Origin of the sequence: Kutzneria viridogrisea DSM 43870, from assembly GCF_000525635.1 — a bacterium.
Lineage (GTDB): Bacteria > Actinomycetota > Actinomycetes > Mycobacteriales > Pseudonocardiaceae > Kutzneria > Kutzneria viridogrisea.
This window is the reverse complement of sequence record NZ_CP007155.1, coordinates 3,838,978-3,894,751: the sequence shown is the minus strand read 5'-3', so window position 1 is coordinate 3,894,751 and position 55,774 is coordinate 3,838,978. Positions and strand designations below refer to the sequence as shown.

Annotated in this window: 56 protein-coding genes and 1 pseudogene (2 of these 57 running past the window's edge); 25 read left to right on the top strand and 32 right to left on the bottom strand. The window is 70.9% G+C overall.

What is annotated here, in order from left to right; all coding sequences use genetic code 11:
* Positions 1–416, top strand: partial view of a hypothetical protein gene (locus KALB_RS17475; protein WP_025357009.1) — the end only. It extends 517 nt beyond the left edge of the window; the window shows 416 of its 933 coding nt (coding positions 518–933); its start codon lies off the left edge, out of view; it ends in the stop codon at positions 414–416.
* A 110-nt stretch (positions 417–526) separates the two neighbouring features.
* Positions 527–991, top strand: coding sequence for a MarR family winged helix-turn-helix transcriptional regulator (locus KALB_RS43975; protein ID WP_081789371.1), 465 nt, complete (start codon positions 527–529; stop codon positions 989–991).
* Here KALB_RS43975 and KALB_RS17465 read toward each other — a convergent pair whose 3' ends face one another.
* Entirely contained in the window at positions 992–2,317 is a 1,326-nt protein-coding gene (locus KALB_RS17465; protein ID WP_025357007.1) for a family 4 glycosyl hydrolase, read from the bottom strand.
* Positions 2,318–2,425: 108 nt separating this feature from the next.
* Here KALB_RS17465 and KALB_RS17460 point away from each other — a divergent pair, with 108 nt between their 5' ends.
* A complete protein-coding gene (locus KALB_RS17460; RefSeq protein ID WP_025357006.1) occupies positions 2,426–3,184 on the top strand; it encodes an IclR family transcriptional regulator in 759 nt (252 codons plus the stop codon).
* A 153-nt stretch (positions 3,185–3,337) separates the two neighbouring features.
* Here the strand turns inward: KALB_RS17460 and KALB_RS17455 are convergent, their stop codons facing one another.
* The 3 genes from KALB_RS17455 to KALB_RS17445 are packed head-to-tail and all read right to left on the bottom strand — an operon-like array spanning position 3,338 to position 6,837.
* Positions 3,338–3,988, bottom strand: coding sequence for a 4'-phosphopantetheinyl transferase family protein (locus KALB_RS17455; RefSeq protein ID WP_025357005.1), 651 nt, complete (start codon positions 3,986–3,988; stop codon positions 3,338–3,340).
* Entirely contained in the window at positions 3,985–4,857 is an 873-nt protein-coding gene (locus KALB_RS17450; RefSeq protein WP_025357004.1) for a metallophosphoesterase family protein, read from the bottom strand. The genes KALB_RS17455 and KALB_RS17450 overlap by 4 nt, the downstream gene beginning before the upstream one ends.
* A gap of 9 nt (positions 4,858–4,866) precedes the next feature.
* A complete protein-coding gene (locus tag KALB_RS17445) occupies positions 4,867–6,837 on the bottom strand; it encodes an ABC1 kinase family protein (RefSeq protein WP_025357003.1) in 1,971 nt (656 codons plus the stop codon).
* 42 nt (positions 6,838–6,879) lie between these two features.
* Here KALB_RS17445 and KALB_RS17440 point away from each other — a divergent pair, with 42 nt between their 5' ends.
* Positions 6,880–7,434 carry an orotate phosphoribosyltransferase gene (locus KALB_RS17440; protein WP_148309497.1) on the top strand — a complete coding sequence of 185 codons (555 nt, stop codon included), beginning with the start codon at positions 6,880–6,882 and terminating at the stop codon, positions 7,432–7,434.
* On the opposite strand, the gene KALB_RS17435 is transcribed toward KALB_RS17440, so the two are convergent.
* A complete protein-coding gene (locus tag KALB_RS17435; protein ID WP_025357001.1) occupies positions 7,415–8,890 on the bottom strand; it encodes a serine/threonine-protein kinase in 1,476 nt (491 codons plus the stop codon). The genes KALB_RS17440 and KALB_RS17435 overlap by 20 nt on opposite strands.
* 227 nt (positions 8,891–9,117) lie before the next feature.
* Here KALB_RS17435 and KALB_RS17430 point away from each other — a divergent pair, with 227 nt between their 5' ends.
* From KALB_RS17430 to KALB_RS17420, 3 genes are all read left to right on the top strand, one after another.
* Complete coding sequence (locus tag KALB_RS17430) at positions 9,118–9,861, top strand: SDR family oxidoreductase (protein WP_025357000.1); 744 nt, start codon at positions 9,118–9,120, stop codon at positions 9,859–9,861.
* A gap of 5 nt (positions 9,862–9,866) precedes the next feature.
* Positions 9,867–10,955, top strand: coding sequence for a DmpA family aminopeptidase (locus KALB_RS17425; RefSeq protein WP_025356999.1), 1,089 nt, complete (start codon positions 9,867–9,869; stop codon positions 10,953–10,955).
* A gap of 176 nt (positions 10,956–11,131) precedes the next feature.
* Positions 11,132–11,773: a DUF4360 domain-containing protein gene (locus tag KALB_RS17420; protein WP_025356998.1), complete on the top strand. Its 642-nt coding sequence runs from the start codon at positions 11,132–11,134 to the stop codon at positions 11,771–11,773.
* A gap of 447 nt (positions 11,774–12,220) precedes the next feature.
* On the opposite strand, the gene KALB_RS17415 is transcribed toward KALB_RS17420, so the two are convergent.
* The 11 genes and pseudogenes from KALB_RS17415 to KALB_RS17370 all read right to left on the bottom strand — a co-directional run bounded on the left by KALB_RS17415 (position 12,221) and on the right by KALB_RS17370 (position 23,089).
* Positions 12,221–12,871, bottom strand: coding sequence for a winged helix-turn-helix transcriptional regulator (locus KALB_RS17415; protein WP_030107865.1), 651 nt, complete (start codon positions 12,869–12,871; stop codon positions 12,221–12,223).
* Positions 12,872–12,917: 46 nt separating this feature from the next.
* Positions 12,918–14,258 (bottom strand): 6-phospho-beta-glucosidase, encoded by a 1,341-nt coding sequence (locus tag KALB_RS17410; protein ID WP_025356996.1) that lies wholly within the window; start codon positions 14,256–14,258, stop codon positions 12,918–12,920.
* Positions 14,249–14,722, bottom strand: coding sequence for an ROK family protein (locus KALB_RS49845; protein WP_268872272.1), 474 nt, complete (start codon positions 14,720–14,722; stop codon positions 14,249–14,251). The genes KALB_RS17410 and KALB_RS49845 overlap by 10 nt, the downstream gene beginning before the upstream one ends.
* Positions 14,722–15,462 (bottom strand): annotated as a pseudogene (locus KALB_RS49840) (ROK family transcriptional regulator); the annotation flags it as partial. The pseudogene KALB_RS49840 and the gene KALB_RS49845, both read right to left, overlap by 1 nt.
* Before the next feature lie 23 nt (positions 15,463–15,485).
* Positions 15,486–15,920, bottom strand: a complete 435-nt coding sequence (locus tag KALB_RS17400; RefSeq protein ID WP_025356995.1) for an SRPBCC family protein — start codon at positions 15,918–15,920, stop codon at positions 15,486–15,488.
* Between the two features lie 4 nt (positions 15,921–15,924).
* Positions 15,925–16,242, bottom strand: a complete 318-nt coding sequence (locus tag KALB_RS17395) for an ArsR/SmtB family transcription factor (protein WP_025356994.1) — start codon at positions 16,240–16,242, stop codon at positions 15,925–15,927.
* Between the two features lie 123 nt (positions 16,243–16,365).
* Positions 16,366–17,790, bottom strand: a complete 1,425-nt coding sequence (locus KALB_RS17390; protein ID WP_025356993.1) for a phosphocholine-specific phospholipase C — start codon at positions 17,788–17,790, stop codon at positions 16,366–16,368.
* 69 nt (positions 17,791–17,859) lie between these two features.
* Entirely contained in the window at positions 17,860–19,500 is a 1,641-nt protein-coding gene (locus KALB_RS17385; protein ID WP_030107863.1) for a dipeptide ABC transporter ATP-binding protein, read from the bottom strand.
* Complete coding sequence (locus tag KALB_RS48525; RefSeq protein ID WP_025356992.1) at positions 19,497–20,489, bottom strand: ABC transporter permease; 993 nt, start codon at positions 20,487–20,489, stop codon at positions 19,497–19,499. Before KALB_RS48525 ends, KALB_RS17385 begins: the two co-directional genes overlap by 4 nt.
* Positions 20,490–21,392: an ABC transporter permease gene (locus KALB_RS17375; protein WP_042220469.1), complete on the bottom strand. Its 903-nt coding sequence runs from the start codon at positions 21,390–21,392 to the stop codon at positions 20,490–20,492.
* Complete coding sequence (locus KALB_RS17370; protein WP_025356991.1) at positions 21,389–23,089, bottom strand: ABC transporter substrate-binding protein; 1,701 nt, start codon at positions 23,087–23,089, stop codon at positions 21,389–21,391. Before KALB_RS17370 ends, KALB_RS17375 begins: the two co-directional genes overlap by 4 nt.
* 114 nt (positions 23,090–23,203) lie before the next feature.
* On the opposite strand from KALB_RS17370, the gene KALB_RS17365 reads away from it, so the two are divergent.
* Both KALB_RS17365 and KALB_RS17360 read left to right on the top strand, forming a co-directional pair.
* Positions 23,204–23,968, top strand: a complete 765-nt coding sequence (locus KALB_RS17365; RefSeq protein WP_042220467.1) for a class I SAM-dependent methyltransferase — start codon at positions 23,204–23,206, stop codon at positions 23,966–23,968.
* Between the two features lie 88 nt (positions 23,969–24,056).
* Positions 24,057–24,761, top strand: coding sequence for a 3-keto-alpha-glucoside-1,2-lyase-like domain-containing protein (locus KALB_RS17360; protein ID WP_025356989.1), 705 nt, complete (start codon positions 24,057–24,059; stop codon positions 24,759–24,761).
* Between the two features lie 140 nt (positions 24,762–24,901).
* Here the strand turns inward: KALB_RS17360 and KALB_RS43970 are convergent, their stop codons facing one another.
* Positions 24,902–25,240: a hypothetical protein gene (locus tag KALB_RS43970; protein ID WP_051912876.1), complete on the bottom strand. Its 339-nt coding sequence runs from the start codon at positions 25,238–25,240 to the stop codon at positions 24,902–24,904.
* A gap of 106 nt (positions 25,241–25,346) precedes the next feature.
* Here KALB_RS43970 and KALB_RS17350 point away from each other — a divergent pair, with 106 nt between their 5' ends.
* From KALB_RS17350 to KALB_RS17325, 6 genes are all read left to right on the top strand, one after another.
* Entirely contained in the window at positions 25,347–26,363 is a 1,017-nt protein-coding gene (locus KALB_RS17350; protein ID WP_025356987.1) for a LysR family transcriptional regulator, read from the top strand.
* Between the two features lie 117 nt (positions 26,364–26,480).
* Positions 26,481–29,240, top strand: a complete 2,760-nt coding sequence (locus tag KALB_RS17345; RefSeq protein ID WP_025356986.1) for an AfsR/SARP family transcriptional regulator — start codon at positions 26,481–26,483, stop codon at positions 29,238–29,240.
* 84 nt (positions 29,241–29,324) lie between these two features.
* Positions 29,325–29,771 (top strand): DUF6314 family protein, encoded by a 447-nt coding sequence (locus KALB_RS17340; RefSeq protein WP_025356985.1) that lies wholly within the window; start codon positions 29,325–29,327, stop codon positions 29,769–29,771.
* Complete coding sequence (locus KALB_RS17335; protein WP_025356984.1) at positions 29,768–30,259, top strand: GNAT family N-acetyltransferase; 492 nt, start codon at positions 29,768–29,770, stop codon at positions 30,257–30,259. Before KALB_RS17340 ends, KALB_RS17335 begins: the two co-directional genes overlap by 4 nt.
* Before the next feature lie 189 nt (positions 30,260–30,448).
* Positions 30,449–31,615 (top strand): sensor histidine kinase, encoded by a 1,167-nt coding sequence (locus KALB_RS17330; protein WP_025356983.1) that lies wholly within the window; start codon positions 30,449–30,451, stop codon positions 31,613–31,615.
* The gene (locus tag KALB_RS17325) at positions 31,612–32,277 is read left to right on the top strand and encodes a response regulator (RefSeq protein ID WP_025356982.1); all 666 of its coding nucleotides are present in this window, start codon (positions 31,612–31,614) and stop codon (positions 32,275–32,277) included. Before KALB_RS17330 ends, KALB_RS17325 begins: the two co-directional genes overlap by 4 nt.
* Before the next feature lie 37 nt (positions 32,278–32,314).
* Here KALB_RS17325 and KALB_RS17320 read toward each other — a convergent pair whose 3' ends face one another.
* Complete coding sequence (locus tag KALB_RS17320; protein WP_025356981.1) at positions 32,315–33,853, bottom strand: alpha/beta fold hydrolase; 1,539 nt, start codon at positions 33,851–33,853, stop codon at positions 32,315–32,317.
* 166 nt (positions 33,854–34,019) lie between these two features.
* Positions 34,020–34,703, bottom strand: a complete 684-nt coding sequence (locus KALB_RS17315; protein ID WP_025356980.1) for a TetR/AcrR family transcriptional regulator — start codon at positions 34,701–34,703, stop codon at positions 34,020–34,022.
* A gap of 78 nt (positions 34,704–34,781) precedes the next feature.
* On the opposite strand from KALB_RS17315, the gene KALB_RS17310 reads away from it, so the two are divergent.
* The 3 genes from KALB_RS17310 to KALB_RS17300 all read left to right on the top strand — a co-directional run bounded on the left by KALB_RS17310 (position 34,782) and on the right by KALB_RS17300 (position 37,131).
* Entirely contained in the window at positions 34,782–35,708 is a 927-nt protein-coding gene (locus KALB_RS17310) for an MBL fold metallo-hydrolase (protein ID WP_025356979.1), read from the top strand.
* Between the two features lie 57 nt (positions 35,709–35,765).
* Positions 35,766–36,341 (top strand): isochorismatase family protein, encoded by a 576-nt coding sequence (locus KALB_RS17305; protein ID WP_025356978.1) that lies wholly within the window; start codon positions 35,766–35,768, stop codon positions 36,339–36,341.
* A gap of 139 nt (positions 36,342–36,480) precedes the next feature.
* Positions 36,481–37,131 (top strand): DUF3159 domain-containing protein, encoded by a 651-nt coding sequence (locus tag KALB_RS17300; protein WP_025356977.1) that lies wholly within the window; start codon positions 36,481–36,483, stop codon positions 37,129–37,131.
* A gap of 11 nt (positions 37,132–37,142) precedes the next feature.
* Here the strand turns inward: KALB_RS17300 and KALB_RS17295 are convergent, their stop codons facing one another.
* The 3 genes from KALB_RS17295 to KALB_RS17290 form a co-directional block, all read right to left on the bottom strand.
* The gene (locus KALB_RS17295) at positions 37,143–38,243 is read right to left on the bottom strand and encodes a winged helix DNA-binding domain-containing protein (protein WP_025356976.1); all 1,101 of its coding nucleotides are present in this window, start codon (positions 38,241–38,243) and stop codon (positions 37,143–37,145) included.
* A complete protein-coding gene (locus tag KALB_RS47600) occupies positions 38,240–38,401 on the bottom strand; it encodes a hypothetical protein (RefSeq protein WP_158510757.1) in 162 nt (53 codons plus the stop codon). The genes KALB_RS17295 and KALB_RS47600 overlap by 4 nt, the downstream gene beginning before the upstream one ends.
* Before the next feature lie 113 nt (positions 38,402–38,514).
* A complete protein-coding gene (locus KALB_RS17290) occupies positions 38,515–39,120 on the bottom strand; it encodes a DinB family protein (protein ID WP_236650277.1) in 606 nt (201 codons plus the stop codon).
* 61 nt (positions 39,121–39,181) lie between these two features.
* On the opposite strand from KALB_RS17290, the gene KALB_RS17285 reads away from it, so the two are divergent.
* From KALB_RS17285 to KALB_RS17270, 4 genes are all read left to right on the top strand, one after another.
* Complete coding sequence (locus KALB_RS17285) at positions 39,182–40,207, top strand: helix-turn-helix transcriptional regulator (RefSeq protein ID WP_025356974.1); 1,026 nt, start codon at positions 39,182–39,184, stop codon at positions 40,205–40,207.
* The gene (locus KALB_RS17280; RefSeq protein ID WP_025356973.1) at positions 40,207–41,046 is read left to right on the top strand and encodes an MOSC domain-containing protein; all 840 of its coding nucleotides are present in this window, start codon (positions 40,207–40,209) and stop codon (positions 41,044–41,046) included. Before KALB_RS17285 ends, KALB_RS17280 begins: the two co-directional genes overlap by 1 nt.
* A 201-nt stretch (positions 41,047–41,247) precedes the next feature.
* Positions 41,248–41,526 carry a hypothetical protein gene (locus KALB_RS49210; protein WP_236650276.1) on the top strand — a complete coding sequence of 93 codons (279 nt, stop codon included), beginning with the start codon at positions 41,248–41,250 and terminating at the stop codon, positions 41,524–41,526.
* Positions 41,527–41,590: 64 nt separating this feature from the next.
* A complete protein-coding gene (locus tag KALB_RS17270) occupies positions 41,591–42,109 on the top strand; it encodes a GNAT family N-acetyltransferase (protein WP_025356971.1) in 519 nt (172 codons plus the stop codon).
* A 33-nt stretch (positions 42,110–42,142) separates the two neighbouring features.
* Here the strand turns inward: KALB_RS17270 and KALB_RS17265 are convergent, their stop codons facing one another.
* Both KALB_RS17265 and KALB_RS17260 read right to left on the bottom strand, forming a co-directional pair.
* On the bottom strand, positions 42,143–43,123 hold the full coding sequence (locus KALB_RS17265; RefSeq protein ID WP_025356970.1) for a hypothetical protein: 981 nt from the start codon (positions 43,121–43,123) through the stop codon (positions 42,143–42,145).
* A 9-nt stretch (positions 43,124–43,132) separates the two neighbouring features.
* Complete coding sequence (locus tag KALB_RS17260) at positions 43,133–44,317, bottom strand: IS30 family transposase (RefSeq protein WP_042220463.1); 1,185 nt, start codon at positions 44,315–44,317, stop codon at positions 43,133–43,135.
* 268 nt (positions 44,318–44,585) lie between these two features.
* Between KALB_RS17260 and KALB_RS17255 the strand changes: the two genes are divergently transcribed.
* Positions 44,586–44,981 carry a hypothetical protein gene (locus KALB_RS17255; protein ID WP_025356968.1) on the top strand — a complete coding sequence of 132 codons (396 nt, stop codon included), beginning with the start codon at positions 44,586–44,588 and terminating at the stop codon, positions 44,979–44,981.
* Positions 44,982–45,112: 131 nt separating this feature from the next.
* On the opposite strand, the gene KALB_RS17250 is transcribed toward KALB_RS17255, so the two are convergent.
* Positions 45,113–45,661, bottom strand: a complete 549-nt coding sequence (locus tag KALB_RS17250) for a Chromate resistance protein ChrB (protein ID WP_025356967.1) — start codon at positions 45,659–45,661, stop codon at positions 45,113–45,115.
* Positions 45,662–45,777: 116 nt separating this feature from the next.
* Between KALB_RS17250 and KALB_RS17245 the strand changes: the two genes are divergently transcribed.
* Complete coding sequence (locus KALB_RS17245) at positions 45,778–46,443, top strand: alpha/beta fold hydrolase (protein WP_025356966.1); 666 nt, start codon at positions 45,778–45,780, stop codon at positions 46,441–46,443.
* Between the two features lie 210 nt (positions 46,444–46,653).
* On the opposite strand, the gene rdmE is transcribed toward KALB_RS17245, so the two are convergent.
* From rdmE to KALB_RS17225, 4 genes are all read right to left on the bottom strand, one after another.
* Complete coding sequence (gene rdmE, locus KALB_RS17240; RefSeq protein ID WP_025356965.1) at positions 46,654–48,255, bottom strand: aklavinone 12-hydroxylase RdmE; 1,602 nt, start codon at positions 48,253–48,255, stop codon at positions 46,654–46,656.
* Positions 48,256–48,395: 140 nt separating this feature from the next.
* Positions 48,396–49,361: a DUF1259 domain-containing protein gene (locus tag KALB_RS17235; protein ID WP_236650275.1), complete on the bottom strand. Its 966-nt coding sequence runs from the start codon at positions 49,359–49,361 to the stop codon at positions 48,396–48,398.
* Between the two features lie 272 nt (positions 49,362–49,633).
* A complete protein-coding gene (locus KALB_RS17230; RefSeq protein WP_025356963.1) occupies positions 49,634–50,785 on the bottom strand; it encodes a serine hydrolase domain-containing protein in 1,152 nt (383 codons plus the stop codon).
* Between the two features lie 165 nt (positions 50,786–50,950).
* Positions 50,951–51,655 carry a TetR/AcrR family transcriptional regulator gene (locus tag KALB_RS17225; RefSeq protein WP_025356962.1) on the bottom strand — a complete coding sequence of 235 codons (705 nt, stop codon included), beginning with the start codon at positions 51,653–51,655 and terminating at the stop codon, positions 50,951–50,953.
* 87 nt (positions 51,656–51,742) lie between these two features.
* Here KALB_RS17225 and KALB_RS17220 point away from each other — a divergent pair, with 87 nt between their 5' ends.
* Positions 51,743–52,606, top strand: coding sequence for an SDR family oxidoreductase (locus tag KALB_RS17220; protein WP_025356961.1), 864 nt, complete (start codon positions 51,743–51,745; stop codon positions 52,604–52,606).
* A gap of 30 nt (positions 52,607–52,636) precedes the next feature.
* Here the strand turns inward: KALB_RS17220 and KALB_RS17215 are convergent, their stop codons facing one another.
* The 3 genes from KALB_RS17215 to KALB_RS17205 all read right to left on the bottom strand — a co-directional run.
* Positions 52,637–53,650, bottom strand: a complete 1,014-nt coding sequence (locus tag KALB_RS17215; RefSeq protein WP_025356960.1) for an NADPH:quinone reductase — start codon at positions 53,648–53,650, stop codon at positions 52,637–52,639.
* 238 nt (positions 53,651–53,888) lie between these two features.
* A complete protein-coding gene (locus KALB_RS17210) occupies positions 53,889–55,310 on the bottom strand; it encodes a glycoside hydrolase family 183 protein (RefSeq protein ID WP_158510756.1) in 1,422 nt (473 codons plus the stop codon).
* A gap of 211 nt (positions 55,311–55,521) precedes the next feature.
* Positions 55,522–55,774, bottom strand: the 3' portion of a protein-coding gene (locus KALB_RS17205) for a TIGR03620 family F420-dependent LLM class oxidoreductase (RefSeq protein WP_030111151.1). Its footprint extends 668 nt past the window's final position; only the last 253 of its 921 coding nucleotides appear in the window; its start codon lies off the right edge, out of view — the gene reads right to left on this strand; it ends in the stop codon at positions 55,522–55,524.

The window sequence follows — 55,774 nt, the reverse complement described above, 5'->3', positions numbered from 1 at the left end:
TCTTCGCCTCGCGCGATCCCGCACACTGGCCGGTGGTCACCGCGACCAGCGGCTGCCGCCCGGGGCTGGTGCGCAGGCACGGCTCGCACGGCCTGATCGCGGTGGAGCTGGAGTTCGGCAGGCGGCTGACCGCGGGCGACCTGTACGTCTTCGAGTACGAGCTCGGCTACCTCGGCAGCGCGCCGACCACCGGCTACCACCAGCACGGCCTGCGCACGCCGGCGCGGGACCTGGTGCTTCAGGTGCGGTTCCACCGCGACGCGGTGCCACGTCGTTGCTACGGCTACGAGAGCTCCGGCGAGGCCGCCGCACACCGTGTGGAGACCACCCTGCCCCTGGGCGGCAGCCACTCCGTGCACACCGTGGCGCTGGACGCCCACCCCGGGGTGCACGGCATCCGCTGGGAGTGGGACTGATGTGCCATGAAAGTGCCGTTGCTGGCACTGGACGCCAGCAACGGCACTTTCATGGCACCCCGCGCGCGGGCTGCTTGCTTGCCGCGAGCAACCATTTGTAGGCTGGCGCCATGTCAGCGGGCCGTGCGGACGTGCAGGAACTGGTCGTCGCCCTCTTCACGGTGAACTGGCGGCTGGACAACGCGACCAGGAAGAACCCCAACGCGGCGAACCTGCGCGTGCTGCAACTGGTCGGGCAGGCGGGGCGGGTGCGGCCCTCGGAGCTGGCGGTGGCGCTTGGCGTGCACCAGTCCTCGGTGACCAGGCAGGTGCGCGCGCTGGAGGAGGCCGGGCACGTGGAGCTGGCCGGGAACCCCGAGGACCGGCGGTCCTGCTTCATCAGCCTGACAGAGGCGGGCCGGGCGGAGGCGGAACGGCTGACCGAGATCGGCCTGTCCCGATTCGAGCGGTTCGTGGCCGACTGGGACGTGGCGGAGGTCAGGGAGCTGATCCGGCTGCTGGCCAAGTTCGAGCAGTCCACGGCCGAGGTGGCCCGCCAGGACAAGCGCCCGGCCGGCGGCAGCTGGCGGCAGTGATCAGCACAGCCAGCCGGGCGCCCGCACCCAGTCGGGCATGAGCGCCCCGTGCGCGGAGATCATGGCGTCACAGAGCCGGTGGATGTCCCGGGGCGAGAGCGTCGCGGCGGTGTTCGGGTCGGCGAGCAGGGCGTGGTGCACGTGGTCGCGCCGCCCCTCGACGGCGGCGAGCACGGTCAGCTCGCACACGCTGAGCACGGCTCGGTTCAGCGCGGCCAGCTGCGGCGGCACCCCGCCGACCGGCATCGGGTGCGCCCCGGAACCGTCCACCAGGCACGGCACCTCCACGCAGGCGTCCTCCGGCAGGTTGCCGATGAGGCCGGTGTTGCGCACGAGCCCGTACAGGGCGCGCGGCCGCCCAGTCTGCATAGCATGCACGAAGCGGGTGGCGAACTCCGTTGGCGCGCCTGGGTTCTGCTGCGCGGGTAACGGCACGACCTCGCCGCCGAACAGCACGCTGCGGGTCTGCCGGTAGTCGGCCAGCTCGCGCTCCGCGGCGACCAGCGCCGCACCGGGACGCAGCCGGAACGTGCGGATCGCCTCGTCGTCGTGCAGGAACCAGGGCACGTACTCGGCGCTGCGCTGGCTGTCGGCGGTCGGGAAGTGCCCCAGCCGCCGGTACATCTCCACGCGCACGCTGTGGGCGAGTTCGGGACTTCGGGCCAGTGCCTCGTCCAGCCTGGGGTGCAGGTCGGTCCCGGCGTGTTCCAGCCGCAGCACGAAGGACTGGCCGCCCGCGCCCGCGGCCAGGAAGCCCACCTGGTCGGCGGGCACCCCGGCCAGCCGGGCCAGCCGGTCGACCGTGTCCGGCACGGCACGGCTCAGGCCGATCACCTTGGTGTGCGGGCTGAGCACCGACACCGCCCAGGTCAGCATCGGCAGCGGAGCCGCGTGGTTGAGCAGCCACGCGTCCGGGCACAGCTGTGCCATGTCCTCGGTCAGCTCCCGGATCACCGGGATCGCCCGCAGCGCGCGGAAGACGCCGCCGACACCGAGCGTGTCGGCGTGGGTCTGGCGCACCCCGTAGGAGGCGGGCAGCCGGTAGTCCAGCGCCGCCGCCTCGTGCCCGCCGACCTCGGTGGTGTTGACCACGTAGTCGGCCCCGTCCAGCGCGGGCCGCTGGTCGGTGTGCGCGGTGATCTTCGGTGTGACGCCCGCCTGCGCGGCGGTCCACCTGGCCAGGGCCTCCACGGTCTCCAGCCGCTCGTGATCCGGGTCGTGCAGGGCGAGGGTGAGGTCGGCGAGTTCGGGCTGGCCGAGCAGGTCGGCCAGCAGCGCGCGGGTCAGCGGGGCGCCACCGGCGCCGATGAAGGCCACCTTCGCCATCGGGCGAGCTCCTTGGGTAGTTCCAGCTGATGAACTAGAATTCTCTGACGGGAACTGGCCCGTTACCTCAGACCAGGTCGAACCACCCACTCGGACTAAGGAGTTCCTGTGTCTGAACAGCCCGGCGTGGTCAAGTCCGCCGACCGGGTCCTGGCCGTGTTCGACCTGTTGGCCGACCGCGGACCGCTGTCGTTCACCGACATCAGCGCGGCACTGGCCCTGCCCAAGTCCTCGACGCACAACCTGCTCAACACCATGTGCGCCCGCGGGTACCTGGAACGCGGGCAGAAGGAGTTCCGGCTGGGCATCAGGATCTGGCAGCTGGCCCAGCACTGCACCGAGGTGGAGCACCTGCGGCACGCCCTGCGCCCGGTGATGGAGAAGCTGTGCGCGGCCACCACCGAGACCGTGCAGCTGGCGATCCTGGACGGCACCAACGCGGTGTACCTGGACATCGTGGAGTCCCCGCACCCGGTGAAGCTGACCTCCAACGTCGGCGCGCGGCTGTCCGCGCACGCCAGCGCCGTGGGCAAGGTGCTGCTGGCCGGACTGGACCCGGCCGAGGCGCGTCGGCGGCTGACCGGTGTACCGCTGGAACGGCTCACCGAGCACACCATCACCACCGTGGACGGCCTGCTCACCGAACTGGCGCTGACCCGCGAGCGCGGTTACGGCGTGGACGGCGAGGAGTTCACGATCGGCCTGCGCTGCCTGGCCATGCCGGTGCGGGACTGGACGGGGCGCACCGTGGTCGGCCTGTCGGTGTCCATGCCCACCCCGCGCTACAGCGCGCAGATCGCCGAGGCAGCACTGGACGAGCTGCGCGCTGCCGTGGCCGAGGCGGCCACCCGGCTGGGCGCCCGCTGAGTAACGCCTCACCGGCGCGTGTCGGACGTTCCCATAGCGCGTGTCGGACGGCCCGGTGCGGCGTGTTGGCGTTCGGCGGGCGGTTTCCCAGCTGGTGGGAGCCCGGACCGGAACGTCCGACACGCGGCACCGGAAGCGCCGACACGCGCCGTTTTACGCGGGGACGGCTATCGCGGTGAGGACGAGTCCCTCGCGGACCAGGTAGCGGCCGTCGAACCCGGTCAGCGGCCTGCCCGCCACCTCGGGCGGATCGACCAGCAGGGTGGCGTGGAAGGTCTGCGCGGCGGGGTCGAAGGTCAGGTGCGCGTCGGTGAAGCCCAGCCACAGGCCCGTCAGCGGGAACCACGCCTTGTAGACGCTTTCCTTGGCGCTGAACAGCAACCGGTCCCAGTGCACGCCCGTGTCCGGCGCACCGGCCAGCCACTCGCGTTCCGGCTCGATCGTCACCACGTCCAGCACGCCCTCGGGCAGGGTGTCGTGCACCTCGGCGTCGATGCCCACGGTCAGCACCTCCCGGCTCCGCGCGACGGCCGCCGCGCAGTAGCCCTTGGTGTGCGTGATGGCGCCGACGATGCCCTCCGGCCACAGCGGCTGGCGCTTGTGCCCGCGCAGGATCGGCACCTCGGGAAAGCCCAGCTTGCCCAGGGCCCTGCGGGCGCAGGTCCGCGCGATGGTGAACTCGCGGACCCGCTTGTCCACCGCCTTGGCGACCTCCGGCTCCTCCTCGGGCAGCAGCCGGGCGTCCGGGTCCTCGCCGAGCACGTCGCAGGACACGACCTGGCCCGGCAGCACGTCCTCGATCATGCGCGCGCCTCGTCCCTGCGGTTCCACGGCACGCGGGTCGGGTCGGCGGGCAGGATGCTGCGCACCGGGTACGGCTTGTCGGTGCGCTTGCTCCACTCGCGCGGGTAGCCCAGCGACACCTCCTCGAACCGCACCCCGTCGTACTCCAGGGTCAGCGGGATGTGCAGGTGCCCGTACACGGCGGCGGCTGCCCGGTAGCGCAGGTGCCAGTCGGCGGTCAGCTCGGTGCCGCACCACATGGCGAAGTGCGGCCAGCGCAGCATGGTCGTCGGCCCCCGGTGCAGCGGCCAGTGCGAGACCAGCACGGTGCGCAGGTGTTCGGGGATGGCGTCCAGCCGCTTCCTGGTGATCTCCACCCGCTCGTGGCACCAGGCCTGCCTGGTCGGGTGCGGGTCGGGGTGCAGCACCAGCTCGTCGGTGCAGACGATGCCCGTCTCGTAGGCGTACTTCATGGTGGCCTCGAGCGTGGCGCCCGGCTCGCGGAAGCTGTAGTCGTACAGCACGAACAGCGGTGCGACGACGAACTCCTCCTCCTCGGTGCGCCAGATCGGGAACTCGTCCTCCGGGGTGGACACACCCAGCTCGCGGCACACCCGCACCAGGTGCTCGTACCGGGCCTGGCCGCGCAGCTGCACGCTGTCGTGCTTGGTGGTCCACAGCTCGTGGTTGCCCGGCGCCCAGATCACCTTGGCGAACCGCTTGCTGAGCAGTTCCAGCGCCCAGCTGATCCGGTCGACCGACTCGGCGACGTCCCCGGCCACGATCAGCCAGTCCTCGTCGCTGGTCGGGCGGATCGTCTCGGTGATCGCGCGGTTCTGGTCGTACGAGATGTGCAGGTCACTCGTGGCGAGCAAGGAGCCAACGGACATGTGATCACGCTACCTGGCGCGCCGGAAGATGAGCACCAGAACCCGCAGCACGAGAACTGCGCTGATTACTAGAAGGTTGTAGCCGATCAGCTGGAACAGGCTGACCCCAGCGGTGACGCCCGGCCCTCCGCCGGTGCCCAGCAGCAGCACCGCCATGATGCCCGCGGTGGCGCCCAGCACCGTGAGCAGGGCCTGGTGCAGCAGGCCGGTGACGTGCTCACGGTCGCGCTGGTCGGCGAACAGCCGCACGTTGAGCCCCAGCCTGCCGTGCTCCAGCGCGCCCGCGATCCGGTCGATCCGGCGCGGCAGTCGACGCAGCATCGGCAGCAGTGTGAGCAACTCCTCGCCGGTGGTGCGGCGCAGCGCGTCGGCGTCCAACCGCTCCCCCACGTACCGGCTCGCCGCCGCCCGCGCCTCGGTGACCAGGTCGAAGCCGGGGGCCAGCTCGGCAAGGCCGCCCTCCAGCGTGGCCAGCGCGCGGAACACGGCGGCCACCTCGGGCGGGATGGCCAGCCCGAAGTCGGCCACGATGCGGAACAGGTCGGTGAACATGCGCAGCCCGAGGCTGGTGGCCGGGCCCATGTGCCTGGCCAGGAACTGGCCCAGCGCCCGTTCCAGGCGTTCCTCGTCGATCTCGTCGGGGCGCTGCACGACCTCCAGCAGCGCGTCGGTGCAGGCCGTGCTGTCGCCCTTGTCCATGGCCAGCAGCAGCCGCTGCAAGGCCTCGCGCAGCCCGTCGTCCAGCCTGCCGACCGAGCCGAAGTCGAGCATGCCAAGGCCGCCGCCGTCGAGCAGCAGCACGTTGCCGGGGTGCGGGTCGGCGTGGAACACCCCGTCGATCATGATCTGGCGCAGCAGGGTGTCCAGCAGGGTCCTGGCCAGCTCGGCCGGGTCCAGCCCGCGCTCGGCGATGACCGGACCGGCGGCGCTGAGCGGCACCCCGTCCAGCCGCTGCATGACCAGCACGCGCCGCCCGCACAGCCGCTCGTGCGGCACCGGGTAGCGCACCCCGGTGTCCCGGCCCGCCGTGGCCGCCGCCACCGCCGCCATGTTCGCCGTCTCCACGTGGAAGTCCAGCTCCTCGCGAATGGCCTCGGCGAACCCGTCGGCCAGTTCCCGCACGCCCATCGTGGCGCCCCAGCGGGTGCCGGTCTCCAGCCGCCTTGCCAGCCGCGCCACGATGTCCAGGTCCCGGTCCACCACCTCGGCGATGCCGGGGCGCTGGACCTTGACCACCACCCGCTCGCCCGAGCGCAGCACGGCGGCGTGCACCTGGGCCACCGAGGCCGCGGCCAGCGGCACGTGGTCGAACTCGGCGAACACCTCGGCCGGCGGCGCGCCCAGCTCCTCGGTGAGCACGCGCTCGACCTCCTCCCACCGTGCCGGTGCGGCCCGGTCGCGCAGCCTGCTCAGCTGCTCCACGAACTCCGCCGGCAGCAGGTCGCGCCGGGTGGACAGCACCTGGCCGAGCTTGACGAAGGTGACCCCGGCCTCGTCCAGTGCCCTGGCCAGCGAACCCGCCAGCCGGGTGCGGGTGGACGCGGCCGCCAGCGGGTCGCGGCGGCGGCCGGACAGGTAGGGGCTCAGCCCGTGCCGGACCGCGATGCGCAGGATGCGGGAGTACCGCTTGCCCCTGGCGATCCGGCCGCGCAGGCCGCGCACGAAGTCCACCGGGTGCGGCAGGGAGCCGGTCGGCACCAGCACCTCGGCCAGCACCAGGCACACCATCGCCACCAGCATGCTGGAGGCGATGCCCAGCAGCATGAACCAGAACGGGGTGAAGCTGTCGTTCGCGGTGGACATACCCCCGGCGAAGCTGCGCACGATCGGCGTGAAGGTGAACACCGCCAGCAGCCCGGCCGCCAGTCGCCGGGTCAGCCCGAAGGTCATGCCGAGCAGCCTGCTGACCGCTCCTGCCATCAGCCACGCGGTCAGCGCGAGGGTGACGGTGCCTGCCACGTCGAGCAGGAAGTCGTTCATGGTCGGAAACGCTACGACACACGGCGTGGCAGTGTGGTCCGCGTGCACGAGTTGATCAGTGCCGAGCGAGGGCACTTCGAACTGGAGTCCGGGCACCACGGGGACCTGTGGCTGGACCTGGACCGCCTGTTCCTGCGGGCGTCCCGGCTGCGGCCACAGGTCGCCGAGCTGGCCGCCCGGTTGGCGCCGCACCGGCCGCGGGTGGTCTGCGGGCCGCTGACCGGCGGTGGCTTCCTGGCCCAGTTGGTGGCCGCCGAACTGGACGTGGACTTCTGCCACGCGGAGCGCCACACGGGGGCCGTCTACCGGGTGCCGGAGGCGCTGCGGGCTGGCCTGCGCGACGCGCGGGTCGCCGTCGTGGACGACGTGTGCAACGCCGGGTCGGCGGTCCGCAAGACCCTCGCCGACCTGGCGGTGTGCGGGGCGCGGCCGGTGGCCGTCGGCGCGCTGCTGGTGCTCGGCGACTCGGCCGCGGCGCTGGCCACCGAGCAGGGTGTGCCGCTGGTGGCACTGGAGGAGCTGGCCAACTCCCTGTGGCAGCCCGCGGACTGCCCGCTGTGCGCGAGCGGTGTGCCGCTCAGCGCCCGTCGGAGTTGATCAGCAGCTGCCCACCGGAGCGGATCACGTTGATCGTCTTGTGCTGCCCGTTCTGCTTGGGCGGGTTGCCCTTGTCGAAGTAGGTCACGTCCACCGGCACGTTCACCGAGCCGTCCGGGTTGGCGGTGACGCCCTGCGCGTTGTTCGAGTACACCTGGGAGAACTGGCCCCAGTAGTCGCGGAAGGCCTGCTCGCTGCCGAACTGCTGCTGCACGTTGCCGGACAGCTTCGACCAGAACCCGGCCACGCCCTGGCTGTAGTAGTCGATCACGAACTGACCGGCCGTGGCGAAGTCGATCGGGCCACCGGACTGGTCGTTGGTGACCGAGGTCGGCGGCGTGGTGGTCGTGCTCGTCGGCGGCGTGGTCGTGGTCGAGGTGGGCGCCGAGGAGGTGGGCGGCTGCGCCTGGGTGGTCGTGGTCGTGGCGGCCGGGTTGTTCGGCGCGGTGTTCGGCGCGGGCTGGGAGGTGCCGCTCGTCGTCGGACCGGGGGTGGGCGTGTTCGGCGGGTTGATCAGCGCGAACGCCACGATCGTGCCGACCAGCAGCACGACCACCAGCACGCCGACACCGATCAGCAGCGGGCGGCGGTCGCGCGGCGGGGCGGCGGGCTCCACGTTGGCCGGGCTGTCCAGCAGGCCGGTGGCGGTGGGCGGCTCGGCCAGCACGGCCGTGGGCGGCGCCGGGGTCCAGCTCGGCTTCTTGCCGTCACTGGCCAGGGTCAGTGCCTCGGCGGCGGCGCTCATGCTGGGCCGCTGCGTGGGATCGGCGTGCACCAGGGCCATCAGCAGTTCGGTCAGCGGACCGGCCTGCTTGGGCGGGGGCACCTCGCCGGTGGCCACGGCGTGCAGCAGGGCCAGGGGGTTCTGGCTGGTGCCGAACGGCGGGCGGCCCTCCACCGCGTTGTACAGGGTGGCGCCCAGCGAGAACACGTCCGCGGACGGGCTGGGGTCCTGGCCCCTGGCGACCTCGGGGGCCAGGTAGGCCGGGGTGCCCGCGGAGATGCCGGTCTGGGTGACCGTCACATCGCCCACGGCACGGGAGATGCCGAAGTCGGTGATCTTGGCGGTGCCGGTCTCGCCGAGCAGGATGTTGCCCGGTTTGATGTCGCGGTGCACGATGCCCGCGGCGTGCGCAACGGCCAGCGCCGAGGCGACCTGCGCGCAGATGTCGGCGGCCTCCTCGGGCGGCAGCGTGCCCCGCTCGGCCAGCACCGAGGACAGGCTGCGCGAGGGCATGAACTCCATCACCAGGCAGGGCTCGCCCTGGTGCTGGGCCACGTCGAACACGGAGACGGCGTTGGGGTGCTGCAGGCGGGCGGCGATGCGGGCCTCGCGCATGGCGCGGCGGCGCGCCTCGTCGGTCTCCTGCTCGGACAGTCCCGGCTGCAACACGAGCTGCTTGATGGCGACCACGCGCTCCAGCCGCTCGTCCCTGGCCGACCAGACGATGCCCATGGCTCCGCTGCCCACACGTTCGATCAGCCGGTAGTGCCCGGCGATCAGTTGCCCCGCGTCGATGACCGATTACTCCTCGTGTGCGCCCCGGGCCGCCATACCCACTATGGATTTACACTCTAGCCAGCAGTCCCGGCTACAGGTGGTAGGCGTACCGCAGGTCATCCTAGTCATGTGCGTCCCGGTGTCCACAGTGGACTTCACGCAGGTTGGGATAGGTTTGCGCGATGAGGCCGAAGATCGCGATCGTGACGGGGGCGGGCTCGGGCATCGGCAGGGCCGCGGCCGCCGCGCTCGCCGGAGCGGGTTACCACGTCGGGCTGGCGGGGCGCAGGGCCGAGGCGCTGCGGGAGACCGCGGAGCTGGCCGAGGGCACGACCCTGGTGCTGCCCACCGATGTCACCGCCGAGCAGTCGGTGCGGGAATTGTTCACGGCGGTCACCGGCGAGTGGGGCCGCCTGGACCTGTTGTTCAACAACGCGGGCACCTCCGGGACCCCGGCACCGGTCGCCGACCTGTCCCTGGAGCAGTGGTCGGCGGTGGTCGACACCAACCTGACCGGTTCGTTTCTCTGCGCACGCGAGGCGTTCCGCGTGATGCGCGACCAGTCCCCGCGCGGCGGGCGGATCATCAACAACGGCTCGCTGTCGGCCTACGTGCCGCGCCCGTTCACGGTGGCCTACGCCGCGAGCAAGCACGCGATCACCGGACTGACCAAGACCCTGTCCCTGGAGGGCCGGGAGCACGACATCGCCTGCGGGCAGTTGGACATCGGCAACGCCGCCACGGACATGGCCGCCAAGTTCAGCGTGGGCGTGCCGCAGGCCAACGGGCAGATCGCCACCGAGCCCACGATGGACCTGTCCGCGGTGTCCGAGGCGGTGCTCTACATGGCCGGGCTGCCGCTGTCGGCGAACGTGCAGTTCATGACGGTGATGGCCACCGCGATGCCGTTCATCGGCCGGGGGTGAGCGGGGTGCGGCTGCGCGAACTGGGACTGGACCTGCCGCTGGACCCGTGCGGTCCGGACAACGCCATCACCGACGTGCCGGGTGTCCGAGTGGGGCACACGACGCTGGTCTCCGGGCACGGTCCGCTGGTGATCGGCCGGGGCCCGGTGCGCACCGGGGTCACGGTGATCAAGCCGCGGCCCGGTTACGAGCGGGACTCACCGGTGTACGCCGGTGCCGCCACGCTCAACGGCAACGGGGAGTTCACCGGGCTGGAGTGGGTGCGCGAGTCCGGTCTGCTGACCACTCCCATCGCGATCACCAACACGCACAGCGTGGGCACCGTGCGCGACGCGCTCGTGCGCTACGACCCCGAGCACGCCACCCGCACCGACTACTGGTCCATGCCCGCCGTCGCCGAGACCTACGACGGGGTGCTCAACGACATCAACGGCATGCACGTCCGCGAGGAGCACGTGCACGCGGCGCTGCGCGCGGCGGCGGCCGGCCCGGTGGCCGAGGGCTCGGTGGGCGGCGGCACCGGCATGATCTGCCACGGCTTCAAGGGCGGCATCGGCACCGCCTCGCGGCTGGCCGGGCCGTGGACGGTCGGCGCACTGGTGCAGGCCAACTACGGCCGCCGCGAGGACCTGCGGGTCTGCGGCTATCCGGTGGGCAGGCTGCTGGGCGAGGACGTGGTGCCGCTGCCGGGCGCGGCGCTGGCCCCGGGCAGCGGGTCGATCATCATCGTGCTGGCCACCGACGCGCCACTGCTGGCCGACCAGTGCCGCAGGCTCGCGCAGCGGGCGTTCGTCGGGCTGGCACGGGTGGGCGGCGGCTGCGCGGACTCCAGCGGGGACATCGCGCTGGCCTTCGCCACCGGCAACGAGGGGCTCACCCCGGAGTACGTCACCGCCGCCGAGCAGCCGATCAGCGTGCGCACCCTGCCGCACCAGGCGCTGTCCCCGCTGTTCGAGGCCGCGGCGGGGGCCACCGAGGAGGCGATCCTCAACGTCCTGCTCGCCGCGGAGACGATGACCGGGGCCGGTGGGGTCACCGCGCACGGGCTGAGCACGGCAGTACTGATCGACGCACTGCGCCGCTGTTCCCCGTGAATCATTAACCTCATTCATCCCCTCATCCGATCGCCGACCCGATCACACTCAATTCTGTGAATCCAAACCTCCCGAAATGAACGGCGTTACTCCGTTCAGTGGGTGTCGAAAAGTGAGGTTTACGCTACCGTAGGTCACCTCCCTCACCATATCGTGAAGTGTCGGGAAGGAAACCCATGCTTAATGCGATAGCCGCTACCGGTGTGGCCCTGACGATGCTCTCCACCCCGATCTCCACGCCATATTCGTGGACTACTCCCCCACCCCCTGACAAGATTGTCATCGATGTCGCGACGGTCAACGGTTCGGGCTGTCCGGTCGGAACCGCAGCTGTCGCGGTCGCCCCTGACAACACGGCGTTCACCGTGACCTACAGCAAATACACCGCGCAGGTCGGCGTGGGCGCGAGCCCGACCGACTTCCGCAAGAACTGCCAGCTCAACCTGCGGGTGCACGTGCCCGCGGGCTTCACCTACGCCATCGCGCAGGCCGACTACCGCGGATTCGGCCACCTGGAGAAGGGTGCCACCGGAATCGAGCGGGCCAACTACTACTTCCAGGGGCAGTCGCCCACCGCGTACGCGAACCACAACTTCAACGGCGCATTCGACGATGACTGGCAGACAACGGATGTCACCGATGTCGCACAGTTGGTCTGGGCGCCCTGCGGCGAGGAGCGGAACTTCAACATCAACACGGAGTTGCGGGTATCCGCGGGCACGTCCGACCCGAAGAAGACGACCAGCTTCCTGACGATGGACTCCACCGACGGAAGTATTACGACCACTTACCACTTCGCCTGGCAGAAGTGCCCCTGAGCGGTCAACTGACACGTGGGATCCGCGGGCATGCTCACCCCGCGGATCCCACACCCATTCCCACCCACGAGTCCCGCTCTGGGGCGCGCGAGTCCCGCTCTCCAGTGGCCGAGTCCCGCTCTGAGGCCCGCGAGTCCCGCTCTCCGTGCTCGCACGGGCCGCCGCGCCGATGGTCACCCGGCACGCGACCCGCCCCGACGACGGGGTTCAGCCACGGCAGAACGGGACTCACGCGCCGGTGAGCGGGACTCGCGGTCGAGACAGCGGGACTCGCGGCCCGGAGGGCGGGACTCGCGGGCGGGTGAGCGGGACACGCCGTACCGGGACGTCAGACACGCCGTACCGGGACGTCGGACACGCCGTACCAGAAGCGCCGACACGCCGTGCGGGATGCGCCGACACGCGGCACCGGAGCGTCCGACACGCGCTGCCTGGCGCAGGGGTGGCTCAGGACGGGGTGAGCAGGGCGGTGCAGCGTCGCACGGCGGAGTCGGTACCGGTCAGTTCGAGCCGTCCGGCGTGGGTGGCCTCGGTGAGGGCGGTCGGCTGGGCGCAGACCACCAGCAGGGTCCCGGCGTCGGTCGTGGCCACGACGGACGGGGGCTGGGCGGGTCCGAGCCCGCCGTGCGCCCGCCCCGCGCGCACCGACAGGTGGAAGACCTCCCCGTCCACGCGGAACTCGTAGTCCTCGTCCACCTCGGCGTGCCGGCCCGCGGCCAGCGCCTCCACGGCCAGGAACGCCCACCTCGGCCGCACCGTGTCCACAGTGGACAGTTCGGGGCGGAACAGCCCCCAGCGGGTCAGCTCCAGCAGCACCGGCCGCAGCCCGTGACCCGTGTCGGTCAACTCGTAGGCGTACCGCTGCGCCGACCCGACCCCGCACTGCCGCACAACTCCCCGCGCCACCAGGAACCTCAGCCGATCCGCGAGCAGGTTGGTGCCCAGCCCCGGCAGATCGGCGAGCAGTTCGCTGTAGCGGCGCGGCCCGAGCAGCAGTTCGCGCACCAGCAACAGGGTCCACCGCTCCCCCAGCACGTCCATCGCGGCGGCGAGTCCGCAGTGCTGGTGGTACGCACGCTTGACAGTCAGCCCCTCCACCTCCCCTGCCCACCACTGTAACCGAATGGGGGACAGGGAAAACCACTCAGCGCAGGTATGCGAGCCCGGGATGCGCGACCTGGTATCGATCCAGCAGGCGCCGCGCGGTGCTGACCGAATCCACCAAGGGGTGCAAGGCGAAGGCGCTCAACGCGTGCTTGCGCGAACCGGTGTTCGCGGCGGCCAGCACGGCCCTGTCCACTGCCTTGACCGCGCCGACGAGCGAGGCGGCGTGCAACGGCAGCGGCGACGTGGCCAGCGGCTGCGCGCCGTTCGCGCCGACCAGGCAGGGCAGCTCCACCACCGCGTCGGCGTCCAGCCCCGGCAACGCGGACCCGTTGCGCACGTTGAGGATCAGCGTGGTCCCGCGGTCCTGGGCGATGGCCCGCATGAGCGCGAGCGCGATCTTCTCGTACCCGCCGCCGTCCAGGTCGCAGGCGTCGCGCTCACCGGCACCAGCCGACTCGCGGTTGCCCGCCATGTACGTGGCCTCGCGTTCCAGCCGGGTGTCCTCCCACCGGCGCAGTGCCGAGCCGGGATCACTCCGAACGGCGGAGTAGAAACCTTCCTGTTGGCGCTCAAGGAAAGCACCGCGGGTCGGCGCGTCACCGAGCCCGGCGGCCACTGCCTCGCGGGCGAAGTAGTAGTAGTGCAGGTACTCGTTGGGCAGGCAACCCAGCACCCGCAGCCAGTCCACGCCGAACAGCTTGCCCTCCTCGAAGGACTCCAGCGCGTCGCGGTCGGCCAGCAGCCGGGGCAACAGGTCCACCCCGTCCACGTGCACGGCGCGCAGCCAACCGAGGTGGTTGAGGCCCACGTAGTCCAGCCGGGCGCGGTCCGGGTCGGCGCCCAGCGCGCGGACGACCCGGCGGCCCAGCCCGACCGGCGAGTCGCAGATGCCGATCACCCGGCCGCCCAGGTGCCCGGACATCGCCTCGGTGACCAGTCCGGCCGGGTTGGTGAAGTTGATGACCCACGCGTTCGGCGCGAGTTCGGCGACCCGCCGCGCGATGTGCACGGCGACCGGCACGGTGCGCAGTCCGTAGCTGATCCCGCCCGCGCCCACGGTCTCCTGACCGAGCACGCCCTCCTCGAACGCGATCCGCTCGTCCGCGGCGCGACCAGCCAGCCCGCCGACCCGGATCGCGGAGAACACGAAGTCGGCCCCGGTCAGCGCCTGGTCCAGGTCGGTGGTCGTGCTGACCACCGGCGCGTCGGGGACCCCGGCGGCCTGCTGGGCGAGCACGTGCCCGATGGCGGCCAGCCGGTCGGCGTCCAGGTCGTGCAGCACGACCTCGGTCACCCGGTCGGGGCCGTGGTCGGCCAGCAGTGCCTGGTACACCAGGGGAACGCGGAACCCGCCACCGCCGAGAACGCTCAGCCGCAATGCCATGGCGCGACGATATCGGCCGTGCGGCCGCGCAGGTACTCGGCGGGGTCGCGCACGATCGCCCTGGTCACCGAGCCCGCGGCGCCGCGCACAGCGGCCTCCCACCCCAGCCGGGACACCTCCACGCGCAGATCGGTCCAGCGCGCGCCGAGCACCCGCCGGTCCAGTTCGGCGCGGACCGGCCCCGCCAGCCAGGGCGCCAACTGGGCGAACATGCCGCCCAGCACGACAGCGGCCGGGTCCAGCACGTTGACCATGCCCGCCAGGGCCACGCCCAGCGCGGCCCCGGCCTGCTCGATCGCCGAGACGGCCGCGGACTGCCCCGCCCTGGCCAGTTCGACGAGCTGGGCCAGCGGCCCTCCGGCGTGCCCAGGCTGGTGCCGGTCGTGGTGGGCAGCCCGGCCGCGCGCAGGATCGCCTCCTGGCCGGCGACCTGCTCCAGGCAGCCCAGTGCCCCGCACCGGCAGCGCTCACCGTCCACGGACACCATGACGTGCCCCAGTTCCCCGGCGAACCCGTGCCGTCCCCGGAACAGCTCGCCCGCCACCACGACCCCGGCGCCGATGCCGATCTCCCCGGACACGTGGATGAAGTCGGCCAGCTCGGGCTTGCCGCCGAACCAGAACTCGCCCAGCGCGGCCAGGTTCGCCTCGTTCTGCACCGACACGACAGGCGAGCTCCGGCCGATCCGGCGGGTCAGCTCCTCGGCCACCTCCAGTTCGGGCCAGTCCAGGTTCGGCGCCGCCACGAGCGCACCCCGCTGGGCCGTGACCAGTCCGGGCACGGCGGCCACCAACCCGGCCACCGGTTGGCGGCCCGCCGCGCGCATGCCCTGCGCGAGCAGTTCGGCCGCCTCGTCCAGCACCTCGCCGTGCGGGCGCGTCCGGTTGTCGGCCAGGCGGACCTCCAGGTGGCGCTGGTGCCCGGCCAGGTCGACCACGCAGCACACCAGGTAGTCGATGTTGATCTCCAACCCGACGCCGACCGGCCCGTCCGGGTTGAGCCGCACCGCCTGGCCCGGCCGCCCGACCACGTTGCCAACGGCCCCGCCGTCGGCGACCAGACCGGCCCGGTCCAGTTCGTCCACCAGGCTGGACACCGTGGCCTTGGTCAGGCCGGTCGCGGCGGCGATGGCCGCGCGCGAGACCGCGCCGTGCTCGGCGATGCTGCGCAGCACCACGCCGAGGTTGTTCTCCCGCATCGCCTGCTGGCGGACCGGTCCGGTCATGGCGCGGCCACCTCGCCAACCCTGCGCAGCACCCCGTTCCAGCCCCTGGGGCCGCCCATGATCCGCCGGGACAGCTGCTCGTGCTCGTCGTCCGGGTCGAAGCCCGCGTGCTCCACGAACAACCGGGTGCCCCTGCCCTCCGGCTCCAGCCACCAGGTCACGGTCTGCTCGCTCTTTGCGCGGTTCCAGCTGATCCGCAGCAGCTGCCCCGGCCGGATCTCCAGCACCTCGCACTGGCAGTCCCCGTCGAAGTCCACGGCGGGGATCGGCGGGCGGCGGAAGCTGAACAGGTGGCCGACCACCGGCTTGAAGTCGTTGGGCATCAGCCAGCGGGCCATCAGCTCGGGGTCGATCAGCGCCTGCCAGACCACCTCGGGCCGGTGGGCCAGGAACTGGTCGGCGCGGATCGCGCGGCGGTCGGGGGCGGCCACCGGGTCAGGACTCCCGCTCGTCGAGCAACTCGCCGAAGGCCGACAGCCGTCCGCGCCAGAACTGCTCGTACGGGGTGAGCCAGTCGGAGACCTCCCGCAGCGGGGCGGCCCGCAACCGGTAGTAGCGCTGACGGCCCTCGCGCTGCTCGCCGACCAGGCCCGCGTCCTTGAGCACCCTCAGGTGCTCGGAGACGCTGGGGCGGCGCAGGTCGAAGTGGTCGGCCAGCTCCTGCACCGGGCGTGGGCCGTCCAGCAGCAGGCGCAGCAGTTCGCGCCGCGTGGGGTTGGCCAGCGCGGAGAACACGTCGACCGTCTCCGACATGACACTGAGTATACGAACGCACGGGGCCAGGGCATGCCGTACACCCGGAGGACGACGCAGTTCAGGGTCCATCATGCTGCGCTGAACCGGGGGTTGGGGCGGCCGGGGCCGCCCCAACCGGGGTCAGTGCCCGCGCGGGGTGTGCGGGCGGGTGCCCGGGTCCTGGTGCGGGGGCTGCTGGCCCTTGCCGGGCAGGGTGGGCTTGGGCAGGGTCGCCACCTCGTACTGGGCCAGGGTCAGCGGGCCGTGCGTGTCGGGCAGCACCGGCGGCTGGGCCTTCGGGTCGCTGAAGCGGAACGCGGAGGTCAGGTCGCCGAAGGTCTTGCGGCGCCAGGCGCTGATGTTGGTCTCCTGCACACCGGTCAGCTTCTCCAGCAGGCGCAGCACCGAGGTGTGGTCGAAGTTCTCGCTGCACACCCAGCCGCCCTGGGTCCAGGGCGAGACGATCGTGGTGGGCACGCGGTAGCCGCCACCGATCGGCAGGCCCTTGACGAACTCCTCGGCGGTGCCCGGGGCGGGCACCGGCGGGGCGACGTGGTCGAACAGGCCGTCGTTCTCGTCGTAGGTGAGGATGAACGCGGTCTTGGCCCACACCTCGGGGTTGGCGGCGATCGCGTCGATCTTGCTGGCCACGAAGGCGGCCCCGGCGGCGGGCAGGTAGTCGGGGTGCTCGGACTCGGCCGCGGTGGGGATGATCCAGGAGACGGTCGGCAGCTGGTCGTTGATCGCGTCGTACTCGAACTTGCCCGCCGGGTACTTCTGCATGCCGTTGAGATAGAGCGGGGAGGTCTGCGGCGCGTTCTGGTACTGGACGAAGTTCTCCAACACGTTGCAGCCGTAGTTGTCCTTCTGCTGGTAGACCTTCCAGCTCACCCCGGCCTCGGTCAGCCGCTCGGGATAGGTCTTCCAGCTGTACTCCGTGCCGCTGTTGTCCAGCGCGGGGCCGCCGCCCTTGCCGCTGGGGTCGATCATGCCGGTCATCAGGTAGTACCGGTTGGGGTGGGTCGGCCCGAACACCGAGCAGTGGTAGGCGTCGCAGATGGTGAAGGCGTCGGCCAGCGCGAACTGGAAGGGGATGTCCGCGCGGGTGTAGTAGCCCATCACGTAGGGACCGTTGACCCCGTCGGCGGCCCGGTGCGCGGGCAGCCAGTTGTCCATCTTGCCGCCGTTCCACGCGTTGTGCTGCACGGTCCAGGCGTGGCTGGTGGACGGGATGGCCTGCGCGCTGGACTTGCGGGTGTCCAGGTGGAAGGGCAGCAGGTAGCCGTCGGGGTTCTTCGCGTCGGGCTGGTAGAACACCGATCTGCCGTTGGGCAGCTTCATCGCGTTGGGGTCGCTGAAACCACGCACACCGGACATCGTGCCGAAGTAGTGGTCGAAGGACCGGTTCTCCTGCATGAGGATCACGATGTGCTTGATGTCGCTGAGCGAGCCGCGGTGCTTCGGCTCGGCGGCCATCGCCGCCCGGAGGTTCGGTGGGAGCAGGGTGGATGCGAGTGCGGCGCCTGCGGCAGTGCCCAACAGGCGACGGCGAGTCAGTTCGGCCACCTCGGCGACGCTACCCAGGTCACGGTCGGCGCTGACCCGAACAACGGGGGAACTTCAGGTGACCGCTGTTCACACCTTGCCGCGCTCGGCACGCCGCTGCCTGGCCAGTTCGGGGTCCAGCACGGGAACGGCCGCCAGCAAGGACTTCGTGTACGGATGCGTCGGGTTTCCGTACAGTTCGTCGGTTTCGCCGGACTCCACGACCTGACCGGACCTCATCACCACGACCCGGTCGCTGACCTGCCGCACCACGGCCAGGTCGTGCGCGACGAACACCAGCGTCAGGTCGAACTCCGTGCGCAGCTGGGCCAGCAGGCGGATCACCTGCGCCTGGGTCGACACGTCCAGTGCCGACACGGGTTCGTCGCACACCAGCAGCTTGGGCCGCAGCACCAGGGCGCGGGCGATGCCGACCCGCTGGCGCTGTCCGCCGGAGAACTCGTGCGGGTACCGGTCGAACCGCTCCGGGTCGAGACCGACCTGTTCCAGCAGCTGCTGCACCTTGCGGCGCAACACCTTCTCGTCCGACTCTCCGCGCACCCGCAGCGGGTCGGCGATGCTGTCGCCGATGGTCCGGCGCGGGTTCAACGAGGAAACCGGGTCCTGGAACACCATTTGCAGGTCCCCGCGCAACGCCCGCAGCCGCCGCTCGGGCATCGCGGAGATCTCGTTGCCCTCGAACAGGATCTGCCCCGAGGTGGGCGTGAGCAGCCGGACCATCATGCGGGCCAGTGTGGTCTTGCCACTACCGCTCTCCCCCACCACGCCCAGCGCCTCACCACGCAGCACGTCCAGGCTGACCCCGTCCACCGCGTGCAGCTTCGCCCCGGTCAGCCGCGAGCCGATCCGGAAGTGCTGGTGCACGTCGAGTACCCGCATCAGCGGTTCGGCCGGCGACTCGCGCGCGGGACGGTCACGCGGTGCGTCCAGACGCGGGATCGACGCCACCAGGTCACGGGTGTAGCCCTGGCTCGGCTCGGTCAGCACCGACTCGGCCGGGCCGCGCTCCACCGCGTGCCCACCCTGCATCACCAGGACCTCGTCCACGTTGCCCGCGGCCACGGCCAGGTCGTGCGTGACCAGCAGCAGCGCCATACCGGTCTCGGTGCGCAACTCGTGGATCAGGTCGAGGATCTGCGCCTGCACCGTGACGTCCAGCGCGGTGGTCGGCTCGTCGGCGACGAGCACCTGCGGCTGGCAGGACAGCGCCATGGCGATCAGCGCGCGCTGGCGCATGCCGCCGGAGAACTCGTGCGGGAACGCATCGACCCGCCGCGCGGCCTCGGCGATGCCGACCCGGTCGAGCACCTGCACGGCCCGTGCCCGCGCGGCGCGGCGGCTGGCGTTGGTATGGGCGCGGTACACCTCGGCGATCTGGTCGCCGACGGAGAAGAACGGGTCCAGCGCGGACAACGGGTCCTGGAAGACCATCGCGATCCGGCTGCCGCGCAGTCGGCGCACCTGCTCGTCGGTGGCGGCGTTCAGCTCGGTGCCGAACACCTCGACGTGACCGTCCACTGTGGCGTTCGTGCCGCGGTGCAAGCCCAGCAGTGCCAAGGCGGTCGCGCTCTTGCCGGAGCCCGACTCGCCGACGATGCCCAGCGCGCGACCGGCCCCGAGCTGGAAGGACAAGCCGTCCACGGCACGCAGCGTGCCGCCCTCGGTGCGGAAGTCGATGGTGAGGTCACGCACCGACACGACGTCACTCACGCGACCCTCACCCTCCGGTCGACCACGGCGTAGAGCACGTCCGCGATCGCGTTGCACAGCACGATGACGAAGCCGATCAGCAAGGTCATGCCCACCACCATCGGCAGGTCGATCTGGTTCACCGACTGCACCATCAACCGGCCCAGCCCCGGCAGGCCGAACGCCGTCTCGGTGAGCATGGACGCGGTCAGCACCGCGGCGATGTCGGCCGCCGCCACGGTGATCAGCGGGCTGAGCGCCCCGCGCAGGGCGTGCCTGCCGATCACCCGCCGCTCGGTCAGGCCGTAGGCGCGGGCGGTGCGGATGTGGTCCTCGGTCAGGGTCTCCAGCACGCCCGACCGCGAAAGCCTGACGTAGGGCGGGAGTTGCACCAGTGCGAGCACGATCCACGGCAGGACCAGGTTCTGCGCCCAGCCGAGCGGGTCCTCGTCGAAGGGCACGTAGCTGGGGAACGGCAGCCATTGCAGGTACACGCAGAACACCATGAGCAGCAACAGGGAGGTGATGAAGGCCGGGACGGCGAACCCGCCCAGCACCACCACGTTCACCGCGTGGTCCAGCCACCGGCCGCGGCGCAGTGCGGACAGCACACCGGCCCCGATGCCGAAGGTGAGCCAGAGCAGGGCCGCCCCGATCACGATCGACAGCGAGACGGGCAGCGCCTCCAGGATCTTGTCCAGCACGGGTTCGGTGTACTGGAAGGAATATCCCAGGCAGGGCGCCGGGCAGTGCAGCACGCTCGGGCCGGAGCTGAAGTCCCTGCCCACGACGAGCCCGCTCAGGAAGTGCCAGTACTGCACGTACAGCGGCTCGTCCAGGCCGAGCGAGTGCTCCACCATGGCGAGCCGGTCGGCCGTGCAGGTCTTGGGGCCGCACACCAGTTGCGCGGGGTTGGCGGGCATCAGGTAGAACAGCACGTACACCACCGCGGACATCGCCAGCATCACGGCGATCGCGCCGAGCAGGCGCCGCACCACGTAGCCGAGCATTCAGGCCGCCTTCCTGGACAGCCGGGTGCTGCGCGGGTCCAGCGCGATCCGCACGCCCTCGCCGAACAGCGTGAACGACAACACCGTCAGGAACACCATGAACGCGGGCAGCAACACGTACACCGGATCGCTGCGGAACCACGTGGTCGCCGAGGAGAGCATCTGGCCCCACGAGGAGGTGGGCGGGCGTACCCCCACCCCGAGGAAGGACAGGCCCGCCTCGGCGATCAGGTTGGTCGGCAGCAGCAACGCCCCGTAGGTGATCACGGGTGCGGCCAGGCCGGGCAGGATCTCGCGGCGCGCGACCCGCCAGCCGCTCGCCCCGGACAGCCGGGCCGCAGCGACGAAGTCCCTGGTGCGCAGGCTCAGCGCCTGCGCGCGGGTGATGCGCGCCGTGCCGCCCCAGCCGAACACGCCGATGACCACCGCGACCAGCAGCGGCCTGGGGAAGGTCTCCGGCACGATCGCCAGCAGTGCCAGGGAGAACACGGTCACCGGGAAGGCGATCGCGATGTCGGTGACCCGGCTGAGCAGGGCGTCGACCAGCTTGCCGCTCAGCCCGGCGAGCAGGCCGACGGCCACGCCGAGCAGCACCTCGACCAGGGTGGCGCAGATGGCCACCAGCAGGGAGACCTGCGCGCCTTCGGCGATGCGTGCGAACAGGTCGCGACCGGTCTGCGGCTCCACCCCGAACCAGTGCTGCGGGCTGATCCCGCCGAACCCGCCTAGCGGCACGCCACCACGCGCGGAGTCGACGAGGTCGTTGTGGAACGAGGTGGTGTCCTGGCCCTCCAGCGCGGTCAGCAGCGGCGCGGTGATCGCCAGCAGCACGAGCAGCCCGGCGACCACCGCCCCGAACACCGCGGACCGGTCGGCGCGGAACCGGTTCCAGAGCAGTCTCACTTGACCGACACCGCGGACAGGTCGTACACCCCGGTCCAGTCGCTGACGAAGGCGTTGCGCACGTTCTTGCCGAACAGCCGCAGGCTGGTGCTGTGGTAGAGCGGCACATCCACCGCCTTCTTGCCCAGTTCGGCGTCCAGCGCGCCCCAGCGCTGCGCGGCCTGCGCCGGGTCGGTGATCTTGTTGATCTGGTCGATCTCGGCGTTGACCGCGGGGTCGTTGAGGTGCGCGGTGTTGAAGTTGCCGCCGGAGGCGATGTACTGCCTGCCGTCGAAGATCGGCACCAGGAAGGGCCCGCCGGAGGGCCAGTCGGCGCCCCAGCCCTGGATGGAGACCTGCGGCTGGGTGGCCGGGTTGCCCACGGTCTGCGGGTAGCTCTCGGCGTCCACGCTCTGCAGGTTCACCGTGATACCCGCCTTCTTGTAGGCGTCCTGCACGGCGGTGGCGATGGCCGGGCCGTCACCGTTGCTGTTGTCCGAGCGGTGCGCCAGGGTCACGGTGATCCCGTTCGGGAAACCCGCCTCGGCCAACAGTTGCTTGGCCTTGGCCGGATCACCGTTCTGCCCGGCCGGAAAGTAGTCGAACGCCTGGTAGCCCATGGACTTGTTGTTCGGCAGGAAGGTCGTGGCCGGGTAGGCCAGCGAGCTGCCGCCCGCCGCGTTGACCACGGACTGGCGGTCCACCGCGTAGGTGAACGCCTCGCGCACCTTCTGGTTGTCGAACGGCGCCTTGGTGGTGTCGAAGGCCAGGTAGTACGTGTAGGGGAAGCCGCCCTTGGCCACCCGCTTGGCCAGCTCGGGGTTGCTGTCCAGCTGGGCGAGCTCGGAGGGCCCCAGGTCGGTGTCGGTGGTGACGGCGTTGGCGTCCTCACCGCTGCCGGTGCTGATCCGCTGGTTGATCACCGCCGCGTCCAGCCCGTAGCTGCCCTCGATCCGGTCCGGGCAGGCCAGCCGGTTGCCGTCCACCTGGCGGGACCAGTTCTCGTTGCGCACCAGGGTGAGGCTCTTGCCCTTCTGGTAGCTGTCGATCTTGTACGGCCCGCTGGAGATCGGGTGCTTCTCGTAGTCCGCACCGGTGTCCTTGGCCTTGGGCACCGGGGCGAACTGGGTTGCCGTTGCCAGGTAGGGGAAGTCACCGTGCGGGGAGTTGAGGTGGAACACGATGGTCCTGGCGTCGGGGGTCTCGATCGCCGGGATGCCAGCGGGCTGCTTGTACGGGCCCTGGTAGTCCTCGGCCTCGACCAGCCAATCGTGCAGGTACGGAGCGCCGCCGGGCAGTTCGGCCGCGAAGCTGCGCTCGATGCCGTACTTGACGTCCTGGCTGGTGATCGGCGTGCCGTCCTCGAACTTCAGGCCGTCCCGCAGGTGGTAGGTCCACACCGTGGCGTCGGCGTTGGCCTGCCCGGTGTCGGTGGCCAGGTCCGGCACGACCTTGGCGCCCTCCGCCCCGCCTGCGCGGTTGCGGGTGGTCAGCGTGCGGAACAGCAGGGAGGGGATGTTGCCGCCGCCGGAGGTGTAGAGCCGCGCGGGGTCCAGGTGCGAGCCCGCGTCCTTCTGGTTGAGGATGCGCAGCGTGCCGCCCTGGCAGGTGTTCGGGTCGAACGCGCCGCCTGCGGTCCTGGTGCCACCGCCACAGGCCGCGGTGGTCCCCAGCAGCACTCCCGCGGTCAGCAACAGCGCGGATCTCGTCCAGGTCATCGGTCTACCCCCAGGTCGGGAACTTGCTGATCGCAGACCCTAATGCCGTGACCGCGCCCGGGAATCCCCGTCCAATGGGTGGAACATCGTCCTTGTTGCCAGTAAGTTGCAATAATGACGAGCACGCAGAGCATCAGTCCCGAACTGGCGGCGCACTGGCTGGCCCGCTGGGACACACAACAGGAGCTGTACATCGCCGACCGCGAGGAGCGGTTCACCGTGATCGGCGACGTGGTGGCACACGTGGTGGCCGACCGGGCCGCCCCGCAGGTGCTGGACCTGGGCTGCGGCCCCGCCTCCCTGTCGACCAGGCTGGCCCGGCGACTGCCCTCGGCCAGGTTCGTCGGCGTGGACAACGATCCGCTGCTGCTGGCGCTGGCCCGCGCCACCGCGCCGGAGTCCGTCCGCTTCGCCGAGACCAACCTGGCGGACCCGTCCTGGTCGAACTCCCTGGGCCTGGACGGCGAACTGGACGCCGCGGTGTCGACCACGGCCCTGCACTGGCTCGCCGAGCCGGATCTGTCCCGGTTGTACCGCGATGTCGCGAACCTGTTGCGGCCCGGCGGGGTCCTGGTCAACGGGGACCACATGGCCGAGTCCCAGCCGGACATCGCGCGGATCCAGCAGGTGGTCAAGGACGGTCGTGCCGCCCGGCGGGGCGTTCAGGACAACGAGGACTGGGCCGCGTGGTGGGTCGCGGCGGAGGCGGACGAGGTGCTGGCCCCGCTGGTGGCCCAACGCCGGTCGCGCGGGGTCCGCGACCACGGCACGGGCGTCGGCTTGCGGGGCCACGTGGAGTTGTTGCGCCAGGCGGGGTTCCGCGAGGTCGCCACGGTGTGGCAGTCCGGGGACGACCACGTGCTGGTGGCCGTCCGGTAGTTGACGCCTCGACTGGGCAGGTCGTAACCTCGGACCAGCCGCGCAGTGAAAACGTTTACACGAATTCACGCACGGAGGGACGCCAACGATGACCCATCGTCCACTGGGGATCCTCGCGATCGCGCTGGCGCTGTTCGCCGCCGTGATCACCGCACCTGGTGCGGCCGCCGACGACAACCCCTACGGTGACCCCAACCTGGTGTCGATGTTCGACGGCAAGACGCTCGACGGCTGGACCGCGTCCAAGGCCGGTGGCTGGACCGTGCAGGGCGGCGCCATCCACGGCACCGGCACGGCAGGTCGCGGCTGGATCTACTACAACCGCGCGCAGACGGGCACGTTCCGCTGGATCTTCACGGTGCGGCAGGTCTCCGGCAACCACGCGCCGACCGTGTTGATCTGGGGCAGCACCCAGCCGATCCGCGACGCGCTCGGCGCCATCCAGTTCCAGCCGCCCAACGGCGGGCACTGGGACTACCGGCCCGGGCACAACAACGGCGGCGGCAAGCTGTTCAAGGCCTTCCCACACCCCAAGTGGGACGTCCACCAGTGGGCCCAGTGCGAGCTGATCGCCGACCAGAAGACCGGGGTGGCACGCATGGCCTGCTGCCCGCTGACCGCAGGGGCCGCCACCTGCAAGGCCACCGAGGTGCTCGACTTCACCGACAGGACCGCGGGCCAGGCCGGTCCGCTCGCGTTGCAGGTCCACAACGGCGGCATCCAGGACGAGTACCGCGGCCTGTACCTGGAATCCCCCGTGCTGACCAAGCCCGGCCAGTTCCTCACCACCTGAGCCGACACCGCCGAGCGGGGCCGCGAATCAGGGCGCGGCACCACCATGAAGGTGCCCTTCGGGACGTCCAGCGTCGCGAAGGGCACCTTCCTGACACCGCTGCGAGGCGCTGCGAATGCCACCTCCGCGGCGGTCGTGGCCTAGTGGTCCACCGCTTGCTTGGGCGTGGCATCCACGACCGGCTCGGCCACCTGCTGGCGGTCGAGTTGGGCGGCCAGCTCGTCGCGCTCGCGACGGGTGGCGCGGACCTCCGAGCGCAGGGCACGGCGGCGGCGACCGGCCACCGCCAGCGCCCACACGCCCAGGCAGAACACGAGCGTGACGGCGATGCCGCCGAGGAAGATCTCCAGCGGGGTCGCGGTGACCACCTGCGCGCCGAACGCGCTGAGCGGGTGGGCGGGACCGGCCGAGGCGTTGAAGGCGATGCCGAACGCGGCCACGGCCACCGCGATGACGACGAGAACCAGACCCAGGACCATCGTGTCCACCTCCAAGTGGGTGGTCTGGGGGTGCCCTGGCGACCCGCACCGCAAACCCCGCACGCAAGCCATAACAGCTCACTCGTTCGGGGTATAACATCAGCGGATGGCTGAGCTGGAGCTGCGCCACCTGCGGGCGGTACGGGCGGTTGCCGAGGCGGGCAGTGTCAGCCGGGCGGCGACTCTGCTCGGGGTGAGCCAGCCCGCGCTGACAGCCCAGCTCAAGCGGATCGAGCGCATCCTGGGCGGTCAGCTGTTCGAGCGCGGCCCGCACGGCACCAAGCCCACGGAGCTGGGCAACTTCGTGCTGAACCGGGCCGAGGCCCTGCTGTCGGACCTGCAGGCGCTGGTGGTCAGCGCCCGGGAGCGGGGCAGTTCGGGCGAGCGCTCGGTGCTGCGCGTGGGCAGCATCCCGCTGACGGTGCTGGGCGCGGTACTGGAACAGCTGCACGAGCAAATGCCGGAGCTGGACGTGCAGACCTGGGTGGAGCCCTCCGCACCGGTACTGCTGAAGTTGTTGTCCACCAACAGGGTTGACCTGGCCCTGGTGGAACGCTTCGACGGCATCGAGCCGCACCACCTGGTCGGGCTCACGGTGCGCACCCTGGTCACCGAACCGATCTTCGTCGGGCTGGCCGACGGGCACCCGGCGATCGGCGAGCAGGGTGTGGACCTGGCGGACCTGGCCGACTGCGAGTGGGTGCTGCCCCCGCCGCACGAGAACGGGGTGCGCATGCGGCTGCTGGCGGCCTGCGAGGCGGCCGGGTTCGCGCCGAAGGTGCGGCACTACACCTCGGAGGCGGTCACCGGCCGGGCACTGGTCAAGGCGGGCTGCGTGTGCATGGCCGCGGCCGCCTTCCGCGCGGGCGGCGGGGTCTCGGCCCACCCGTTGATCGGCGACCCGATCCAGGCGGACCTGCTGTTCGCCATGCGCGCCAACGACGAACTGCTCAATTCCGCGGACGACCTGTTCCGCTGCGCCGCGCTGGCCTACCTGTCGGTGGTGGACGCCAACCCGCACTTCCGGCGCTGGTGGGACGCCCACCCCGAGGCGCACGCCGACCTGGACGCGGCGCTGGCCGAGGACGGGCTGCCCGGCCTCACCCCACCCGAGGACCGCTGACCGGGCCCTGTCCGTGGTGACCCTGGCACGGTGCGGCGAATGACGCACGGCTATGGCGCCGGTTGTGGCAACGTGGCACGGACGAACAGGTGTGTCGTCGTGTCACAGGGGGATGTCATGACTGGGGAATTCCGCCTGCTGGGCGAGGTCGGGGCCAGCGTCGACGGACAGCCGATCGCGGTCCGCGGCGCGCGGCAGCAGAGCATCCTGGCGGTCCTGCTGGTGGAGGCCAACCGGCCGGTACCGGCCGACCAGTTGATCGACCGTGTCTGGGGCACCACTGGCCTGCCGCGCCAACCGGCCAACGCGTTGTCCGCGCACGTGAAGTTGCTGCGGCGTGCACTGGCCCCGGTCAGTGGGATGAGCATCCGGTGGCAGTCCGCGGGGTACCGGCTCGACCTCGACGGGGAAGCAGTCGACCTGCACCGGTTCCGCACGCTGACCGCCCGGGCCCGCACCGCTGACGAGGAGCACGCCGTCGCACTGTTCGAGCGGGCCCTCGGGCTGTGGCGCGGGGAACCCTTCACGGGCCTGGACACGCCCTGGCTCAACGCGGTCCGCGCGACGCTGATCAGCGAACGCCATGCGGCCCAGTTGGAGCTCACCGACCTGCAACTGCGCTGTGGACGGCACACCGAGCTGCTGCCCGACCTGACCGACCGGGTACGCGAGCACCCACTGGACGAACGGCTCGCCGGTCAGTTGATGCTCGGCCTGTACCGCAGCGACCGCCCGGCCGAGGCACTCCAGCACTACCAACGGATCCGGGCGCGGCTGGCCGAGGAGTTGGGCACCGATCCCGGTCCAGCGCTGCGAAAGCTGCACCAGCGGATCCTCACCGCTGATCCGCGGCTGACCGGTCCCGGCCGGTGGCCGGTGCCGCGCCAGCTACCCGCACCGCCGCGGTCGTTCACCGGCCGCACCGGTGAACTCGCCGCCCTCGACCGCGCGGCGGAACAGGGCGGCACGATGGCGATCTCCGCGCTCGCCGGTGCCGGTGGGATCGGCAAGACCTGGTTGGCGCTGCACTGGGCGCACCGGAACCTGCACCGGTTCCCGGACGGTCAGCTCTTCGTCGACCTGCACGGCTACGGCCCCGAGGCCCGCCCCATGTCCGCCGCCACCGTGCTGCACGGGTTCCTCGACGCCCTCGGCGTGCAGCCTGGCCGGGCGCCAGCCGATCCGTACGCCCAGGCGGCGTTGTTCCGCAGCCTGGTGGCGGGCAAGCGGATGCTGGTCGTGCTGGACAACGCCGCCGACGCCGGTCAGGTCGTGCCCCTGCTGCCGGGCAGCCCCACCTGCACGGTGATCGTGACCAGCCGCGACCACCTGGCCAGCCTGATCACCCGGCACGGCGCCAGCCACCTGCCCGTCGACGTGCTGTCCGAGGCCGAGGCCCGTGACCTGCTGACCGCGGGGTTGGGCGCCACCCGACTGGCGGCCGAGTCCGAGGCCGGGGCCGAGTTGCTGGCCGACTGCGCTGGGTTTCCCCTGGCGTTGAGCGTCGTGGTCGGCCGCACCCACACGCACCCACACCAGCCGCTGGCCACCTTGGCCACCGAACTGCGCAGTGCCCGGCTGGCCGCGTTGGCGCAGGACGATCCGGCCGCGAGCCTGCCCGCAGTGCTGTCCTGGTCCTATCGCGCCCTCACCGCCGAGCAGGCACGCGTGTTCTGCCTGCTGGGCGTGGCGCCCGGTCCCGACATCAGCCTCGCGGCCGCGGCCTGCCTCGCCGACCTCACCACCGCTCAGGCGCAGGTCGTACTGCGCTGCCTGGTACAGGCTTCCCTGCTGCGGCAGTACATTCCGGGCCGGTACCGGATGCACGACCTGATCCGCCACTACGCCGCGGACCGGGCAGGTCAGGACCTCCCCGACGCGGACCGGGTCGCGGCACTCCGCCGGGTACTGCACTTCTACCTGCACACCGCTTCGACAGGTGGCCGACTGCTCGAACCGCACCGCCCGATGATCACACTCGAGCCACCCGCACCCGGCTGCCACCCGCTGCCGCTGTCCAACCGCACGGCGGCCATCGGCTGGTTCGACGCCGAGCACCACTGCCTGCTGGCCGCCCTCCAGACCGCCGTCGCGCAGGGCTGGCACCAGTGCGTGTGGCAGCTGGTCTGGGCCATGCACCCCTTCCACTGGCGCAGCAGGCACGGCACCGACCACCTCGCCGCCTGGCGGGCCGGGCTGACCGCGGCCGACCAGCTCGGCGACCCCGTGGTGCAGGCCCTCGCCCGGCGGCACCTCGGCCACGCCTGCGGCATGGCGGGCAGGTACGAGGAGGCGATGGAGCACCTCCAGCACGCCCTGGCCCTGGCCGGGCTCGCCGGGGACGTGCCGGGCCAGGGCCACGCCCACCGGTACCTCGCCTGGGCCTGGGACCGGCAGGGGGATGATCATCGCGTGCTGGAACACGCCAGCCGTGCCCTGCGCGTGTTCCAGGCCCTGGGCATGCCGGTGTGGGAGGCCGAACTGCTCAACCAGGTGGGCTACAGCGCGGCCCGGCTGGGCGAGCACGAGCGGGCCCGCACGTCCTGCGAGGCGGCGCTGGCCCTGTTCACCCGGCACGACCACCGCATCGGTGAGGCGGCCACCCTGGACAGCCTGGGCTTCCTCGCCCACACCACCGGTCAGCACGCCCGAGCCGTGGACTGCTACCGGCAGGCCCTCACCCTGTTTCGGGACCTCGGCGACACCTACTTGGAGGCGGACACCCTCGACCGGCTCGGCTACCCGCACCTGGCCACGGGACAGCGCGAGCAAGCTCGTGCCGTGTGGCTGGAGGCGTTGGAGCTGTACCAAACCCAACAGCGCTCGGACGAGGCCGAACGGGTCCGCAGGCAACTGGACGCCGCCCAGGTCCAGTAATCCGTCCCGGACGGCCTCGGCGCGTTCCAGCCGCACAGGCCCCGGTTACCATCGTGGGACGGTGCGCCCGGGGAGCGGAGCAAGATGGCAGGTGCTGGCGAGTCACGGCCGGAGCAGCGGCTGTTCGCGAGCCTGCCTGGCGCGTGGACCCTGGACAGGGAGCTGCCCGGGGTCGGCCGGATGACCGGGCAGGCCCGTTTTCGCCAGGTCGACCCCACCCTGTTGCACTACTGGGAGGGCGGACGGCTCACCTTCGACAACGGGCAAACGCACGAGGTCTCCAAGAGGTACCACTACCGGCTTGAGAACGAGCAGATCTGGGTCTGCTTCGCGGAGGACGGCCCACCCAGGGTCATGCATGTGCTGAGGTTCGCCGACGCCACCACCGCCAGCGACGTGCACCTGTGCGGCCAGGACACCTACACCGGGCACTACGAGTTCGCCGGTACGGACCGGTTCACCGTGCGGATGCGGGTGATCGGACCGCGCAAGGACTATTCGATCCACTCCGAGTACAGGCGCGCCCGATGAACGGTGGCGCGGTGCTGGGGACGGAGCGGCTGACGATGCGGCTGTGGACCGAGTCCGACGTGGCGGATCTCCGCGCGCTCGTCGCCGAACGGGGCGACGGGACGCCCACGGCCGAGGACATCCGAGGAAACATCGCGGCCCAACTCGCCACGACCGCGCGGACTGGGCTCGCACTGCTGCACATCCAGCGCCGCGCCGAAGGCGACTTCATCGGGTACTGCGGGCTGATCGTCGGCCGCGCCACCGTCGAGGAGCCGGAGATCGCCTACGAGCTGCTCCGGCGGGTCCACGGACTCGGCTACGCGACGGAAGCGGCTCGTGCGGTGATCGATGCCGCGACCGCCACCGGCCGCAGGCGGCTGTGGTCAACGGTGCGCGCCTGGAACGCGCCCTCGTTGCGGGTGCTCGAGAAGCTCGGGTTCCACCGCGACCACGTCACGACGGACGAGCGGGGCGAGTTGGTGTGGCTCACCCGCAGTTTGCCCTGAGGCGCACGGAGTTGTGTGCGGGTCTCAGTCCTCGATCAGGGACTCGTCACTCGTCGACGCCCAGGCCGGAGCCGCCGACCTGACCAGTCTCAGCGGCCGTTCGGGCTAAGGCCAGAGGTGTAGTCGACGGGGACAGGGCACTACCCGTGAGGTGACGTGCTGTCGGATCGATCGGGCTACGGTGATCTCGTGATCGGCCAACGGCTCGACTCCTGGATCCGCGGGCACGAGTTGTTCGTCGATGCTGTGACAGCGCTCCTTCTCACCGCGGGTTGTGTCCTGATCGGACTGCTCGTCCGGGCCGACGCTGGGTACTTCCTGTTCTCGCTCCTGCTGGTGACACCGCTGGTGCTGCGCAGGCGCCGTCCAGTGCTCTGCGGGGCGGTGGTGGTGTCGGTCGCGTTCGCCCAGTGGCTGACCGTGGCCGACACCACGGGCGCGCTCCCCGCGGATCTGGCCGTCCCGATGGCGGTCCACGCCGCCGCGGCGTACGGCCCGCGCTGGGCGGCCTGGTCCGGGCTCGCGGCCGGGCTGTTCGGTGCCGTGCTGGGCGGTGTGAGCTGGCCGCAGTTACCGGTTCCGTTCTCCCAGCACGCGCTCATCGCCGCCTTCCTGGGCAGCGCGGTCCTGGCGGCCTGGGCTCTCGGCGCGCTGCACCGGCTGCGCCGCAGGCAGGTCGACACGCTTGCGGAGCGGGCAAGGCTGTTGGAGGCCGACCGGGACCAGCGGGCCCGCATCGCCGTGCTGGCGGAACGGGCCCGCATCGCCCGTGAGGTACACGACGTCGTGGCGCACTCGCTCGCAGTGGTGATCGCCCAGGCCGACGGTGGCCGGTACGCGGCGGCGGCCGAGCCCGGAGCCGGACTGTCCGCGCTGGTGACGATCGGGGACTGCGCACGGCAGGCGCTCGGCGAGACACGACGGGTACTCGGCCTGCTCCGGGACGACCCCGGCGAGCAGGCAGCGCCCCAACCGGGCATCGAGGACATACCCGCACTGGTGGACCGCGTCCGCGAGGGCGGGCTCGACATCCGGTTGACGGTGCAGGCTCCGCCGTCACCCGTCGAGCGCGGGCTCGGCCTGGTGGCCTACCGGATCGTCCAGGAAGGACTGACCAACGTGATCAAGCACGTGGGCCCCACCGCCCGGGTCGAGGTGTCGGTGCGCTGGGACTCGCACGGATTGGAGATCGACGTGCTGGACGAGGGCCCGTCGGCAACCGACGCACCGGCCACGGGCGGGTACGGGGTCATCGGGATGCGGGAACGCGCGAGCGCCTACGGGGGCACGGTGACCCTGCGGCCGCGACCCGGTGGCGGCCGGGCGCTCAACGCCCGGATCCCGGTGATGGCGTGACGGGCGGGCCCGTCCGGGTGCTGCTGGTCGAGGACCAGGAACTGATCCGGGCCGGGGTCCGGATGGTGATCGACTCCCAGCCCGACATGACCGTGGTCGGCGAGGCGGGCGACGGGCTCCGCGGTGTGCGCGAGGCGCGGCGGCTGCGCCCCGAGGTGGTGGTGATGGACGTGCGGATGCCGGTGCTCGACGGCATCGAGGCGACCCGGCAGGTGCTCGCCCTGCCGGATCCACCGAAGGTGGTCGTGCTGACCACCTTCGACCTCGATGAGCACGCACTGGCCGCGATCCGGGCCGGGGCCAGTGGGTTCCTGCTCAAGGACGCGCCCGCGGAGGACGTGCTCGCCGCGCTGCGCACCGTGCACGCCGGGGATGCCGTGATCGCCGCGTCGACCACTCGCAGGTTGCTGGACCACCTGGTACCCGCCTTCGACCCGGGCGCCGTGCGCTCGGTCGCGTCGTTGACCGGGCGCGAGCGTGAGGTGCTGGTGGCGATGGCCAGGGGTTGGTCGAACGCCGAGATCGCGGACCGGTTGACGGTGGCGGCGGGCACGGTGAAGACCCACGTCGGTCACATCCTGGCCAAGCTCCGGGCCCGGGACCGGGTGCAGGCGGTGGTCACCGCCTATGAGGCAGGCTTGGTCCGGCCCGGCGACCGGTGACGACCCCGCGTCCACTGGCCGGGTGCCTGCGGAGCGGTCAGCCCGTGCCACGGGAACAGGCGATGTCGGTACTGGGCAGAACCCCGCGCAGCAGGTAACGGTCGACGGTGGTGTCCACACAGCCGCTGGCGCCCGAGAGGTACACGCCGTGCCGGAATGCGTGGTCGAGGGTGACCATGCGGGAACCGGTCAGGGCTTGGTGCATCGCCTGCTGGCCGGGGCGGGGTGTCACCGGGTCACCGCTCGCTCCGACGATCAGAGCCGGATGACTGTTGCCGATCCTGGTCGGTGCCTCGGCCGGAAGGGTCGGCCAGAACGCGCATGGGGTGATCTGACGAGCCAGCGCGCCGTACAGGGGTTCGGCGGCCAGATGTGCCTGGATGTCGCGGAAGTAGGTCTCGGGGTCGCGCGGGGCGGCCCGATCGGCGCACCTGTTCGCAGTGGCGGCGCTGAAACCGAACGCCGCGCTCACCCCAGGATCGTTGTACAGGGCCAGCTTCTGTTCGAGGTCGGGGGTCGGGGTGACGGCGAGGCCGCGCGCCGCCTCGCGTAGCACGCGCACCTGCGCGCTGAACTCCGCGTACGAGGCCTCGCTGTCGTCGACCGTGAGCAGCAGACCGGGGATCATGCTCGCGTCCACCTGGTGGCTGCCTACCTGTAGCGGGTGGCGGGTGGCCGCCCGGTAGATCTGGTCCACCGCGGCCAGGACACCGTCCGTCGTCTCGCCGAGGCCGTACTGCTGGTGGTGGTCTGCGGCCCACCCCGCCCAGTCCCTCAGCGCCGCGGCGTCGGCTGGTGCGGTCTCGCGGGTCAGCGCGGGTCCGTAGGCCTCGGGCGCGATGGCGCTGTCGAGCACGATCCGATCGGCGTGGTCAGGGAACAGCTGTAGGTAGACCGCGCCCAGGTAGCTGCCGTAGGACCAGCCCAGGTACGAGATCCGCTGTTCACCGAGGGCCGCGCGCACCACGTCCAGGTCGCGGGCGATGGCGCGGGTGGAGCCGTGGGGCAGTTCGTCCCGGTGCCCCGCGCAGCGGGCGGCCAGGTCCCTGGCGGTGGCCACGCCGCGGTCGAAGTCCTGGCGGGTCGCGCTGGAGAGCTGGGCGCTGTGCAGGTACAGACCGGTGGGCCAGCCGCATTCCAGCGGGGTGCTGCGCCCGAAGAACCGGGGGTCGATGCCCACCAGGTCGTACTGGGCGGCGACTGCCGGGGAGCCCTGCGGAAAAGCCGGTGGCTCGCCCCGCACCAGCAGCGGCACCCCGTCCAGTGACGGGCCGGGCCCGCCGGTGTTGACCACCAGTGTTCCGCGCCGGTGTCCGGCATCGGTGGCGGCACGTCGGGCCACCGCCACCGAGATGGTGCGGCCGCCGGGATCGCCGTAGTCGAGCGGGACCGTGAGCTCGCCGCAGCGCGCCCCGACCGCCGCCAGCTGAGCGCCGACCTCGTCCTCCGGACCGGTCCGGCAGTCGTGCCAGGCGATCGCCTGGGACTCGAACCGGGCCAGCCCGGCGGTCGAGGACTGGGCCGGGGGTGCGGCGAGGACCAGTCCGCTGGCGGCGAGCAGGACCGCCAGCGCCACCCTGCGGAGTTTTCCTTGCGCGGTAAGACAATCGTTCATGGTTGTCCAGTCATGAGCCGGGAATCGTCGGTGGATGGCGCCACTTCAGAAGACTAGGTCCGGCGAACGGGACAAACATCTGTCGTGGGAGGGAAATCCAGCGGGCCGATGTCCTCCTCAGGACAGATCAGCCGTCTCCCTCCGGGGACAGAGCCGCCTGCTGCCTCGCGAGGCGTTCCGTGTGCGCGGACCGGGCTGTCGGCCAAGCCGTGGACCGCGGCTCCTCCTGTGCCAGTCCGGTGAGGGTGGCTCGAACGAGGCGCTCCGTTTCGAGGTCGGCGGCTCGCTGGTCGTCGAGCTGGACGAGCCCGTCGGCGAGCAGGGTGGCGAGTCCGTGCACGGCGGCCCAGACGATGAACTCGGCCCCGGGGCGCGCCGCGGCCTTGAGGCCACCGGCCTCGACGAGCCGGTCGAGTTCCGCGACGAGCACGTCGTGCGGGTGGGGTGGGACGACGGTCTCGGCGGTGGCACGACCGGCGCTGAAGGCCAGGCGGGCGACCGCCGGGTCGTCCATCGCCCAGCGGACGTAGCCGGTGCTGAAGGCGATGAGCCGCTGCTGCACGTCGCCAGCCGCGTGCTCGGCGGCGTGCGCCAGGTGTTCTCCCAGCTGGGTGAGCACTCGCGCGGCGAGCGCGCCGACCAGTGCGTCCCGTGAGGCGAAGTGGTGGTAGGCGGCGCTCGGGCTGACACCGATCCGGACGCACGCCTCGCGCAGCGACCACCCGTCGACACCGCGTTCGCGGACAAGGGCCTCAGCGACGTCGAGCAGCGCGCTCCGCAGGTCCCCGTGGTGGTAACCGCTCTTGGCCATGACCAAATCTTAACATCGTTCAGATCCATGCTAGGGTCGGTGGCATCTGAACACTGAACAGATCGAAGGAGCCCGGTCATGTGCGTCGCCAACCCCGCCGAGCAGGCCGCCCCACCGGACGTGCGGGACGCCCCGCCGCCGATCGTGCGCGGCGAGCCCGTCGAAGTGGCCGACGGGGTGTTCGTGATCCCCGACAACCGCGTGCCGATCGTGCCGAACGTCGGCATCGTGCTCGGCGACAACGCCGCGCTGGTGGTCGACACCGGCATCGGCCCCCGCAACGGGGAGTACGTGCTCAAGCAGGCGCGGCGCCTGGCCGGTGACCGGCCGCTGTACCTGACGATCACGCACTTCCACCCCGAGCACGGGTTCGGGGCACAGGCGTTCAAGGGCGCCGCGACGATCATCTACAACCGGGCCCAGCGCGAGGAACTGCACCGCAAGGCGGCCGCCTTCACCGAAATGTTCACCGGTCTGGGCCCCGCCATCGCCGCCGAACTCGATGGCTTCGAACTCACCGACCCGGACCTCGTCTACGAGGGTCAGGCCGAGATCGATCTCGGCCGCCGCCGGGTGGTCCTGCGCGGCGTGGGCCCCGCGCACACCGCGGGCGACCAGACCGTGCTCGTCGACGACCGCGTGCTGTTCACCGGGGACCTGTTCGAGACCCACATGTTCCCCATCGCACCCTACTTCCCGCCGTTCGACACCGAGGTCGACGGGGACCGCTGGATCGCCGTGCTCGACCAGTTCATCGCCCTCTCCCCCGAGATCGTCGTCCCCGGCCACGGCGAACTGGCCGACACCGCCCAGATTCGCGAGGTCCGCGACTACCTCGCCCACGTCCGCGGCGAGGCCGCACGCCTGCGGGCGAGCGGCCTGTCCGCCGACGAGGCCGCCGCCACGATCGACAAGGCCGCGCGCACCCGCTGGGCCACCTGGGACAACCCCGAGTGGATCAGCTTCACCGCGCAGGCCTTCTACCACGCCAATCCGCACACCTGAGCGCGCAGTTCGCCTAGGGTGGTCGCAGACCACGACCCGCACGGCCCAGGGGCTGCCATGACCACCCTCGTCAACCGCCCGAACACCGCACTGCTCGTCATCGACGTGCAGAACGGCGTCATGGGCCACGCACACGACCGGGACACCGTCGTCGCCAACATCGCCACGCTGGTCGACAAGGCGCGCGCCGCCGGGGTCGAGGTCGTCTGGGTCCAGCACAACAGTGACGAGATGCCCCGGGACAGCGAGAGCTGGCAGTACGTGCCCGAGCTCGTGCGGTCCGCTGCCGAGCCGTTGGTGCACAAGGCGTACGCCGACTCCTTCGAGGAGACCGACCTGGAGCCGGTGCTGGCCGCCCGCGGCATCGGCCGGCTCGTGGTCGCGGGCGCGCAGACCGACGAGTGTGTCCGCTCGACACTCCACGGCGCGATCGTCCGCGGCTACGACGCCACCCTGGTCGGCGACGCCCACACGACCGAGGACCTCACCCCGTACGGCGCGCCGCCGCCGGACAAGGTCATCGCCCACACGAACCTGTACTGGCGGTACCACCGGGCTCCCGGCCGGACCGCGGGCACGGTCACCACGGCCGAGGTCGACTTCACCGCGGGCTCCGGCGCCGGACGGCCGTGACAGTGAGGATTCCTCACACCTGACCACTCGCATTGTCAGGAAACGGTCAGGTCGTCGACCGGGGCAGGTCAGCAGGGCTCGGTTTCCTTGAGCCGGGAGGCCACACGGCTTTCCGATCGCCGAGGAGCATGGAGCCGCCGTGGACCGCGAAGCACGACCCGACACCGACGAGGACGCCGTCCGGGCCACCGTGCGCAGGCGACTGCACGAGGCCGTGGTCGACCTCGCCCCCGTCTTCGGGTTCACCCTGAGCTTCGCCCTGACGCACCACCTGTTCCTCGCGCTGGCCACCGCGCTGGTGGTCGGGCTCGGGGTCTTCGCCTACCGGCTCCTGCGCCGGGAACCCGTGCGGCGCACCCTCGGCTCCCTCGGCGTCGTCAGCGTCGGGGCTCTGCTCGCCTCCGCCACCGGACAGGCCACCAGCTTCTTCGTGCCGGGGCTGCTGGTGCACTGCACGCTGGCCCTGGTGACCCCGGTGCTGCTCCTGCTGGGCTGGCCGCCGCTGGGGCTGGTGATCGGGATGATCACGGGTGAGCGGACCCTGTGGCGCCGCTGCGCGGTGCGCCGCAGGGCCCTCACCCTGGCCAACCTGGTCCTCTACACCGGGAGCCTGACGATGCTGGCGATCCAGCTCCCCTTGTTCCTGTCCGGCCAGGCCGTCGCACTCGGCACGGTCGACCTGTTCGGCCCGTTGGTGTTCGGGCTCAGCGCGCTGGTGGGCTGGCAGGTGTACCGACGCGCCCTCGGGGTCCACCGCTGTAGCGGCACCGGCAGTCCCGCCCTCACCTGACAGCCGACCGCTCACAGAGCAGACGCGGCAACCCGTACGCGGTTGCTGTCGTTGTCGGAGAGGAACAACGCCAACTCCCGCCCCTGCTCGGTGACGGCTGTGCGGTCGGCACGGGACAAGCGCCGCAGCGGGGTGACGATCACGGTATCCGCCTCGACCTGCCAGGTCGCGGCGACCCGGCCGTCGACCAGCACAACGCGCGCGCCGGTGACCGACAGGCCGCGGTGGACGTCATCGATGATCCGGCCGCGGTCGTGGTAGCCGAGGATCGCGTTGTCGAACGCGGGCAGGAACCGCACCGGGGCGGGTGTGTCGGGATCGGGGCGCGGCGCATCGGGCAGGTCCAACAGTTCCCGGCCTCGCTCGTCGCGGAAGGCGATGAGCTCCCCGCGCATCGCGGCCACCGCGGCCGGCAGTCCGGCCAGGCCGCACCACGCGCGCAGGTCGGCAACGGCCGCGGGGCCGAACGCGGTCAGATAGCGCCGTACCAGCGCCGCGCCGACCGGATCGGTGCCCTCCTGGGCTGGCGGGTCGATCTCGCGCCCCAGCCACGAGGAGAGCAACACGTTGCGCACTCCTGACTTCCTGCGCCACAGTCCGCGCGGTGGCAGCTGTGCCACCGGGACGAGGGCGGCGATCAGCATCTCCCCGAGCGCCCGCGGTCCCGGCGTCGGCCAGCGCTCGGCCAGCGCCCGCGCGAGCTCGGTCATCGAGCGGGGCTCCTCGTCGGCCATCACCGCCCGGCCCGCCGCCGCGAGCTCGTCGAGGTCTACTCCGTCAAGTTCGCGGCGGTAGGTCCCGAGCACTCGCTGGCGCAGCATGGCGTCATGGCGGGCCCGCCAGGCCAGGACGTCCTCGGCCGTGAGGAGGTGAACGGTACGGCGCATGAGGTGGGTCCGCACCACGCGCCGCCCGGTCAGCAGGTCCGAGAGCACTGCCGGGTCGAAGGCGTGCAGCCGTGACCAGAGCCCGACGAACGGTTCCTGCGGTTCCTGCGCTTGCAGGCCGCCCAGGTGTGCGACGGCGTCGAGCACCGGTACCTCGGCGCGATCGAGCAGCAACTGCCGGGCCAGCGTCGCACGGTTGAGCGCACGGGTGTCCAGTACGGTCATCGGGTCGCGCCCAGCTGGACCTCGGTGACGATCCTGCGCCGGGAACTGCTGTCCTCGCCGCAGTCGGTGGTGCCCAGGCAGTTGGGGCTGACCCGGACACCGGTCCGCCCCAGTTCGCGCATCTTCACGGTGACGCCGTTCCCTTCGGTTCCGTGCAAGCCTTGAGGCCAGGACCGGACGGCAGAGACCGCCGCCCAGCCCTGGTTCACCGCGTCCGGCGCGCAGCACCGGGTCGGGGCGGTGGCCCGAGCTGGCCGAGATCGGCCACCGGTCAGGTCGCCCGCTGCCCGTCGAGCGTCTCGCGCAGGATGTCCGCGTGCCCAGCGTGCTGGGCGGTCTCGGCCAGGACGTGCATCAGCACCCGGCGCACGCTGCGCACCGCTCCCGGCTCGTGCCAGGGCGCCTCCGGCAACGGGTGCGTGGCCGACAGGTCGGGGACGGCGGCGATGACCTGCTCGGTCCGGGCGGCGACCTGCTCGTAGCGCTGGAGGATCCCGGCCAGCGTCTCACCGGGCAGCATCCGGAACTCGTTCTGGTGGTCGATCGCCCACTGCGGGAACTCGCGTGCGGTACCGGCCGCGAGGTCGGCCCAGGTGACCCCCTCGGGCAGGTCGTAGCGCATCGCCGACGGGCCCTCGACCACGAACCGCAGCCAGCCTTCCTCGATGGACGCGACATGCTTGATCAGCCCGCCCAGGCACAGCGCGCTGACCGTCGGGCGCTCGCCGAGTTGCTCCTCGCTGAGCCCGCGGACGGTGTTGGTGAGGGTGGATCGCGCGGTCGCGAGCGCGGCGAGCAGTTCGCCCCGCTCGGCGTCCAGGGTGGTGGTGACGGTCACGGCGTTCGGGCCCTTCGGGTTGTTGTCGTTGTCTGGCACGGGACAACAGTCGCAGGGGTAGCGGACAGGGTGTGGCCGCTTCTCAGGGCACTATGGGATCATGCCGAAGACCTCAGCGCGACTGCTGTCGTTGCTCTCGCTGCTCCAGGCGCGCCGGGACTGGCCAGGGGCGTTGCTGGCCGAGCGGCTGGACATCAGCCCGCGCACCGTGCGCCGCGACGTCGACCGCCTGCGCGAGCTCGGCTATCCCATACTGGCCACCAAAGGCCCCGACGGTGGGTACCGGCTCGACGCGGGCACGGAACTGCCCCCGTTGCTGTTCGACGACGACCAGGCCGTCGCCCTCGCCGTCGCCCTCCAGATCGCCACCACCGCCGGTGCGGGCATTGAGGAAGCCGCGGTGCGCGCGCTGAACACCGTCCGCCAGGTCATGCCCGCACGGCTGCGCCGCCGCATCGACACCCTCCAGGTCACCGCCGTCAATCGGCCCGCGACCCGGCCGGACCCGCAGGTCGACAGCAGTGTGCTGATGGCCCTCAGCTCCGCCGTGCACGCCCGCGAGGTGCTGCGCTTCGACTACGACGCCACCGCGGAGGACAACGGCGTGCGGCCCCCGCCGCGCCGGGTGCAGCCCCACCACCTCGTCACCTGGGGCGGGCGCTGGTACCTCCTAGCCTGGGACCTCGACCGCGAGGACTGGCGCACCTTCCGTGCCGACCGGATCACCCCGCGCACCCCCACCGGGCCTCGCTTCACCCCGCGTGAACTGCCCGGAGGGGACGTGGCCGCCTTCGTGACCAGCAGGTTCCAGGGCTCCGACGGCACCGGCGGCTGGCCCTGCCGCGGCGAGGTGATCCTCGACCTCCCCGCCGAGGTCGTCCTCCGCTACACCCGCGAGGGAATCGTCGAGGAGGTCGGCCCGGACCGCTGCCGGCTCGTCCTGGGCTCGTGGTCATGGCCCGGCCTGGCCGCCACCATCGGCAGGTTCGACGCCGACATCGAGGTCATCGGGCCGCCCGAGCTCAAAGCCGCCTTCGCGCACCTGGCCCGCCGCTACGCCAACGCAGCCGCGGTCGAGGACGAAATCGCTGGCGGGCGCGGCGGGATGGATCGCATACTCCCCTGATGGGGAGGGTGACAGCGGTTCGCCGGTATCCGGTGAAGTCCATGCTCGGCGAGGCCCTGACCGCGGTGCGGGTCACCGAGCGGGGGCTGGACGGGGACCGGCGGTTCGGGGTGCTCGACGAACTGGGCGCCGTGGCCAGTGCGAAGCACCCGCGCAAGTGGGGGTCACTGCTGCGTTGCCGCAGCGAACTGGCCGACCCCGACACCGCTCGGGTGGTGCTGCCCGACGGCACGGTTCTGCACTGCGGGGACGCCGAACTGGACAAGAGGCTGTCCGACTTGCTGCGCCGTAGGGTGGTCGTGTCGGACAGTCCACCGCAGCAGGCGGTCCTGGAACGTGCGGTACCGGATTACCAGGGCGGGATGCCCGAGGTCTTGCGGGACAACGTCTTCGTCGACGAGACCGGGGATGCCATCACCTCTGGCCGGATCGCGGCCGGCACCTTCTTCGACTACGGGATGGTCCATCTGGTCACGACCTCCAGCCTGCACCGCCTGCGCGCGAACTACCCGGCCGAGGACTTCGACGCGCGCCGGTTCCGCCCCAATCTGGTGATCGACACCCCCGACGATCCCGGATTCGTCGAGGACGCCTGGCTGGGCCGGACACTGCGAGTGGGCGAGGTCCAGTTCCAGGTCACCTTGCCCACGCCCCGGTGTGCGGTACCCACGTTGCAGCACGGGGAACTGCCCGCGGCGCCGGGCGTCATGCGGGCGGTGGCCCGTGAGCACCGAGTGCCAGTGCTGAACCTGGGTCCGCTGTCGTGCGTCGGGGTCTACCTGGACGTCGTGCGGCCGGGCGTGATCCGTGTCGGCGACGAGGTCAGTCCCACCGAGTAGATCTAGGCCTGGGAGGTGTGCAAGTCCGTGTTTGTCGCTGATGACTTCGTGATTCCACGTGAGCTCGTTGCCGAGTCGTTCCGCCTGGAACCTCTTGGCCCGCAGCACAACGAGCGAGACCACTCCGCATGGACGAGCAGCATCGAACACGTGCGCTCGACGCCGGGCTTCGAGAGCTGGAGTTGGCCTCCAGCACAGGGGATGTCCCTGGAACGCAACCTCGCCGACCTACGCAGGCACGCGGAGCACTTCGCGCGGCGCGTCGGTTTCACCTACTCGGTCCTCGAAGCGTCGGGGGACGAGGTGATCGGCTGCGTGTACATGTACCCGGCACGGGACAACGAGGCCGTGGTGGAGGTGCACTCCTGGGTACGCGCCGATCGGGCCGAACTGGACAAGCCGCTGTACGAGGCGGTTTCCGCATGGCTGGCGACGGACTGGCCCTTCCCGGAGGTGCGCTACGCGCCGCGACCGCGGTAGGCGCCACTTGGTGGGAAACGATAATGAAAGGCGCTCGACGCGGTTGGGGGTGAAGACTGCGGCCATGATCCAGCTAGTCGAATCGCCCCGTCTGGTGTGGCCGACGGCCACGGTGCGGACCTCCTACCTCGTGGGTGAGCAAGCTGATTGCCTGCTGAGAGGTACGCCGACAGACTGGCTGGGACCGGCCAGCGAGGACTTCGACGAGTTCGTCGCCGTGCGGCGCGGGGTGCGGACGCGATGGGAAGTGCCCTCCACGATCTTCTGGTACGTCTCCGGCGAGTACTACTTGGGAACACTCGTCGTCCGGCACCGGCTGACACCCGAACTCGCCGAAGTCGGAGGCCACATCGGGTACCACGTGGTCGCGCCGTGGCGTCGGCAGGGCCATGCCACGCGGATGCTGGCGGCCGGACTTGTGGAGTGCCGCCGTCTTGGCATCGATCGGGTCCTGGTGACCTGCGACGCGGACAACGAACCATCGCGCCGGGTGATTCTGGCGAACGGTGGTGTGCCTGACGGCCGAAGGCAGCGCGAGGATCGGTTCTGGATCAGCCTCGACGCGGACAACTTCGGCTCGTAGCACCGCAGGTGATTCCGCATCGCCGCGGTGCGGCTAACAGGAGCCGCCGACCGAGCCACGCAGCCGATTCTCCAGGCACATCACGGACCGCTGAAGCCGGTCGATCTCCTGTAGCGCGGTGCGTAGGGCGTTGACATCGAAGGCCACGAGCGCCCGCGTGCAGTGCGGCCCCGCCTCGGCGGCGGACTTCACGAACGCGTCCCACCGGTCCTGCACCCACGGGTCGTTCACGCGGAAGAAGCCGTGCGCATCCTGCGCGATGTGAGTCACCTCGGCGCAGTAGGGCGCGAGCGAGGTTGTCTCGGCACTGCCATGGACCTGGTCGAGGTAGGAGAACAGGCTAGTGGAGGTGGTGTTGAAGCGGGCCAGCAGGTCGCGGGCGCCCCGGTCCGCCCACTGGGCGAGGTCCAGAACCTCGCCGGGTTCGGGCACGGCGACGACCGGTTGGTCGCCACGTGCGACGGCGTCCAGGCCAGCGCGCAGGACGGTCGCGGTGGCGGCGGCTTGGCGCGCCCACGCGAGGCCGGTCCCAGGGTTGGCGGGGCAGTTCGCGCGGGCGCGGCCGGAGCGCGTGACAACGGCGTCCCACAGAGGGCGCAGCCGCGGGTCGGGGACGCGGAAGAACGCTTCGGCATCCCGCGCGGCGGTGGTGGCGGCGTCGCAGGTTGTCGCGGCGGCAACGCGGTTGAGGGTCGTGTGGCCGCCGACTCGGACCCAGGCGGCGAGTTGGAGCTGCGTTGTGCGGGCGGAGGACACGGCGGGTGTGGCGGCGGAGGCGGGTATGAAGTTTCCGCGCGGGGTCGCGGCCCAGGCGGCAACCTCGACTCCGGTGACGGCCAGGGTGGCAGTGGCGAGCACGGCCACGACGGCGCGGCGCTGTCGCACAGGCGCGCGGCGAGGCGGAGGTGAGACGGGTGTGGCGGAGTGCAGGCGGCCGAGGCGGTGAGCCACGGCGCGGGCGGCGGCGACGGCTACCGCCAGCACGGCGGCCGAGACCAGGGCTGGAGTGATCACCGGGTGGGTTCATGTGGTGGTTGCAATGGGGGGTTTGCCGGACAGTACCCGCTGGAGTGCTTCGGCGGGGGTGATCCAGCCCAGGGTCTTGCGGGGCCTGCCGTTGAGCAGGACCGCGACGCGTGCGAGGTCCTCCGCGGAGTGCGCGGACAGGTCGGTGCCCTTGGGGAAGTACTGGCGCAGCAACCCGTTGGTGTTCTCATTCGAGCCACGTTGCCAGGGTGAGTGCGGGTCACAGAAGTAGATCGCCAGGTCGGTGGCCAGACTGATCTCGGCATGCCGGGCCATCTCCTTACCCTGGTCCCAGGTCAACGACCGCCACAGGTGCGTGGGCAGGGACCGGATGGTCTCGATCATCCGGTCCCGCACCCGCGCCGCGTCATGCCCGTCGGGCAGGTGCAGCAGCAGGCAGTACCGGGTGGAACGCTCGACCAGGGTCCCGATCGCGGACCTGTTACCCCGCCCCAGGATCAGGTCACCCTCCCAATGCCCGGGCACCGCCCGGTCGGCGGCCTCGGCGGGACGTTCGGAGATACTGACCATGCCCGGGATCCGGCCCGCCCCCGAGACGGGCGCACCGCTGGCCCGGCGGGGGCGGCGTAGCGCCCGCCCGGTCCGCAGACACGCCGCCAGCTCACGGCGCAACGCGCCCCGGCCCTGGACGTAGATCGACTGGTAGATCGTCTCGTGCGACACCCGCATCTCCGGCCGGTCGGGAAAGGTCGTCTCCAGCGTGGCAGCGACCTGCTCCGGTGACCAACCCCGCTCCAGCCCGGCCTGGACCCAGCCCCGCAGGACCGGGTCCGCGGCCAGCCGCGCGACCTTGGGCCGCCGGGCCCGCGCCCTCGCGGCCCGCTCCGCGGCCACCGCCCGATACCCCCGCCGCCCACCGTTACGACCGACCTCACGACTGACCGTGCAGGCCGGACGCCCCAGACCCGCCGCGATCCGGGCGAACGAGTCACCCGCGGCGATCCCGCGGGAGATCGCCTCCCGCTCGACCAACGACAGGAACCGGTTCGACAGTGGGCGGGGCGCGTTACCGATCACCCCGCCAGCCTGCCGGAACCACCGCCGCCCGGTCTCATGACTGACCCCGACCATCCCCGACGCGGGCCGGACCGCATGACCAGCCCGGACCACCTCCCAAAACCTCACCCGCACAGCGCGGGGTAGCTGGGCCCGTCCAGTCATCACAACTCCACTCGATCACAAGCAGTGTTGCAACCACCCCCTGAACCCAAGTGCCGTTCAGGACATCCAGCGTCCTGAACGGCACCTTCATGGCACGACTTGCGTCGGCGGGCGCGGCTGGGTGGTCGCCGGCGAGACACGGTCAAGGTTCCGAGGCGAGCCACGAGCTGGACGTTCGACAGTCCAGTGACTCGGCTCTGCTGCCCCCATTCGTGGCTGTTGGCGAACCCACGGACAGGTAGCCGTCCGGTGGTCCATCATCGAACCCATGGGTGGCAACGAACGGGATCCCGTCCTCGACGAGTGGCTCCGCGACAGCAAGTTCGGCGAAGGCGGATTCCACATGAAGATGGACCAGCTGGCCGCGATGCAACTGGTCGCGGAGCAGACCGCCGAAGCCTGCCCAGATCGGGTACTCGAACGGTGGTACATGCTGCTCACCCGCCATCGACGCGTGGGCAACCAGTCAGAGCGCGCGTTCCTCGCCCAGGCCCGGCGCCGGGGCTGGGCCTGGGACCGCATCGCCGCCGTGTTGGGCCTGCCAGATGCGGCGGCGGCCGAGCAACGCCAGGAGTTCCTGTCGGCAGAGCTGACCCGCACTCATCCCAGCCAGGACCCACAACCGTGGCTGCCCTGGGGCGATCCACGCGTGCAGAAGAGGTGATGCTCCTCGTCCTCGGCAGTGGCTCGCCCGCGTCCAGAGCGGGACCTGTCTCACGAAGCGCACGCTCGCCATGGGGTGCGGGCTTCTGCCGTGTGCAACGACGTCTGGCGTTGCCGTGCCAGGGTGTGGGCCTACATCTGGTGCAGGGCTTGGAAAACTCGCTCGGTGTAGTCGACCAGCCGATCGGCGCAGTGCCGTAGTTGTTGTTCGGCCGCAGCGGCTTCGGGGGCGCCGAACACGTCGCGGGCGGTGCTGTCACGGTGCCAGCGGCGCAGCCGTTCCAGGCTCTGTTCCTCCTCCTCCAGTTCAGCCATGGTGAACTTCTGGTTGCGGATCTCCTTGTCGATCTCGGCGGCGAACTTGCCGCAGTCAGCCAGGAACTCCGTCCACTCCTCGGCGCGTTCGGCGGTGAACAGGGCCTCCAGGCGGGCGGAGTCGGCCTCCTCGCGGCCGACGGCGTCGAGCACCAGCACCTCACCCTCGCCGCGCTGGGCCAGTTCGGTCACCTTGCTGATCCCGTCGGAGAACACGGGGACGTCCGGCACTCCCCAGACGCCCTGGCCCAGCGAAAGGGCCCCGATGCGGCGCAACTCCCGCCACACCGCCACGCGGTGTCGGGACGGCTCGGCCGGTACCCGCACCACCACCATCAACCATCGAGACAACGTCTTGCCAGTCACGCTTGCGCATGTAGCACGTGTTACAAACCTGCATGTGACGTACTTGTCGAGCTCTTGGACTTCCAGGTCGTCGGCATGCAGGATTGGTCGTACCGCACCACAGCAAGGAGCACCACATGGCCACCTTCGTCCTCGTTCCGGGCGCCTGCCACGGCGGCTGGTGCTTCGAGCAGCTCACCGAGCAACTACGCGAGCACGGTCACCGCGTTGTCACGGTGACGTTGACTGGCCTGAGTGAACGCAGCCACCAGCTGACCTCGACGGTCAATCTGGACACGCACATCCAGGACCTCACCGCGCTGCTGTCGGCCGAGCAGGTGCGGAACGCGGTGCTGGTCGGCCACAGCTACGGCGGCATGGTGATCACCGGGGCCGCCGACCGGGCGCCGGAACGGGTGGACTCCCTGGTGTTCGTGGACGCCTTCGTGCCTCGGGACGGGGAGTCCTGCTGGACGCTCACCAACGACGTGCAGCGCGAGTGGTACCTGAGTGTGGGCGAGGACGGCTACTCGGTTCCTGCGCTGCCGTCGTTCGACGCGCGCGCCACAGCTCACCCGCTTGCCTCGTTCCTGCAACGGATTCGACTTTCCGGCGACCTCGGACGGTTCCGGCGGCGCGACTACGTCTACGCGACCGTATGGGACGGCGAGTCGCCGTTCGCCCCGACCTACGAGCGGCTGCGCAAGGATCCACAGTGGACGGTGCACGCCGTGGACAGCAGGCACAACGTCATGCGGGACGCCCCGGAGGAACTGCTCAAGATCCTGCTCAACGCCGCCTAGCGGCGCGGCGCGCATCGTTGACCTGGTATCCGGTCCGGGCCGAGGCCGCGGTGTCATGAAGGTGCCGTTCAGGACATCCAGCGTCCTGAACGGCACCTTCATGACACGGACTGCGTCGGCGGGCGCGGCTGGGTGGCCGCCGGCGAGACACGGTCAAGGTCCCGAGGCGAGCCACTAGCGTGCCGGTCCAGGTCGCGTTTCCTCGTTCGCCTACCTCGCCAACGCCGTCGTGAGCACCCCGAGCAGGACCTGTGCCGGATCGCGTGGCGCATCGGCGGTGCGCCACGCGACGACGCCATCGGGCCGGACCAGGCTCGCGCCTGATGCGCCGATCCCGTACCGGGCAAGGAACTCGCCGTCGGCGTCGGCCAGTTCGTCACCGATCGTATGGGTCCGCACGGTGACACCAAGACGCGCGGCGACATCATCGGCAACCCCGGTCCAGAATCCACCTTCTGTTCCGGCCAGCAGCACGAAGCCGCGCCCAAAAAGGTCCACAGTGGACAATTTGTCGCCGTTGCGGTGCAACCACACGTGCGGTGCGCGGAATCCGGGCCGGCCGGTCGGCCGGTACGGGTCCTCGGTGTCCGCCGGATCCTCGTCCTCCGTGAGCACCGAGGCGGAGCGGTAGCGGAACCCGAGCGTGAGCTCGACCGCACGCTGTTGTTCGGAGACCTGCTCGGTGGCCGTGTCCTCGGCGGCCGACGCGGGCCCACGGCTGGCCACCAACCGCAGCGCCTCGGCGACGACGCGCACGGCGTTCGGGCGCCGCTCGGCGTCATAGGTGTCCAGCAACTCAGGTCCGGCCGTGGAGCCGAGCACCGCGGCGAGCTTCCACGCCAGGTCGTAGGCGTCGCCGACCGCGGTGTTGCCGCCGAACCCGCCGCTCGGCGGGGTGACCTTCGCGGCGTCGCCCGCGAGCAGCACCCGTCCCACCCGGAACCGGTCCGCCACCGCGGCCGCCATCTCCCACGGCCGCACGGCCCTGATCTCCGGTTCGAGGTCCGGCAGCTCGGTGATCAGCCGGATCAGCTCGGTACACCGCTCGGTGGTGAAGTCCTCCGGTGACTGTCCGACGGCCGGGTCGTAGCCAACGCTGTACAGGTGCCGGTCGATGGTCTGGTCGACAGTGACGAACACGCCGTTGGCCTGCTCGTTGTGGAGCACGTGCAGCGTTGCCTGCTCCGGGTCGACCAGAGCACCGAGATCGGCGTCGAAGATGATGCTGACGTTGTGCCCGAGGCTGCCGGGGCCGTGCCGGTCGACCCCGAGCGCCTCGCGCACACCGCCGCGGTTGCCGTCGGCGGCGACGAGGTAGTCCGCTCGCACCTGACTCGTCTCCCCGTCGTGGTGCCCGCGGAGCACGGCGGTCACACCGTCGTCATCCTGGCTGAAGGACACCAACTCGGTGTCAAAGCGCAGTTCGGCGCCGAGTTCCTCGGCGCGCTGCCGCAGCAGCGGCTCCAGCTTGTCCTGGCCAGCCGTGCCCAGCCTCGCCGGGGACAGGAGGCTGATGCCCGTGGTGTCGGTCTCGGAGACCTCCTCGTGGAAGGTCGGCCCCGGCAGGCTGGCCGCGATCCTGACCCGGAACTTGGCCAGGCTCGGGGTGAGCGTCGGCACGTCCTCGGCGATCCCGCCGAACCCCAGCAGTTCCATCGTGCGCTGGTTCTGCCCCACCGCCCTGGGAAACAACGAGGTCCCGGAGCGCCGCTCGACCAGCAATACCTCGACTCCGCGCTGCGCCAGGAACATCGCACTGGCCAGACCGGCCAGCCCCGCCCCCACGACCAGCACCGACACCCGTTCCCCCACGGCCTTGACCCCCAACGGCAAGCAACTCCAAATTTCGGGAGAAACTTAGAGCTTGAAATATTTGACCGTCAAGCGATTAAGTCGCTCACCGTCAAGGGGGTCAGTGTCGCGATCCAGGTGCCCGCGTCAGCCAGCGTGCCCTACCGGGCTGGCGGGACGAGGTTGCAGGCGTCCACCGCCGGGCGCAGCGCGTGGGCGAGGGTGACGCCGTCGCCGACCGCCCAGAAGTGCATGTAGAACAGGCGGGGCCGCTCACCGAGGCCGTGGTTGTGCAACTCGATGATGCTGATCCCGCCCGCACGCAGGGCCTGGATGACGTGCTGGATCTCTTTGCGGACCATGACGAAGTCGCCGTTGATCGCGGCACGCCCCTCGCCCAGTGGCTGGAAGTTCAGTGCGGTGCTCAGCCCGAGCGCGACCGGCAGGTGGTAGTCGTCCTCGACGATGGTCTCGGCACGGCCGATGCCGAACTTGTAGATCCCGCCGTCGTTGGTGCCCTTGCGGCCCAAGGCACTGTCGATGCTTTCGGTGTCCAGGTCGATCGGCCGGGGCGGGCCAGGAGGACCGAGTGGTGGAGTCCCCGTGACGTCCAGGGCCGCTTTCAACCCACGGGCCAGTGCACGCGGGTCGCCCATCGCGTGGATGTGCGTCCACCACAGGTTCGGCGAGTGTTCCAGCAGGTGCTTGTGCACCGCCGTCTGCGCCACCCCATGGGCTTGCAGGGCGTCGGTGACCACCTGCAACTCCGGCTCGGTGACCACCAGATCACCCATCAGCAACACCATGTCCTCGTACATCGCCCAGGTCGCGTACCCACCGAGGGCGAACCCGGCCTTGATCACCACACCATGGGAGGTGACCGTCAAATCGTTGCGCGGCAGGGGAATCCGGTACACGGTCCGGTCCGGACTCAGCGTGCCTTTCCGGCCGAGGACGTCGACGACTGGCTGCCAGTCGGCGTCAGTCGTCGACATCGGCTCGCACAGGTCACGCCTGGGGCTGCGGGAGCTGGCCAAGGCCGTACCGCTGGCCGCGAGCGAGGCAGGGACCGCCGCCATCAGCGGCAGCACCGCCCGGCGGGGCATGCCTTCACGGGTCAACCGCATGATCATCCCTTCGTTGTCGGGGCGACAAAGGCTGAACTCCGCGATGTCACCACGGTTGCCCAGGCGCCGCCAGGGGTGAGTGGTAACCGTGGTCACGCTGACCAACTGTGGCCAGTTGCCGTGATAACCCGGTGCTGCACGAACTGTCCTCCCACCGCGTGTGGGAGGCGAACTTCGGCACGTGTGGACCTCGCGTCGAGCTGGTACGCGTGTGTTCGCGAACGGCGACGGCCCGCCCGTGGATCAGCTCGGGCGGGCCGTGCCTGTGTGGTTCACCCCTTGTCGCACAGTGCGGCGTCGAGGACGTCGAGCCGGGTTGGCTTGTCGTTGTTGGGGACCGCGGTGTTGGTGACGATGGCGGCGTGCCGACCGTCGTCGGTGGCCATGGTCGCCGAGGAGTAGCCGGTGGACAGGTCCCCGAGCAGCCCCCAGGCCCGTCCGCCGCAGCTCAGATCATGGCCCCACAAGCCGAGACCGTAGTGTTCGGTGCCGGGCCACCCGGTGGGCACCGTCTTGCGCATCTCGGCGAGGCTGGCGGTGGAGACGACTTTGCCGTCCGCGAGACGCTGGTCGAACACGGCGAGGTCGGACAAGGTGGAGACCAAGCCGCCAGCGGTGCTCCAGAACGACGGCTCGGCGGTGCCGCTGCCCCACTCACCGAAGGTGGTGTCCAGCCACAGGAAGACGGGGCCGACGGCGCCGCCCTTGTAGCCGTGGACGTACGCCCCAGGCAGCGACTTGTCCCCTGGCGCGGGGAGACTGGTCTGGCTCAGGCCGAGGGGCTGGATGATCCGGGCGGCGATCGCGTCACGGGCGGGCATGCCGGTGACCTGCTCGATGAGCAGCCCCGCGATGTAGTAGTTGATGTTGGAGTAGTTCCAGGTGGGCTCGGACTTGGGTGGGTAGGCGGCAAGCCCGGCGCGGACCAGTTCCCGCAGATCGTAGGTGCCGTCCGGCTTGGCCTTGGCCTTGTTGGAGTCGCCGTTGACCCCGCTGGTCTGCTGGAGGATCTGCCGAACGGTGATGCGGTTGCCGTCGTAGCCGTTGCCGTCGACCACGCCGGGCAGGTAGCGCTCGATCGGCGCGTCCAACGCCACCTTGCCCTCGTCGACCAGTTGCAGCACCACGGCGGCCGTGAACGTCTTGGTCTGGCTGGCGGCCCGGAAGGCGTCGTTCGGGCCGATGAACTGGTTGGTGTTGATCACCTTGGGTCCGACGTGCAGATCCCAGTTGTGGCTCGTGTCGCCGGCGTGGACGGCGGCACCCGGTCCGCCGTGCGCCCGATACCCCTCCAGCGCCGTCTGGACACCGGCGTGGCCGTCGGCCTGCCCCGCCGCCACCGCCAACCCCGGCGCGCCCACCGTGGCGGCGACAGCGACAGCACCGAGCGCCACCCCCAACCGCCGTATCCCAGTCCTGGCCATCCTCGCTCCTTCGCGGTCGCCGACGCCGAACCGCCGACGACAGTTCGCCTGCACCGAATTACCGGCACGCACCGTAGACACCGCCGATGAAATCCCCCTGAAACGGCGAAGCCACCACGGGCGCTACCGACCAAGACGCCCTGCTCGCGGCCAGTCCGGGTCAGCTCAGTCGCCGGTTCGGTCCAGCCACTCCGACAACAGGGCGCTCTCGGCGGCGGTGAGCATTGGCAGCTTCGGTGCGAGGGCACGGAATGCGACAGCGACCGCGGTCGCGCTGTCCGAGGGAAGCGTCGGCACGTCGGTGAGGATCGATCGCATCACCGCCTCGTACATCGCGTCCGCGAGGTCGAGGTCCCGGTGCTCGGGCGGGGTGGCGAGCAAGGTGAGCACGGCGCCGGTGCCGGCGGCGTGGATGAGGTCGACGGCGCGCCCCACCGGCACCCGGAGCCGGCCGATCGCCGCTACGCGCCGCACCTTGGCGCGCAAAACCTCCAGGCCGGCGGCTGCCACCGGGGAACGAGCCCCACGGCTGGGATCGGTGAGCAGACCGAACAGCGCCGCGTTGGCGAGACCGAAGCCAACATGCGTGTCCCATCCCGCCCGCAGGTCAGCGACCGGGTCGCCACTGTCCTCGACGAGCGCCTTCCCGGCGACGTAGGTGGCGAATACGTGTTCGGCAACGGCGTCGAGCAGCGCGTCCTTGTCCTCGAAGAACCGGTAGATGGTCGGCGCCTGCATACCGGCCGCCTGCGCGACCGCACGGGTCGTGACCGCGCCCGCGCCCCGCTCACGCAGCAGCTGCGCCGCGCACTCCACGATGTTCGTCCGCGTCTTGTGCCTGCCGGCGCTGTCCGGCCTGACCTCCGCCATGCTTCCAACGATAACGCACTCTTGCTATCCCTGTTGCTAACAGTGTTAGCATCTACGTCATTCCAGCGTTAACGCGAGAGGGCGAACATGATCATCATTACCGGCGGTACCGGCCAGCTCGGCTCCCAGATCGTCGATCGGCTGCTTGATCGGGTCCCGGCGGACCGGGTCGGAGTGAGCGTCCGTGACACCGCCCGCGCTGGCGACCTGGCCGCACGCGGGGTACGCGTGCGGCGCGGCGACTTCACCGACCCCAACTCCCTGGCCGATGCGTTCGAGGGCGCGACGCAGGTGCTCATCGTCTCGACGGACCACACTGGCGGGGCAGCGGTTGCCCGGCACGTGGCGGCGATCGACGCCGCTCGCGAGGCCGGGGCCAAGCGCATCCTCTACACCAGCCACCAGGGCGCCGCCGAGGATTCGGTCTTCGCACCGATGCCCGACCATGCCGCCACCGAGCGCTACCTGTCGACGACGGGCACACCGTTCACCGTGCTGCGGAACGGGTTCTACGCCAGCACTATCCGGCACCTGCTCGGCCAGGCGCTCGAGACCGGCGAACTCGTCGCGCCGGCCGACGGGCCCGTGTCCTGGACCACGCACGCCGACCTCGCCGAAGCGGCAGCGATCATCCTCACCGACGAGGACCGGTTCGATGGTCCGACTCCGCCACTGACCGCACCGGATGCGCTCGACCTGGCGGACATCGCCGGTATCCTCACCGAACTCACTGGCCGCACCATCCGCCGTGTCGTCGCCGAGGACGCGGAGTGGACGGCCACCATGATCGGCCACGGGGTGCCCGCGGATCGGGTGAAGCTGCTGCTGGGCATGTTCCACGCGGCACGCCGCGGGGAGTTCTCCACCACCGGACCGGTGCTCGGGAACCTCGTCCAGCGCACAGCTACGCCGGTCCGTTCGGTCCTGGCGGGGCTCACCACCCAGCCGTGAACTCCCCGCCTTCCCAATGTGGGCGGGTGGCTAAGGGATGTTGAGGAGGACTTTGCCGACAACGCCTCGCTCCAGAGCGGTGTGGGCGTCGGCGATCTGTTCCAGCGGGAAGTGGTGCAGCGGCAGCCCGGCCTGGTCACCCACCCGCAGGGCGCCCGCCGCCACGGCCGCCGCGACGTCGGCGACCGCCTGCTCCTTCGCCGCGGGCGGAACCGTGTAGACGTAGACGCCCTGCCAGCGCAGGTTGCCCGGCAGCGATTCCAGTACCGGCACGGACAGGTACTCCCCCGCGTTGCCGGCGTAGTAGGCGACGACCGCGCCCTGAGCGGCCACCGCGATGTCGAGCGAGGCGTTGGCGTTCGGCGCGACCTCGACGATGATGTCCACGCCCTCGGGCGCGATGGCCCGGATCGCCACCGCGGCGTCCTGCGTGCGGTAGTCGACCACGTGGTGGGCGCCGCCCGCCCGCGCCAAGGCGGCCTTGCCGGGACCGCTGACGGTGGCGATCACCCGCGCACCGGCCCAGCGGGCGAGCTGAATGGCAGCGTTGCCGACCACACCGGCACCGCCTGCCACCAGAACGGTGGCTCCCCGCAACGTGCCCGGCGCGATACACCCCGGCCCGCCGTCAGCGACGGTCAGCGCGCGATGCGCGGTCAGGGCCGGAATGCCCAGCGCCGCACCGAGCTCGAACGAGGCGTCGCCGGGCAAGCCGACCGCCTGCCGCTCGGGTACGACCGTGTACTGCGCGGCCGTACCCCACACCCGCTGCCAGGCGGCTTCCCAGATCCACACCCGCTGCCCGACCCGGTCCGGATCCACCTGCGGGCCGACCGCCTCGATCACCCCGGCACCGTCCTGGTGCGGCACCTGTTCGTTCACCCCAACCGGAAGGGGCCGCACACGGCTTCGCCAATCCGTGGGATTGACACCCGAGACGTGCACCCGCACGCGTACCTCACCCGGTCCGGGCTCGGGAACCGCGCGCTCGACGAGCTCGAAAACCTCGGGTCCGCCTGCCGCCGTCCGGATGATGGCCTTCATCCCTCACCACTCTTTCGCTTGCCCCAGCTCCGCACTGTTGTGCCACCGGTCTGCTCGACGCCCACCCGTGACACCATGCTCACCTCCCTCGAACCAACTCGGACACGGACGTATTCCGGCATTCCCTAACAACGATGCGAGCAGGACACCTCGCTCGGTGTCCTGCTCGCATCGTTGTTAGGCCTAGGTGCGCACGACATGGTGGGCCATCACCCGGTCGCGCCGCGCGCCCCCGGGCTCAACGCCGTGCGCGCACGGAGTGTGTCGCGGCCGCGATGTCCTCCCGGCTCACGCGGTCGTCACGGTTGTCGCTGAGGAGCGCGATCTGTTCCGCGACAGGGAGTTTTTGCCACTGCGGGGACACCGGTCCCTGGTGCCCGGGATGGGCGGGCTCGTCCTTGGTCACGACCAACCGCTCGGCCATCGCACCCCTGACCGCGACCCGGCCGTCCACCGAGCTGGACCACTGCCGCACGCCGTAGAACGAGGAATCGGGGCCGGGGTTGATCCACTGCGAGACGAGCAACTGGGCGCTGCCCAGGGTCGAGTACGGGTGGACGATGGGAGCGTAGAGGTACGGTGCCTGGGCGAAGGTCACGTGGGTTCGTGGCGCCGTCCACAGCCCGGTCGGGTAGGGCGCGGTCTGCGTCACCGCACCGCGCGCCCCGTTGAGGAACGACAGCACCACCCGGCCGTCGATGACCTGCGCCGAGATCTCGCCGATCGCCTCGAACGGGCTCGGCGCCGCGATGATCGGCGTCGAGGGGCCGTTCGGCCGGAAGTCCCAGCGCCCCGAGTCGTCGGCGCCCCAGAAGGTGTACTGGCTCCGCTGCCACATCTTGTCCCACGGCACCCGCATGAGGTGGATGCCGCCGCCGTTCCACCGGCCCTCGTTCGTGCCGTAGATGTAGACGAACCCCTCGTTCGGCCACATGATCATGGAGTTGTTCTGGAAGTGCGACCAGAGGCCCTCGTTCCAGAAGTCCATGTTCTCCCGGTTGTTGTCCATGTCCCAGGTGCGTTCCCAGTTCTCGGCGTGCGTCTCGGTGGAGGTCCACTGCCGGGAGTACCAGGTGCGCCAACTGCCGCCGGGGCTGGGAATGCCGCCCTCGCTCTGGATCGCCCAGTCCCGCACGCCGAAGGTGGTCATCATGTACCGGCCGTCGGGCAGGTGGATCAGGTCGTTCGGGATCTCGGTGACGACCTGGCCGGGCTCGTTGCGCGCGGTGTTGGCGTCCCGGTGGTCGTAGGGGATCATCTGCTTCGCCGCGCCGCCGCCGATGCAGTTGTCCCAGCGAATGCCGTTCTGGATGTCCGCGTTGGACTGCCGCAGGCCGACGGGAGAGCGCCAGCCGGTACCGTTCTGCGGCACCGGCTGGTCGAAGGTGTCACCGAAGATCGAGATGCAGTAGCCGTGGTTGGTCTTCGCGGTGAAGCCGAGATCGGTGCCGCGAAAGCCGAATCCCGCGGTCTCCTCACCCGTGAGGTCCTTGACGGGACCGGCGCTGGGCGCCGCGGCACCACGCGGGCTGGCCGAGGTCCCGGCGGCGACGGCACTGCCCATCCCGGCGAGCAGGCCACCGGCACCGATCAGGGCCCCGGCGGCTCCCTTGAGGAACGTCGAACGGCTCACCTGCGGGGCCTCTCGCCTGGAGGGCACACCTGGTCCCGAATGAGTACTGGTTCCGTCGTCGTGCCGCATGCCGCTCCTTGGGAGGTTCGAGCTCTGTGTCGACCCGACGCTATCGGCCGCGGATGAAATCCCGATGAAACCCGCTGCTGCTGGAGGCCCTGCCGCGCGGTGAAGGCCGGTGAGCCGTCCGGCTGACGGCTCACCAGCATGTCCTTGCACCGCAACGGAAGCGCGCTGCTCAGCCGAGCTCGACCAGTGCCGGGGCGAGTTGTTCCAACTGGTCCACACCGGCCGAGAACTCGCTGCCGACCGGCAGCAGGAGCGTCACATGGTCCGCACCGGCGGCCAGGTGCTCGCGCACCTTGGCCGCGATCGCGGCCGGGCCGCCGTGGCCGACGACCGCGTCCACCAGCCGGCCGCCCACCTCGGCGATCTCCTGGTCGGAGTAGCCCAGCCGGGCCAGGTTCGCGGCATAGGACGGCCTTTCCAGC

What these genes read in the sequence shown, in the direction of transcription:
- KALB_RS43975 (WP_081789371.1), top strand. Translation starts at nt 527, where the DNA reads ATGTCAGCGGGCCGTGCGGACGTGCAGGAACTGGTCGTCGCCCTCTTC.
- KALB_RS17465 (WP_025357007.1), bottom strand. Translation starts at nt 2,317, where the DNA reads ATGGCGAAGGTGGCCTTCATCGGCGCCGGTGGCGCCCCGCTGACCCGC.
- KALB_RS17455 (WP_025357005.1), bottom strand. Translation starts at nt 3,988, where the DNA reads ATGATCGAGGACGTGCTGCCGGGCCAGGTCGTGTCCTGCGACGTGCTC.
- KALB_RS17450 (WP_025357004.1), bottom strand. Translation starts at nt 4,857, where the DNA reads ATGTCCGTTGGCTCCTTGCTCGCCACGAGTGACCTGCACATCTCGTAC.
- KALB_RS17445 (WP_025357003.1), bottom strand. Translation starts at nt 6,837, where the DNA reads ATGAACGACTTCCTGCTCGACGTGGCAGGCACCGTCACCCTCGCGCTG.
- KALB_RS17435 (WP_025357001.1), bottom strand. Translation starts at nt 8,890, where the DNA reads ATGGGCATCGTCTGGTCGGCCAGGGACGAGCGGCTGGAGCGCGTGGTC.
- KALB_RS17430 (WP_025357000.1), top strand. Translation starts at nt 9,118, where the DNA reads ATGAGGCCGAAGATCGCGATCGTGACGGGGGCGGGCTCGGGCATCGGC.
- KALB_RS17420 (WP_025356998.1), top strand. Translation starts at nt 11,132, where the DNA reads ATGCTTAATGCGATAGCCGCTACCGGTGTGGCCCTGACGATGCTCTCC.
- KALB_RS17395 (WP_025356994.1), bottom strand. Translation starts at nt 16,242, where the DNA reads ATGTCGGAGACGGTCGACGTGTTCTCCGCGCTGGCCAACCCCACGCGG.
- KALB_RS48525 (WP_025356992.1), bottom strand. Translation starts at nt 20,489, where the DNA reads ATGCTCGGCTACGTGGTGCGGCGCCTGCTCGGCGCGATCGCCGTGATG.
- KALB_RS17370 (WP_025356991.1), bottom strand. Translation starts at nt 23,089, where the DNA reads ATGACCTGGACGAGATCCGCGCTGTTGCTGACCGCGGGAGTGCTGCTG.
- KALB_RS17365 (WP_042220467.1), top strand. Translation starts at nt 23,204, where the DNA reads ATGACGAGCACGCAGAGCATCAGTCCCGAACTGGCGGCGCACTGGCTG.
- KALB_RS17360 (WP_025356989.1), top strand. Translation starts at nt 24,057, where the DNA reads ATGACCCATCGTCCACTGGGGATCCTCGCGATCGCGCTGGCGCTGTTC.
- KALB_RS43970 (WP_051912876.1), bottom strand. Translation starts at nt 25,240, where the DNA reads ATGGTCCTGGGTCTGGTTCTCGTCGTCATCGCGGTGGCCGTGGCCGCG.
- KALB_RS17350 (WP_025356987.1), top strand. Translation starts at nt 25,347, where the DNA reads ATGGCTGAGCTGGAGCTGCGCCACCTGCGGGCGGTACGGGCGGTTGCC.
- KALB_RS17345 (WP_025356986.1), top strand. Translation starts at nt 26,481, where the DNA reads ATGACTGGGGAATTCCGCCTGCTGGGCGAGGTCGGGGCCAGCGTCGAC.
- KALB_RS17340 (WP_025356985.1), top strand. Translation starts at nt 29,325, where the DNA reads ATGGCAGGTGCTGGCGAGTCACGGCCGGAGCAGCGGCTGTTCGCGAGC.
- KALB_RS17335 (WP_025356984.1), top strand. Translation starts at nt 29,768, where the DNA reads ATGAACGGTGGCGCGGTGCTGGGGACGGAGCGGCTGACGATGCGGCTG.
- KALB_RS17315 (WP_025356980.1), bottom strand. Translation starts at nt 34,703, where the DNA reads ATGGCCAAGAGCGGTTACCACCACGGGGACCTGCGGAGCGCGCTGCTC.
- KALB_RS17310 (WP_025356979.1), top strand. Translation starts at nt 34,782, where the DNA reads ATGTGCGTCGCCAACCCCGCCGAGCAGGCCGCCCCACCGGACGTGCGG.
- KALB_RS17305 (WP_025356978.1), top strand. Translation starts at nt 35,766, where the DNA reads ATGACCACCCTCGTCAACCGCCCGAACACCGCACTGCTCGTCATCGAC.
- KALB_RS17295 (WP_025356976.1), bottom strand. Translation starts at nt 38,243, where the DNA reads ATGACCGTACTGGACACCCGTGCGCTCAACCGTGCGACGCTGGCCCGG.
- KALB_RS17285 (WP_025356974.1), top strand. Translation starts at nt 39,182, where the DNA reads ATGCCGAAGACCTCAGCGCGACTGCTGTCGTTGCTCTCGCTGCTCCAG.
- KALB_RS17280 (WP_025356973.1), top strand. Translation starts at nt 40,207, where the DNA reads ATGGGGAGGGTGACAGCGGTTCGCCGGTATCCGGTGAAGTCCATGCTC.
- KALB_RS49210 (WP_236650276.1), top strand. Translation starts at nt 41,248, where the DNA reads ATGTCCCTGGAACGCAACCTCGCCGACCTACGCAGGCACGCGGAGCAC.
- KALB_RS17270 (WP_025356971.1), top strand. Translation starts at nt 41,591, where the DNA reads ATGATCCAGCTAGTCGAATCGCCCCGTCTGGTGTGGCCGACGGCCACG.
- KALB_RS17260 (WP_042220463.1), bottom strand. Translation starts at nt 44,317, where the DNA reads ATGACTGGACGGGCCCAGCTACCCCGCGCTGTGCGGGTGAGGTTTTGG.
- KALB_RS17255 (WP_025356968.1), top strand. Translation starts at nt 44,586, where the DNA reads ATGGGTGGCAACGAACGGGATCCCGTCCTCGACGAGTGGCTCCGCGAC.
- KALB_RS17245 (WP_025356966.1), top strand. Translation starts at nt 45,778, where the DNA reads ATGGCCACCTTCGTCCTCGTTCCGGGCGCCTGCCACGGCGGCTGGTGC.
- KALB_RS17235 (WP_236650275.1), bottom strand. Translation starts at nt 49,361, where the DNA reads ATGCGGTTGACCCGTGAAGGCATGCCCCGCCGGGCGGTGCTGCCGCTG.
- KALB_RS17230 (WP_025356963.1), bottom strand. Translation starts at nt 50,785, where the DNA reads ATGGCCAGGACTGGGATACGGCGGTTGGGGGTGGCGCTCGGTGCTGTC.
- KALB_RS17225 (WP_025356962.1), bottom strand. Translation starts at nt 51,655, where the DNA reads ATGGCGGAGGTCAGGCCGGACAGCGCCGGCAGGCACAAGACGCGGACG.
- KALB_RS17220 (WP_025356961.1), top strand. Translation starts at nt 51,743, where the DNA reads ATGATCATCATTACCGGCGGTACCGGCCAGCTCGGCTCCCAGATCGTC.
- KALB_RS17215 (WP_025356960.1), bottom strand. Translation starts at nt 53,650, where the DNA reads ATGAAGGCCATCATCCGGACGGCGGCAGGCGGACCCGAGGTTTTCGAG.